General features: G+C 39.6%; 45 protein-coding genes, 5 tRNA genes, 1 other RNA gene and 5 pseudogenes. 29 read left to right on the top strand and 27 right to left on the bottom strand.

The features are described 5' to 3' along the window. The 5 genes and pseudogenes from QT74_RS08195 to QT74_RS04915 all read right to left on the bottom strand — a co-directional run. Positions 1 to 123 (bottom strand): DUF3944 domain-containing protein (locus QT74_RS08195; RefSeq protein WP_324286932.1); only part of this gene is annotated, 123 nt, incomplete at its 3' end. Positions 124 to 276: 153 nt separating this feature from the next. Then, positions 277 to 693 (bottom strand): transcription antitermination factor NusB, encoded by a 417-nt coding sequence (gene nusB, locus QT74_RS04930; RefSeq protein ID WP_000235749.1) that lies wholly within the window; start codon positions 691 to 693, stop codon positions 277 to 279. 1 nt (position 694) lies between these two features. Beyond that, on the bottom strand, positions 695 to 1,165 hold the full coding sequence (ribH, locus tag QT74_RS04925) for a 6,7-dimethyl-8-ribityllumazine synthase (RefSeq protein ID WP_033765092.1): 471 nt from the start codon (positions 1,163 to 1,165) through the stop codon (positions 695 to 697). Between the two features lie 9 nt (positions 1,166 to 1,174). Beyond that, on the bottom strand, positions 1,175 to 2,005 hold the full coding sequence (gene kdsA, locus QT74_RS04920) for a 3-deoxy-8-phosphooctulonate synthase (protein ID WP_033765091.1): 831 nt from the start codon (positions 2,003 to 2,005) through the stop codon (positions 1,175 to 1,177). Continuing rightward, a pseudogene (locus QT74_RS04915) lies at positions 1,992 to 2,658 on the bottom strand (carbonic anhydrase). The gene kdsA and the pseudogene QT74_RS04915 overlap by 14 nt, the downstream one beginning before the upstream one ends. Positions 2,659 to 2,779: 121 nt before the next feature. Here QT74_RS04915 and pyrF point away from each other — a divergent pair. Continuing rightward, entirely contained in the window at positions 2,780 to 3,463 is a 684-nt protein-coding gene (gene pyrF, locus QT74_RS04910; protein ID WP_033765089.1) for an orotidine-5'-phosphate decarboxylase, read from the top strand. Further along, entirely contained in the window at positions 3,464 to 4,294 is an 831-nt protein-coding gene (gene panC / locus QT74_RS04905; RefSeq protein WP_033765088.1) for a pantoate--beta-alanine ligase, read from the top strand. Positions 4,295 to 4,307: 13 nt separating this feature from the next. Here panC and QT74_RS04900 read toward each other — a convergent pair. The 8 genes and pseudogenes from QT74_RS04900 to groES form a co-directional block, all read right to left on the bottom strand. Beyond that, positions 4,308 to 4,383: transfer RNA gene (locus tag QT74_RS04900), tRNA-Glu, on the bottom strand. Positions 4,384 to 4,445: 62 nt separating this feature from the next. Continuing rightward, positions 4,446 to 4,522, bottom strand: a tRNA-Asp gene (locus QT74_RS04895). A gap of 40 nt (positions 4,523 to 4,562) precedes the next feature. Then, a tRNA-Val gene (locus tag QT74_RS04890) sits at positions 4,563 to 4,638 on the bottom strand. 42 nt (positions 4,639 to 4,680) lie between these two features. Then, positions 4,681 to 4,755 (bottom strand) — tRNA-Glu (locus QT74_RS04885). Between the two features lie 12 nt (positions 4,756 to 4,767). Further along, positions 4,768 to 4,843 (bottom strand) — tRNA-Lys (locus tag QT74_RS04880). Positions 4,844 to 5,600: 757 nt separating this feature from the next. After that, a pseudogene (gene sabA, locus QT74_RS08525) lies at positions 5,601 to 7,701 on the bottom strand (Hop family adhesin SabA/HopD). A 436-nt stretch (positions 7,702 to 8,137) separates the two neighbouring features. Next, on the bottom strand, positions 8,138 to 9,769 hold the full coding sequence (gene groL / locus QT74_RS04870; protein ID WP_033765086.1) for a chaperonin GroEL: 1,632 nt from the start codon (positions 9,767 to 9,769) through the stop codon (positions 8,138 to 8,140). Positions 9,770 to 9,794: 25 nt separating this feature from the next. Then, a complete protein-coding gene (gene groES / locus QT74_RS04865; RefSeq protein WP_000671934.1) occupies positions 9,795 to 10,151 on the bottom strand; it encodes a co-chaperone GroES in 357 nt (118 codons plus the stop codon). Between the two features lie 282 nt (positions 10,152 to 10,433). On the opposite strand from groES, the gene dnaG reads away from it, so the two are divergent. The 6 genes from dnaG (at position 10,434) to QT74_RS04835 (ending at position 17,134) form a co-directional block, all read left to right on the top strand. Continuing rightward, a complete protein-coding gene (gene dnaG, locus QT74_RS04860; protein ID WP_033765084.1) occupies positions 10,434 to 12,113 on the top strand; it encodes a DNA primase in 1,680 nt (559 codons plus the stop codon). After that, positions 12,110 to 13,162, top strand: a complete 1,053-nt coding sequence (locus tag QT74_RS04855; protein ID WP_033765082.1) for an MnmA/TRMU family protein — start codon at positions 12,110 to 12,112, stop codon at positions 13,160 to 13,162. The genes dnaG and QT74_RS04855 overlap by 4 nt, the downstream gene beginning before the upstream one ends. Positions 13,163 to 13,250: 88 nt before the next feature. Further along, positions 13,251 to 14,078: a DUF5718 family protein gene (locus tag QT74_RS04850; RefSeq protein ID WP_033765080.1), complete on the top strand. Its 828-nt coding sequence runs from the start codon at positions 13,251 to 13,253 to the stop codon at positions 14,076 to 14,078. Positions 14,079 to 14,224: 146 nt separating this feature from the next. Then, positions 14,225 to 14,506, top strand: coding sequence for a TrbC/VirB2 family protein (locus QT74_RS04845; protein WP_020971705.1), 282 nt, complete (start codon positions 14,225 to 14,227; stop codon positions 14,504 to 14,506). After that, positions 14,506 to 14,769 (top strand): hypothetical protein, encoded by a 264-nt coding sequence (locus QT74_RS04840; RefSeq protein WP_020971706.1) that lies wholly within the window; start codon positions 14,506 to 14,508, stop codon positions 14,767 to 14,769. The genes QT74_RS04845 and QT74_RS04840 overlap by 1 nt, the downstream gene beginning before the upstream one ends. 1 nt (position 14,770) lies before the next feature. Further along, on the top strand, positions 14,771 to 17,134 hold the full coding sequence (locus QT74_RS04835) for a VirB4 family type IV secretion/conjugal transfer ATPase (RefSeq protein WP_033765078.1): 2,364 nt from the start codon (positions 14,771 to 14,773) through the stop codon (positions 17,132 to 17,134). Between the two features lie 30 nt (positions 17,135 to 17,164). Here QT74_RS04835 and ffs read toward each other — a convergent pair. Continuing rightward, an RNA gene (gene ffs, locus QT74_RS08180) (signal recognition particle sRNA small type) lies at positions 17,165 to 17,262 on the bottom strand. Positions 17,263 to 17,435: 173 nt separating this feature from the next. Between ffs and QT74_RS04830 the strand changes: the two genes are divergently transcribed. From QT74_RS04830 to nspC, 3 genes are all read left to right on the top strand, one after another. Further along, positions 17,436 to 18,776: a COG3014 family protein gene (locus QT74_RS04830; RefSeq protein WP_001914229.1), complete on the top strand. Its 1,341-nt coding sequence runs from the start codon at positions 17,436 to 17,438 to the stop codon at positions 18,774 to 18,776. A gap of 108 nt (positions 18,777 to 18,884) precedes the next feature. Then, positions 18,885 to 19,850: a chemotaxis protein CheV1 gene (gene cheV1 / locus QT74_RS04825; RefSeq protein WP_033765075.1), complete on the top strand. Its 966-nt coding sequence runs from the start codon at positions 18,885 to 18,887 to the stop codon at positions 19,848 to 19,850. Further along, entirely contained in the window at positions 19,847 to 21,064 is a 1,218-nt protein-coding gene (nspC, locus tag QT74_RS04820; RefSeq protein ID WP_033765072.1) for a carboxynorspermidine decarboxylase, read from the top strand. Before cheV1 ends, nspC begins: the two co-directional genes overlap by 4 nt. Before the next feature lie 32 nt (positions 21,065 to 21,096). Here nspC and lpxE read toward each other — a convergent pair whose 3' ends face one another. The 4 genes from lpxE to QT74_RS04795 form a co-directional block, all read right to left on the bottom strand. Further along, complete coding sequence (gene lpxE, locus QT74_RS04815; protein ID WP_229261590.1) at positions 21,097 to 21,633, bottom strand: lipid A 1-phosphatase LpxE; 537 nt, start codon at positions 21,631 to 21,633, stop codon at positions 21,097 to 21,099. 49 nt (positions 21,634 to 21,682) lie between these two features. Next, positions 21,683 to 23,248: a phosphoethanolamine--lipid A transferase EptA gene (gene eptA, locus QT74_RS04810; protein ID WP_033765067.1), complete on the bottom strand. Its 1,566-nt coding sequence runs from the start codon at positions 23,246 to 23,248 to the stop codon at positions 21,683 to 21,685. Between the two features lie 626 nt (positions 23,249 to 23,874). Beyond that, on the bottom strand, positions 23,875 to 25,986 hold the full coding sequence (locus QT74_RS04800; protein WP_033765065.1) for a SabA family sialic acid-binding adhesin: 2,112 nt from the start codon (positions 25,984 to 25,986) through the stop codon (positions 23,875 to 23,877). A 467-nt stretch (positions 25,987 to 26,453) separates the two neighbouring features. Then, entirely contained in the window at positions 26,454 to 27,734 is a 1,281-nt protein-coding gene (locus QT74_RS04795; protein ID WP_000117448.1) for a citrate synthase, read from the bottom strand. A gap of 199 nt (positions 27,735 to 27,933) precedes the next feature. Here QT74_RS04795 and icd point away from each other — a divergent pair, with 199 nt between their 5' ends. Continuing rightward, positions 27,934 to 29,211 (top strand): isocitrate dehydrogenase (NADP(+)), encoded by a 1,278-nt coding sequence (gene icd / locus QT74_RS04790; protein WP_033765063.1) that lies wholly within the window; start codon positions 27,934 to 27,936, stop codon positions 29,209 to 29,211. Positions 29,212 to 29,278: 67 nt separating this feature from the next. Beyond that, positions 29,279 to 29,806, top strand: coding sequence for a DUF1523 family protein (locus QT74_RS04785; protein WP_001873619.1), 528 nt, complete (start codon positions 29,279 to 29,281; stop codon positions 29,804 to 29,806). On the opposite strand, the gene bioD is transcribed toward QT74_RS04785, so the two are convergent. Together bioD and QT74_RS04775 are read right to left on the bottom strand one after the other, a co-directional pair. Continuing rightward, positions 29,783 to 30,439 (bottom strand): dethiobiotin synthase, encoded by a 657-nt coding sequence (gene bioD, locus QT74_RS04780; RefSeq protein WP_033765061.1) that lies wholly within the window; start codon positions 30,437 to 30,439, stop codon positions 29,783 to 29,785. The genes QT74_RS04785 and bioD overlap by 24 nt on opposite strands. A 3-nt stretch (positions 30,440 to 30,442) precedes the next feature. After that, positions 30,443 to 32,189: pseudogene (locus QT74_RS04775) on the bottom strand (hypothetical protein). A gap of 109 nt (positions 32,190 to 32,298) precedes the next feature. Here QT74_RS04775 and QT74_RS04770 point away from each other — a divergent pair. From QT74_RS04770 to QT74_RS04705, 14 genes are all read left to right on the top strand, one after another. After that, on the top strand, positions 32,299 to 32,712 hold the full coding sequence (locus QT74_RS04770) for a universal stress protein (RefSeq protein WP_001023005.1): 414 nt from the start codon (positions 32,299 to 32,301) through the stop codon (positions 32,710 to 32,712). 14 nt (positions 32,713 to 32,726) lie between these two features. After that, positions 32,727 to 33,002, top strand: coding sequence for an ATP-dependent Clp protease adaptor ClpS (locus QT74_RS04765; RefSeq protein ID WP_000784907.1), 276 nt, complete (start codon positions 32,727 to 32,729; stop codon positions 33,000 to 33,002). Next, the gene (locus tag QT74_RS04760; protein ID WP_033765059.1) at positions 33,002 to 35,227 is read left to right on the top strand and encodes an AAA family ATPase; all 2,226 of its coding nucleotides are present in this window, start codon (positions 33,002 to 33,004) and stop codon (positions 35,225 to 35,227) included. The genes QT74_RS04765 and QT74_RS04760 overlap by 1 nt, the downstream gene beginning before the upstream one ends. Further along, positions 35,217 to 35,570: an aspartate 1-decarboxylase gene (gene panD, locus QT74_RS04755; RefSeq protein ID WP_033765057.1), complete on the top strand. Its 354-nt coding sequence runs from the start codon at positions 35,217 to 35,219 to the stop codon at positions 35,568 to 35,570. Before QT74_RS04760 ends, panD begins: the two co-directional genes overlap by 11 nt. Before the next feature lie 2 nt (positions 35,571 to 35,572). Continuing rightward, a complete protein-coding gene (locus QT74_RS04750; RefSeq protein ID WP_000347926.1) occupies positions 35,573 to 35,875 on the top strand; it encodes a YbaB/EbfC family nucleoid-associated protein in 303 nt (100 codons plus the stop codon). Then, complete coding sequence (locus QT74_RS04745) at positions 35,875 to 36,870, top strand: PDZ domain-containing protein (RefSeq protein WP_033765055.1); 996 nt, start codon at positions 35,875 to 35,877, stop codon at positions 36,868 to 36,870. The genes QT74_RS04750 and QT74_RS04745 overlap by 1 nt, the downstream gene beginning before the upstream one ends. Before the next feature lie 7 nt (positions 36,871 to 36,877). Next, on the top strand, positions 36,878 to 37,933 hold the full coding sequence (locus QT74_RS04740) for a type IV secretion system protein (RefSeq protein WP_033765052.1): 1,056 nt from the start codon (positions 36,878 to 36,880) through the stop codon (positions 37,931 to 37,933). A 15-nt stretch (positions 37,934 to 37,948) separates the two neighbouring features. Continuing rightward, positions 37,949 to 38,062, top strand: coding sequence for a hypothetical protein (locus QT74_RS04735; RefSeq protein ID WP_001217873.1), 114 nt, complete (start codon positions 37,949 to 37,951; stop codon positions 38,060 to 38,062). Next, positions 38,059 to 38,802 carry a VirB8 family type IV secretion system protein gene (locus QT74_RS04730; RefSeq protein WP_033765051.1) on the top strand — a complete coding sequence of 248 codons (744 nt, stop codon included), beginning with the start codon at positions 38,059 to 38,061 and terminating at the stop codon, positions 38,800 to 38,802. Before QT74_RS04735 ends, QT74_RS04730 begins: the two co-directional genes overlap by 4 nt. Then, positions 38,802 to 39,779 (top strand): TrbG/VirB9 family P-type conjugative transfer protein, encoded by a 978-nt coding sequence (locus QT74_RS04725; protein WP_033765047.1) that lies wholly within the window; start codon positions 38,802 to 38,804, stop codon positions 39,777 to 39,779. Before QT74_RS04730 ends, QT74_RS04725 begins: the two co-directional genes overlap by 1 nt. Continuing rightward, positions 39,772 to 40,908 carry a DNA type IV secretion system protein ComB10 gene (locus QT74_RS04720; protein ID WP_033765041.1) on the top strand — a complete coding sequence of 379 codons (1,137 nt, stop codon included), beginning with the start codon at positions 39,772 to 39,774 and terminating at the stop codon, positions 40,906 to 40,908. The genes QT74_RS04725 and QT74_RS04720 overlap by 8 nt, the downstream gene beginning before the upstream one ends. A gap of 70 nt (positions 40,909 to 40,978) precedes the next feature. Continuing rightward, positions 40,979 to 42,391 carry a mannose-1-phosphate guanylyltransferase/mannose-6-phosphate isomerase gene (locus QT74_RS04715; protein WP_033765040.1) on the top strand — a complete coding sequence of 471 codons (1,413 nt, stop codon included), beginning with the start codon at positions 40,979 to 40,981 and terminating at the stop codon, positions 42,389 to 42,391. Positions 42,392 to 42,418: 27 nt separating this feature from the next. Next, a complete protein-coding gene (gmd, locus tag QT74_RS04710; RefSeq protein ID WP_033765038.1) occupies positions 42,419 to 43,564 on the top strand; it encodes a GDP-mannose 4,6-dehydratase in 1,146 nt (381 codons plus the stop codon). Continuing rightward, complete coding sequence (locus tag QT74_RS04705) at positions 43,557 to 44,489, top strand: GDP-L-fucose synthase family protein (RefSeq protein WP_033765035.1); 933 nt, start codon at positions 43,557 to 43,559, stop codon at positions 44,487 to 44,489. Before gmd ends, QT74_RS04705 begins: the two co-directional genes overlap by 8 nt. A 311-nt stretch (positions 44,490 to 44,800) precedes the next feature. On the opposite strand, the gene hypE is transcribed toward QT74_RS04705, so the two are convergent. The 4 genes and pseudogenes from hypE to QT74_RS04685 form a co-directional block, all read right to left on the bottom strand. After that, a complete protein-coding gene (gene hypE, locus QT74_RS04700; RefSeq protein ID WP_033765031.1) occupies positions 44,801 to 45,799 on the bottom strand; it encodes a hydrogenase expression/formation protein HypE in 999 nt (332 codons plus the stop codon). Positions 45,800 to 45,801: 2 nt separating this feature from the next. Then, positions 45,802 to 48,054, bottom strand: a complete 2,253-nt coding sequence (gene hypF / locus QT74_RS04695; protein WP_033765027.1) for a carbamoyltransferase HypF — start codon at positions 48,052 to 48,054, stop codon at positions 45,802 to 45,804. Further along, a complete protein-coding gene (locus QT74_RS04690) occupies positions 48,051 to 49,043 on the bottom strand; it encodes an agmatine deiminase family protein (RefSeq protein ID WP_033765025.1) in 993 nt (330 codons plus the stop codon). The genes hypF and QT74_RS04690 overlap by 4 nt, the downstream gene beginning before the upstream one ends. A 62-nt stretch (positions 49,044 to 49,105) precedes the next feature. Then, positions 49,106 to 49,378: pseudogene (locus QT74_RS04685) on the bottom strand (DNA-methyltransferase); the annotation flags it as partial. On the opposite strand from QT74_RS04685, the pseudogene QT74_RS04680 reads away from it, so the two are divergent. Next, positions 49,360 to 50,276, top strand: a pseudogene (locus QT74_RS04680) (adenine-specific methyltransferase EcoRI family protein). The pseudogenes QT74_RS04685 and QT74_RS04680 sit on opposite strands and share 19 nt — an antisense overlap. Before the next feature lie 10 nt (positions 50,277 to 50,286). On the opposite strand, the gene QT74_RS04675 reads toward QT74_RS04680, so the two are convergent. From QT74_RS04675 to rsfS, 3 genes are read right to left on the bottom strand one after another with little or no spacing between them, the layout of a single operon-like run. Beyond that, positions 50,287 to 51,393, bottom strand: coding sequence for a glycosyltransferase family 8 protein (locus tag QT74_RS04675; RefSeq protein WP_033765021.1), 1,107 nt, complete (start codon positions 51,391 to 51,393; stop codon positions 50,287 to 50,289). After that, positions 51,394 to 52,290, bottom strand: coding sequence for a tRNA (adenosine(37)-N6)-dimethylallyltransferase MiaA (miaA, locus tag QT74_RS04670; protein ID WP_080247181.1), 897 nt, complete (start codon positions 52,288 to 52,290; stop codon positions 51,394 to 51,396). 7 nt (positions 52,291 to 52,297) lie between these two features. Then, positions 52,298 to 52,639 (bottom strand): ribosome silencing factor, encoded by a 342-nt coding sequence (gene rsfS / locus QT74_RS04665; RefSeq protein ID WP_001076151.1) that lies wholly within the window; start codon positions 52,637 to 52,639, stop codon positions 52,298 to 52,300. A gap of 59 nt (positions 52,640 to 52,698) precedes the next feature. Here rsfS and queF point away from each other — a divergent pair, with 59 nt between their 5' ends. Then, positions 52,699 to 53,145, top strand: coding sequence for a preQ(1) synthase (queF, locus tag QT74_RS04660; protein WP_033765015.1), 447 nt, complete (start codon positions 52,699 to 52,701; stop codon positions 53,143 to 53,145). The last annotated feature ends 71 nt before the right edge of the window (positions 53,146 to 53,216 follow it).

Raw genomic sequence — 53,216 nt, 5'->3', positions numbered from 1 at the left:
TTTTTTGTATTCTTCCGAAAGCGTTAATCCTTCAGTAAATCTTTTTTCGCCATCTTTGTCATAGACAAGTGCATCAAACAAATCTTTCAAATCATTAGAGCTTAATCGCTTTAAAAATTCCAAGTCGCTATTTGTATGCCATATTCTTCCTTTAATTTTATTTCTACCGCTCGCTCAAATCCCACCAACCCCCTTTTTAGTGATTAGTGGTTAGTGGTTAGTGGTTATAGCATCATTTTTTAAAATCATTAAAAAATCATTAAATATAAAACGCCCTCAATTCAAGGGTTTTTGAGCGAGCTTTTTACTCAAAGAATCCAAGATAGCGTTTAAAAATTTAGGGGTGTTAGGCTCAGCGTAGAGTTTGCCAAGCTCTATGCATTCATTGATGATGATAGGGTTTTGTGTGGGCGTGAAGCCAATTTCATACGCTCCTAAGCGTAAAATCGCCTTTTCCATGCTCCCTAATCGCTTGAAATCCCAGTCTTTTAAATGCGGCTCGATGAGGGCGTCAATTTCATTGATTCTTTCTAACACGCCATTAAAAAGGCTTAAAGCGAAAGCGAGCTGGTTGTTTTTAATCTTTTTTTCTTCCAACATGCTGGAAGCGATTTTTTTAATTTCTTCATTACCGCTCTCAAACGCATACAACAATTCAACCACAGCCCCCCTGGCTTGAGTTCGTGTCGCCATTTTAGCCCTTGAGAGTTTGGCACAAGCTCAACAATTCAATGAGAGTGCTCATCGCTTCAAAACCCTTATTGCCGGCTTTACTGCCCGCTCTTTCAATCGCTTGTTCAATATTATCCGTGGTAAGCACGCCAAAGCTTACCGGCATGCTGTATTTTAGCATCGCGCTAGCAATGCCCTTAGTCGCTTCCGCGCTCACGTAGTCAAAATGCGGAGTCCCCCCTCTAATGATCGCTCCTAAAACGCACACGCCATCGTATTTTTCACTCCCTAACAACCTCTCTAAAATAAAAGGCAATTCATAAGCCCCAGGCACCAGCACGATGTCTAAAAGATCCTCATCGCCCCCATGCCTTTTAAAGCAATCCATCGCCCCTTCTTTTAATCTGTCTGTGATGATATGATTGAAGCGCGATGTTAAAATAGCGACTCTTTCATTCCCTTGTAATTGCAATTTCCCTTCTATGATTTGCATGAAATTCCTTTAAAATAAATTTTGAATTTTTAACATGTCGGTTACTAAAAATTCCAGTTCATCAGGTTTTAGCATGTTCGCTCCGTCGCTTAGGGCGTTTTTAGGATCAATGTGTGTTTCAGCGAACAACCCATCAATCCCCACCGCAGCCGCAGCTCTCGCTAAAATAGGGGCAAAAGAGCTGTCTCCTGAACTTTTTCCGTTCGCTCCCCCTGGCATTTGCACGCTATGGGTAGCGTCAAAAATCACAGGGGCAAACTCTCGCATGATTTTTAAAGAGCGCATATCCACCACTAAATTCCCATACCCAAAGCTACTCCCCCTTTCACACAGCCACACGCCATTTTTTAACGCTGTTTCATAAGTGGGGCTTTGAATGCTTTTATCCCTTGTTTTAAGGGCTTTTAAGACAGAATATTGCATGTCTTTTGGGTTCATGAATTGCCCTTTTTTGATATTGACAATAGCGTTAGTTTGGCTCACTTCTACAATCAGATCCGTTTGGCGGCACAAAAACGCCGGGATTTGTAAAATATCCGCTACTTTGGCTGCCACGCTTGCTTGATAGCTCTCATGCACATCGGTTAAAATTTTATAGCCAAATTCCTCTTTGATAGCTTGTAACATTTCTAAGCCTTTTTCTAAACCAGGCCCTCTGTAACTCTCTAAACTCGTGCGGTTAGCCTTATCAAAACTCGCTTTAAAATAAAAATCCAACCGCTCGTTGTTGGCTAGGGGTTGTAATTTAATAGCGATACTTCTTAAATTTTCTAAGCTCTCAATGACGCATGGCCCGGCAATTAAAACGGATTTGGGGGTTTTTGTTTCAGGGGTTTTCATGACTTTTCCTTTGTTTAATGGTTTCTTCAATCGGCTCAAAAAAATGGCTTTCAAAATTATAATTATAAATCCTGCCTGTTTCTATGATATAGTGCCAACCAAAAATTTTTAATTCGTTATCCATCACTCTTTCTTGAATGAAATCATAGCTTAAGAGGTTGTTGAGTTGCAAGTGCACATTCAAACGCTCTGTAAGCCATGAACGCTTGGCGGAATGGTTGCTGAATTGCGGGTGGTTTTTTTAATTCTTCTTTAACAGGCTCTAAGAATTGTATCCAGTCTGCAATGTAAGGGGTTTTAGCTTTGGTGGTTTCATCATGGATTAAATGAACGCTCCCGCAAGCCCCACAATCGCTATGCCCGCAAATGATTAAGTTTTGAATCCCTACATGTGCAATAGCGTATTCAATGCTCGCAATGGTAGAAAGGGATTCTTTATGGCTTGTTTTAGGGGGGATCACATTGCCCATGTTGCGGATCACATACAATTCGCCCGGTTTATTGCCAGTGATTAGATTAGGCACGACTCGTGAATCCACGCAAGAAATGAACAAAGTGTGGGGCTTTTGCTTAGTCTTTAAGCTCTCATAAAGCTCTTTAAGCTCTTCATACTCATTCTCTTGAAACTCTAACGCTCCTAAAAACGCTTTCACTCTTTAACCCTTAAATCTCATTTTCTTAAACTTGGTTTTCATTTTAAAACGCTTATCATAGCTAAAAATCTTGCATTTCTTTTTGTTATAATGGCGTTATTTTACACTTTAAAGGGCTTTCATGCAATTATGTGTCGCATTAGATTTAGAAAAAAAAGAGGACAACCTTTCTTTATTGCAAGAATTGAAGGGCTTAGATTTATGGGCTAAGGTGGGGCTTAGATCTTTTATAAGAGATGGGGCTACTTTTTTAGATGAAATCAGAAAGATTGATGAAAATTTTAAGATCTTTTTGGATTTGAAGCTCTATGATATTCCTTATACTATGGCAAATGCCGCACTAGAATGCGCGAAATTAGAAATTGACATGCTCACCGTGCATTTAAGCAGTGCCAAAAGCGCGCTAACAGCTTTAATGCAACGCTTAAACGCTCTTAAAAAACGCCCCTTAATCATGGGCGTGAGCGCTTTAACTAGCTTTAGCGAAGAGGAATTTTTGAGCGTGTATAACGCTCCTTTAAAAACTCAAGCGATAAAATTGAGCGCTATGGGCAAAGAGAGCGGGATTGATGGGGTGGTGTGTTCGGTGTTTGAAAGTTTAGCGATTAAAGAGAATTTGGGTAAGGACTTTTTGACTTTAACCCCTGGCATAAGGCTCAATAAAAGCGATAAAGAAGATCAAGAAAGGGTGGCGAACGCTAAAGAGGCTAAACAAAATTTAAGCGATTTTATCGTGGTGGGCCGCCCCATTTATCAGGCTAAAGAGCCTAGAGAAGTGGTTTTAGAGCTTTTAAAGGATTGTTGAATGCGGGTGTTAGAAACGGTTGCTGCTTTAAGAGAATATCGTAAAAGTTTGAAAGAAAGCGTGGGGTTTGTGCCGACTATGGGGGCTTTACACAAAGGGCATCAAAGCTTGATAGAAAGGAGTTTGAAAGAAAATTCCCACACGATTGTGAGCGTTTTTGTCAATCCCACGCAATTTGGGGCTAACGAGGATTTTAGTGCTTACCCGCGCCCTTTAGAAAAGGATTTGGCTTTGTGTGAAAAATTAGGCGTTAGTGTGGTGTTTGTGCCTAAAGTGAGCGAAATGTATCCCTATGAAATAGAGCAACGCCTGAAACTCTACGCCCCTAAATTTTTATCTAGCTCTTTAGAGGGAGCCATGCGTCATGGGCATTTTGATGGGGTGGTTCAGATTGTGTTAAAATTGTTCCATCTTATCAATCCCACTAGAGCGTATTTTGGCAAAAAGGACGCCCAACAGCTTTTAATCATCCAGCATTTAGTTAAAGATTTGCTTTTAGACATTGAAATAGCGCCATGCGAGATCGTGCGCGATAGCGATAATTTGGCTTTAAGCTCTAGGAATGTGTATTTGAATGCAAGAGAAAGAAAACAAGCCCTAGCCATTCCAAAAGCTTTAGAAAACATCAAGCAGGCCATAGATAAGGGCGAAAAAGCGTGCGAAAAACTGAAAAAACTAGGGCTTGAAATTTTAGAAACCTTGGAAGTGGATTATTTGGAATTTTGCAACCACAAGCTAGAGCCTTTAAAAACCATAGAGCCAACTAACACGCTCATTTTGGTGGCGGCTCGTGTGGGTAAAACCAGGCTTTTAGATAATTTATGGGTGTAGTTTGGAATTTTTGTGGCGACCCTTGAAAGATTTGAACTTCCGTTTCCACCGTGAAAGGGTGGTATCCTTGGCCACTAGATGAAAGGGTCATTTTTAACGATTGACTATTATTTGAAAATAAAGCGTAGAAAATGATTTAAAAAGTTCTTGGTGGCGGAGCGGACGGGACTCGAACCCGCGACCCCCTGCGTGACAGGCAGATATTCTAACCAGCTGAACTACCGCTCCCTATCCAAAATCCATAGCCTAAAAACGCATGCTTTAGTCATGGTGGTCGCTATAAGACTCGAACTTATGACATCTACCTTGTAAGGGTAGCGCTCTACCAACTGAGCTAAGCGACCACAACATTGAGATAAAATCCAACTAAATCTATATTAAAAGAGTGGTGACTCCTAGGGGATTTGAACCCCTGTAACCACCGTGAAAGGGTGGTATCCTAACCACTAGATGAAGGAGCCACTACGCTCAAATGGTGACCCGTGTTGGATTTGAACCAACGGCCCATTCCTTAAAAGGGAATTGCTCTACCAGCTGAGCTAACGGGTCTCACAAAAAGATAATGATACAATTTTTTTTAACGCTTGTCAAGAATAACTGAAAAATATTGCGGTTTTTATAGAAACGACACGCTCTCAAAACGGCATGGGTAACAACTATTACGCTTAAAACTTGGTTGCGTTTAATTCTGTAAGGATCACAACAGATTCCATGCGTTTTAATGTTGGTTAGCGTTAGTTTTGGGGTTTTAAAAAGGCTTTGTTTCTCCCAAGCGCTAATAAATCTTATTAGGATTCAATGCTTTTTTGTTTTATCGTTTTAGATCTCATTTTGTTGTAAAAATCATTTCATTGAGTTTGTTTAAAGTATTTAAAAACGCATTTCCTTAAGGAAGTAGGGGGTATTTTGAAATCACTCTCTCCCTTTTAACCCCATTAAACCCCCAAAAAAAGCGCTTTTTTTAAAAGCTATCGCTTGAATTAGTATCAAGTTTTCCACTAACTAAATCGTCAAAAATGCTAAAAAGAATTTTTAATCAAGCCCCCCTCCCAAAAAAAGAAAGAGTTTAAAAAAGAAAGAGTTTAAAAAAGAAAGAGTTTAAAAAAGAAAGAGTTTAAAAAAGAAAGAGTTTAAAAAAGAAAGAGTTTAAAAAAGAAAGAGTTTAAAAAAGAAAGAGTTTAAAAAAGAAACCCCCAAACAAAGGCTTCAAAACAAAAACCCCCCAAAAAAAAGAGTTCAAAAAATCAAAAAAAAGAAACCCCTTAAAAAGAGAGTTTCACAAAAAAAGAGAATTTAATGCGAGCTTTTAATACGCAAACACGTAATTCAAATACACGCTATAGAGTCTGCGGTATTGGAGTTGAGTGCCTAGCAAAGAATAGTAATTGGTGTTGATGGTGGGGATCTTCACGCCTAATTCCACGCCATGTTGGGCGGCATGATCGCTCGCTTTCTTTTTGTTTTTAGCCAGATTCATTCTCAAGCCCAAGTTGAATAAGAATTGGAAATTCGCCACATTCATTTTAGCGCTGTAAAAATTATTGAAGGTCGCTAAATTCACATACTGGGAATTAAGCCATGAAGTGCCGGCTAACGCGATACCCCCAAACACCCCAAAAGAAATCTTGCTGTTTTTGGTGGCTTTATCATTGATAAAGTTATAGAGGACATCTGTTCCTACCCCATAAGTGAACACATCAGAGGCGGAGTTGAAAAAGCTGGATTTGATATAAGCATGGTTGTAATCAAAAAAGCCGTAATACCTTAATCCCCACCTTCTCTTTTCGCCAAAAAATTGCTTGTAGCCCACTTGCACGCCGATCCCATTCATCGCGCCGTTGTTGGTTTGAGAGCCGATCAAGCCAACGCGTCTGAAAGGGTTATGCCCTAATTCTTGCGTGGCGCTTAATAATTGCGAATAAGCGCTTTGGTTGACTTGATAAACAGCCTGTAAGCCCCCGGGGTTATTAGGGTTAGTGGATTGGCTTATCAAATTTTTAAGGAATGGGGAATCAGGCGTGTTTGAAGCGGTCGTGGTGATGCTGTTATAAGTGTTGTTTAAAGTGCTAAGGCTGCCTCTAAAATCAAGTATGGTGCGTGCAAGCAACTCAGATTGCTTGATTTGCTCGGCTTGAGTGCCAAAATGCGCAAGGCTGTTGTTTAAAGCCGTTATCGTCTCTTCCACATACGCACAGCCCGCTCCCCAAGTGTTGTTAGTAACCCCTTGATTAGGTGTTGTGCCATCACTTCTGCAAGCTGCCAAGTAATTTGTGATAAATTGGCTTGGGATAGTGTTAAGATCTTTTTTCATTTGAGCGGCTAGTTCAAGCATCTTGGCTTGCGCTTGCGCGTGATTGAGCATGTTTTGAGCGAAAGCCCTATCAGCAGAGGTGTAAGGATTGAAATCTTGCGGCGCGTTTTGATTGCTTTGCTGGTTAGTATTAAGGCTTTGAGCTTGCGCAACGATTTGTTGGGCGTTTTTGATCATGCTAGTAACGGCGCTAAATTCAGCGCTAAAGATTTGGCACGCATTCCCATCTGTATTGATACCCCATGGGCTACCATTACCCGGAGCGTTTTCATCATGCGTGGATCGCACCAAGGGGCATTGAGTGTTAAGGACATTCATGATCGTGCTGGCTTGTTCCAAAAGGTTTTGAGCGGTATTGGTGAAGGTAAAGGTTTGCGTTTCTTTTTTGTTGTTGCTGCCACTGCTAGTTACACCATTATTGCTGCCATTTTTTTGACAGAATTGATTCACACCGCCATTAATATCGCTACTCTGTTTGCATTCGTAGGTGTAGGTTACGGTCACTTCTGTGCCTTTCCCGTCCAAAACAGGAAACCCATTGTCGTTTTTTAAGGCTTGTTGGATAGCCTGATAGGCTTTATTGAGTTTTTCAAATTCTTGGATAGACATGGATTTACCAGGACCAGTCGCTTCATACCGGTTGCAAGTGATGCTCGTTGAATAAGATCCTGGTTGGTTATTGAAAACAACGCTACCAGGCCCGCTCTCTGTGCCATTGCCATTCCCGCACATTATCGCATAGCCTATCACGTTCCACAACCCCACCGCCGCATTGAGCGCTAAAGAGACGGCTTGATAGGCCGGGGAATTGGTTTTTTCGCCAATTAGCCCTTGCGTGTTTGCTTTTAAATTATCGATCGCAGCATTGATTTCTGAAGGGCTGCTCGCGTTCGTTACCGCTTGATTGAGGTTGTTAAAATTGTTTAAAAGGTTGCTCAAATTCTCATAAGTGTCTGAAAGTTTTTTCAATTCGCCGGTGTTTTTCACCATTTGAGCGGCTTCACCGATTTGATAGCCCGCGCTGATAAAAAAGCCGTTGTCTTCAGCGTTTAAAAGCGATGAAGCGAGAGAGAGAGAGTAAAAGAGTTTTTTTCATAAATATTCTCCTTGAAATAAAATTGAATGGTTGAAGTTTTATGCATTTAGAATGCATTCACAGCATTATAGCATGAAAGTCGTTTTTTTTTTTTGTCATTTGGAGAAATTTTAGAATTTTTGCGTTTTTTGCGCTTTTGTTTGGGTGGTATTGAAAGGGTTTTTAGGTTTTATTTTAATGGAACGCTAATGATAAAATCTTGATTTTAATGGAGGTTTTTGTTTGCGCGTTTTTTAAGGCGAACGATCATTCTGTCATAGATTTTTAAAGGCGAGCGATCATTTTGTTTTTTTTAAGGCGAGTTGGTAATTCCGCTATGCATTTTTTAAAGCGTTTGAAACGAGCGGTTTTATCAAAGCACCCCCCCAAAAAAAGGGATTTTAGAAAGGGGGGTTTTAGAAGAGGGTTTTTAAAGGCGGGTTATTGGAAAGCGGGCTTACATCATGCCACCCATGCCGCCCATGCCACCCATATCAGGCATTGCTGGGGTCGCTTTTTCTTCTTTGATTTCATGCACGGTGGCTTCTGTGGTTAAAAGCAAGCTTGAAACCGAAACCGCATTTTGTAAGGCGATCCTTTCTACTTTTAAGGGGTCAATAATGCCCTCTTTAAACATGTCCACATATTCGCCATTGCTAGCGTTAAAGCCAAAATGCCCTTCGTGTTTTTCCACTTCATTCACGACCACACCGCCATCATAACCAGCGTTGATAGCGATTTGAGCTAATGGGGCTTTAATGGCGCGCATGATGATTTCATAGCCCACTTTTTCATCATCGTGCAAATTCAAACGCACTTTTTGAGCCGCGCGAATGAGAGCCGCACCGCCACCAATCACAATGCCTTCTTCAACCGCTGCTTTAGTCGCGCTTAAGGCATCATCCACCCGGTCTTTTTTCTCTTTCATTTCCACTTCACTCGCAGCGCCCACTTTAATCACAGCCACACCGCCAGAGAGTTTAGCCAATCTTTCTTGCAATTTTTCTTTGTCATAATCGCTTGTCGTGCTTGCAATTTGGGTTTTGATTTGCGCGACTCTGTCTTTGACATCATCGCTATGGCCTTTGCCATCTACGATCGTGGTGTTGTCTTTGTCAATCACAATCCTTCCGGCTTTGCCTAAAAACTCCACTTCAGCGTTTTCTAGACTCAAGCCTAATTCTTCGCTAATGACTTGACCGCCGGTTAAAATAGCGATGTCTTTGAGCATTTCTTTTCTTCTGTCTCCAAAGCCTGGAGCTTTAACCGCTGCGATATTCAACACGCCTCTTAGTTTATTCACCACTAGAGTCGTTAAAGCTTCGCCCTCAATGTCTTCAGCGATGATTAAAAGCGGTTTGCCCTCTTTCATGGTTTTTTCTAATAGGGGGAGAATGTCTTTCATGCTAGAGATTTTTTTATCCGTCAAAAGAATGTAAGCGTTATCCAATTGAGCGGTCATTTTCTCAGCGTTTGTTACAAAATAAGGGGAGAGGTAGCCTCTATCAAATTGCATGCCTTCTACGACATCTAATTCGTCTTCAATGCCCTTAGCCTCTTCAACGGTGATCACGCCGTCTTTGCCCACTTTTTCCATAGCGTCAGCGATGAGCTTCCCGATATTGTGATCGGAGTTTGCAGAAATGGTCGCTACTTGAGTGATTTCTTCTTTACCGCCCACTTTTTTGCTAGACTTTTTAAGCTCACCAATGATCGCTTCAGCGGCTTTATCCATGCCTCGTTTCACTTCAATGGGGTTAGCCCCAGCCGTGATATTTCTCAACCCTTCTTTAAAAATGCTATAAGCCAAAACGGTCGCTGTAGTCGTGCCATCGCCGGCAGCATCAGCGGTTTTGCTCGCTACTTCTTTAACAAGTTGAGCGCCCATGTTAGCCACCGGGCAACTTAATTCAATCTCTTTAGCCACGCTCACGCCGTCTTTGGTGATGCTTGGAGCGCCATAGCTTTTTTGGATCAACACATTCCTGCCTCTTGGCCCCATGGTTACTTTGACAGCATCATGGAGTTGTCTCACGCCTTCAAATAGAAGGTTTCTCGCGCTATCTGAAAATTTGATTTCTTTTGCCATTTTGTATCCTTAATAATAATGTTTTTTAGTGTTTTTTGTGATCATGACAGCAAGCTTCATGCTCTTTAGCATGTTTATGGTCATGATTACCTGTATGACAGCAAGAGCCTGAGCCCACAATGCCTAGAATGTCTTCTAGTTCTAGCACCATGTATTCAGTGCCGTCTAAAACGATTTCTGCGCCTTTGTATTTGCCAAAAGCGATCACATCGCCTTCTTTAACGCATTTGCAACCCTCACTGATTTTATGGCTAACCGCTTTGACTACGCCCATTAAAGGCTTTTCCTTAGCGTTATCAGGGATGATGATGCCTGAACTGGTTTTGTTCTCTTCTTCAAGTCTTTCTACTAAGACCCTTTCTCCTAATGGTTGAAACTTCATTTCAGTTCTCCTAAGTTTTGATAAATAAAATAGAAATTTAGCGCTTAGTATTCTTAAGCGACACAACTATAGCGCATTTTTAGGGATAAGTCAAGCCATAAAAACAAAGCTAATAATATAACTATAAGGATTATTAAGTCTATTTGTATAAAGTTTCATTAGTTTAAAAATATAAGGATTAGAAAAAAGGGGCGTTATCAACAAACCTTTTTTAAGATTTTATTTATTGAGTATAATCCCTTTTGAGAAAGTCAAACCAAAAAAACCCAGAAAGCATGAAAAATGATTCTTAAAAGTTCCATTGATCGCCTTTTGCAAACGATAGACATTGTAGAAGTCATTAGCTCTTATGTGGATTTGAGGAAATCAGGTTCGAATTACATGGCTTGTTGCCCTTTTCATGAAGAAAGGAGCGCGAGTTTTAGCGTCAATCAAATTAAAGGGTTTTACCATTGCTTTGGGTGTGGAGCGAGCGGGGATAGCATTAAATTTGTGATGGAGTTTGAAAAACTTTCGTTTGTGGAAGCGCTTGAGAAATTAGCCCACCGATTCAATATAGCTTTAGAGCATGACAAAGGCGCTTATTATGATCATAAAGAAGACTACCACCTTTTAGAAATGGTGAGCTCGTTGTATCAAGAAGAGCTTTTTAACGCCCCGTTTTTTTTGAATTATTTGCAAAAAAGAGGGCTTAGCCTAGAGAGTATCAAAGCGTTTAAATTAGGTTTATGCACGAATAGAATTGATTACGGCATTGAAAATAAAGGTCTGAATAAGGATAAACTGATTGAATTAGGCGTGTTAGGCAAGAGCGACAAAAAGGATAAAACCTATTTGCGCTTTTTGGATCGCATCATGTTCCCTATTTATAGCCCTAGTGCTCAAGTGGTGGGCTTTGGAGGGCGCACCTTAAAAGAAAAAGCGGCCAAATATATCAATTCGCCCCAAAGTAAGCTTTTTGATAAATCCAGTTTGCTCTATGGCTACCATTTGGCTAAAGAACACATCTATAAACAAAAGCAAGTCATTGTAACCGAGGGGTATTTGGATGTGATTTTATTGCATCAGGCGGGTTTTAAAAACGCCATAGCCACGCTTGGGACAGCTTTAACGCCATCGCATTTGCCCTTGCTTAAAAAAGGCGATCCAGAAATCCTCTTAAGCTATGATGGGGATAAGGCAGGGCGGAATGCGGCTTATAAAGCGAGCTTGATGTTGGCTAAAGAGCAAAGGAGGGGGGGGGTGATTTTATTTGAAAACAACCTAGACCCTGCGGAGATGATCGCTAATGGCCAGATTGAAACCTTAAAAGACTTGTTATTGCGCCCCATGGCTTTTATTGAGTTTGTTTTAAGGCATATGGCGGGTTTTTATCTTTTGGACGATCCTTTAGAAAAAGATAAGGCCCTTAAAGAAATGTTAGGGTTTTTGAAAAACTTTTCCCTGCTTTTGCAAAGCGAATACAAGCCCTTAATCGCTTCTCTTTTGCAAGCGCCTTTGCATGTTTTAGGGATTAGAGAGCGAGCCTCTTTTCAGCCTTTTTACCCCAAAACAGAAAAACCCAATCTTGCTCAAAAGTTCGCTCATGTTCCTAACACGATGAGTTTGGAATTTTTAGAAAAATTAGTGATCCGCTATCTTTTAGAAGACAGAAGCTTGTTGGATTTGGCGGTGGGTTATATCCATAGTGGGGTATTCTTGCATAAAAAACAAGAATTTGACGCTTTGTGTCAAGAAAAATTGGACGACCCTAAATTAGTTGCGTTATTATTAGATGCGAATTTACCCCTAAAAGAAGGGGGTTTTGAAAAGGAATTGCGTTTGTTGATCTTGCGCTATTTTGAGCGGCAACTCAAAGAAATCCCTAAAAGTTCGCTCCCTTTTAGCGAAAAAATGATCTTTTTAAAAAAGGCTCGCCAGGCCATTATGAAATTAAAACAAGGAGAATTAGTCGCCATATGAAAAAGATTAAAGCTTTAGCCCTATTTAGTGGGGGGTTGGATAGTTTGTTGTCCATGAAATTACTCATTGATCAAGGCATTGAAGTAACCGCTTTACACTTCAATATAGGGTTTGGGGGGAATAAAGATAAAAGAGAGTATTTTGAAAACGCCACCGCGCAAATTGGGGCTAAACTCTTGGTGTGCGATATTAGAGAGCAATTTTTTAACGATGTGTTATTCAAGCCCAAATACGGCTATGGGAAGTATTTCAACCCTTGCATTGATTGCCATGCCAACATGTTTAGGAACGCTTTTTATAAAATGCTTGAATTGAACGCGGATTTTGTTTTGAGCGGGGAAGTGCTAGGGCAACGCCCTAAATCCCAAAGGAAAGAAGCGCTCAATCAGGTGAGGAAATTAGTCAGAGAAGTGGGCGAAGAGGCGCGTTTTGATCCCATTTTAGACCGAACGCAAGCAGGCGGTGAAAAACCGCAATTTTTAGATGAATTGCTCTTAAGGCCCATGAGCGCTAAACTCTTAGAGCCTACTTTCATGGAAAAAAAGGGTTTTGTTGATAGAGAAAAGCTTTTAGATGTGAGTGGCAGGGGGCGCACTAGGCAATTGCAAATGATCAAAGATTACGGCTTGAAATATTATGAAAAGCCAGGTGGGGGGTGCTTGCTTACGGACATTCAAGTGAGTAATAAGATTAAGAATTTAAAAGAATACAGAGAAATGGTGTTTGAAGACAGCGTGATCGTTAAAATTGGGCGCTATTTTGTCTTACCCCATAACGCTCGCTTGGTGGTGGCAAGGAATGAAGAAGAAAACCATAAGCTAGACATTCAACACCCCTTAATGGATAAGATTGAATTATTAAGCTGTAAAGGCCCTTTGAGTTTAGTGGATAAAAACGCCAGCAAAGAAGATAAAGAATTGGCCGGTCGTATCGCTTTAGGCTATGCTAAGACTTTAAAAAATCAAGCTTACCTCATTCAAATAGGGGATGAAAAATGCGAGCTTTACCCATTGGATAAAGAGAACGCTAGAGAATATTTGTTCGCTTAAAAGGGAGTTTTTGAGAATTTTAGGGGTTTTCTTTTTATGCTATAATGGAAAAAGCTCTAATCATTAAGCTATTTGCTAGGAGGTTTGCATGCAAGAGTTTTTAGGTTTTGGTGTGGTGGGGAATTTTGCAGGGCATTTGGAGCAAGCAGGAGAGAGTCATAGTTTTATTAACATGAAAAGCGAAGAAAAGGACGCCCCCAAGGGGTTATTCCCTTTTTATATCCCGTATGAGAATTGCTATCTGGGGCGTTGTTGCATTAATAACCATAAGATTATTTTGCCTAGTGATTTGAATTTGAAAGTGCAAGCAGAGCCAGAAATCGCTTTAGAATGCGATGTTAAATACGATGAAAAACATTTGGTAACCAAGCTTGTGCCTAATTTTTTCATGGCGTTTAACGACGCTTCTGTGCGTAATTTAGAAGCCGCAAAGCTCTCCCAAAAAAAGAATTTTTCACCAGCTTCTAAAGGCATAGGGCAGAAATTGCCTATTGATAGGTTTGTTTATGGGGGGGTGTGCAACAATTTTTCTATCGCGTCTTTTTTGAAATATAATAACATTTGGCACATTTATGGGGAAAACAGCAAATTGCTCAAATACGAGTTTTTTTATCAAAAACTTTTAGACTGGATCAAAAACCAATTAAACCACCAACAAGACGGCGACTCTTTAGAAGCCTTAAGGCCTTTTTTAGAGCGCCACCATTTCCCCACTAAAATGATTTTTGCGATCGGAGCTACCCCTTATATGCCTTTTGCTCAAGAGCATTTTTTGCAAAAGGGCGATGAGGTGGTAATCATTGCTTACAACCATTTACAATACAGTTTTGAAAAGATTCAAAGCTTGTTAGAAGAAGACGCCCTACAAACCAAAGAACACGCTAATCTTTCTTATGTCTATCAAATCGTAGAATAGTAAGGCTTTTAACCTCTTTAGCTTTGCTTTTTTACCCTTTTAAAGATTAAATCCGCCCCTTTTAGCCCCCTTTTAAAGAGTTTTTATGGTTTTTTTGAGATAATTAAACCTTATAAAGTTAATTAAAATTAAACAAAGGGGTTGTGATGTCCGCTCATTTTTTAAAAATCATTTTTTTAGTAGGCTTGTGCGTTTCCAGCTTGTTCGCTGAAGGTTTAGAAGGGTTTTTTAACGCCCTAGAAGCCCAGCTCAAAAGCCCCATCGCTAAGGGGATTTTAATGGTGATTTTCATAGGGATCGCTATTTATGTGTGGAGGAATTTGGATCGGTGGAAAGAGATCTTATTCACGATCCTTGGCGTGGTGTTTGGAATCTTTTTATTCTTTAAAGCCCCGAGTTTAGCGAATTGGTTTATGGGAATTTTTTAATGATCATTTTATCAGCGAGCGTGAAGAATTTGCGTGAAATTTCGGTCAAAGAAAAATTTTTGTGGCTGAACGCTAAATCTTATTTGATTTCTGTTTTTGTGCCTTTTATCTTGCTCCCTTGGATTGATTTGTTGAGCGCTTTTTTATTGTATTTAGGGTTTTTAGCACTCTTTAGCGTGCTGGAATTTTTTGATGAAGATATTGCAGATATTATTATCGCCAAAAGCAAAATAAAGACTAAAACCAAAAGTTACAGAGCGTAGAATGCTAGAAAAGCTTGTAAGCGCTGTCAAACAAAAAATTTCAAACTATTTTTTAGGGGTTTTGCCTAAAAGCTATTCTATGAGCGAAGAAAATAATATTTTAGGCTTGTATGATGAGCATTTTTTACTCACTAAAAATGAAAATCTTGTTGGCGTCCTCCGGTTAGAAGGGGTGAGTTACACCCATTTAAGCACAGAGCAATTGCAAGATCTTTTCACCGAGCGCCAAATGGCGTTGGATTCTTTAGAAAAAGTCGTGGCGCGCATCGTGGTTAAAAGGCGTAAAATTGATTGCAAGCAAAACATTCAAACCAATTCCCAACACTTGCAAGCGATTTTAAACCAGTTTGAAAACAAAGAAGTGTATGAAAACCAGTATTTTTTAGTTTTAGAAAGCACGCATTCCTTGCAAGGCGTTTTAGAGCATAAGAAAAAATCCTTAATGCATGCTAATAGGGAAAATTTTAAGGATATTCTCTCTTATAAAGCGCATTTTTTACAAGAAACTTTAAGAAGTTTAGAAATCCAACTCAAAAATTATGCCCCCAAACTTTTAAACTCTAAAGAGGTGTTGAATTTTTACGCAGAATACATCAACGGGTTTGATCTGCCTTTAAAGCCTTTAGTGGGAGGGTATTTGAGCGATAGCTATATCGCTAGTTCTGTTACTTTTGAAAAAGATTATTTCATTCAAGAAAGCTTCAATCAAAAAATTTACAACCGCTTGATCGGTATTAAAGCTTATGAGAGCGAACGCATCACCTCCATAGCGATCGGAGCGCTTTTATACCAAGAGATGCCCTTAGATATTATCTTTTCTATAGAGCCAATGAGTGCAAATAAAACGCTGAGTTTTTTAAAAGAAAGGGCTAAGTTTAGCATGTCTAATCTCGTTAAAAACGAGCTGTTAGAATACCAAGAATTAGTCAAAACCAAACGCTTATCCATGCAAAAATTCGCCCTAAACATTCTTATTAAAGCCCCTAGTTTAGAAAATTTAGACACCCAAACGAGCTTGATTTTAGGGCTTTTGTTTAAAGAAAATTTAGTGGGCGTTATAGAAACTTTTGGCTTGAAAGGAGGGTATTTTTCCTTTTTCCCTGAACGCATCCATTTAAACCACCGCTTGCGGTTTTTAACCTCTAAAGCTTTAGCGTGTTTGATGGTCTTTGAAAGGCAAAATTTAGGTTTTAAGGCCAATTCATGGGGGGATAGCCCTTTGAGCGTGTTTAAAAATTTGGATTATTCCCCTTTTTTATTCAATTTCCACAACCAAGAAGTGAGCCACAAAAACGCTAAAGAAATCCCTAGAGTGAACGGGCATACCCTAATCATAGGAGCTACTGGGAGCGGTAAAAGCACGCTGATGAGCTTTTTAATGATGAGCGCTTTAAAATACCAAAACATGTGCCTTTTGGCCTTTGACAGGATGCAAGGGTTGTATTCTTTCACAGAGTTTTTTAAAGGGCATTACCATGACGGCAAATCTTTTAGCATCAACCCCTTTTGTTTAGAGCCTGATTTGCAGAATTTAGAGTTTTTGCAATCTTTCTTTTTGAGCATGTTTGATCTTACCCCTTCAAGGAATAAAGAAGCCTTAGAAGACATGAATGCGATTTCTAGCGCGATTAAAAGCCTTTATGAGACTTTATACCCAAAAGCCTTTAGTTTGCTAGATTTTAAAGAAACGCTTAAAAGAACCTCATCTAACCAATTGGGTTTAAGCTTAGAGCCGTATTTGCATAACCCCCTTTTTAACGCCCTAAATGACGCATTCAATTCCAACGCTTTTTTAAATGTAATCAACCTGGACACCATCACTCAAAACCCTAAAGATTTAGGGCTTTTAGCCTATTATTTGTTTTATAAAATCTTAGAAGAATCCAGAAAAAATGACAGCGGATTTTTGGTTTTTTTAGACGAGTTTAAATCCTATGTGGAAAACGATTTACTGAACACCAAAATCAACGCTTTAATCACGCAAGCCAGAAAAGCTAATGGCGTGGTGGTGTTGGCTTTGCAAGACATTTACCAATTAAGCGGGGTTAAAAACGCCCATAGTTTTTTAAGCAACATGGGGACTCTTATTTTGTATCCGCAAAAAAACGCTAGGGAGTTGAAACACCATTTCAATGTGCCTTTGAGCGAGACTGAAATTTCATTTTTAGAAAACACGCCTTTGTATGCCAGGCAGGTTTTAGTCAAAAATCTGGGTAACGGGAGTTCCAACATGATTGATGTAAATTTGGAAAGCTTGGGGCGTTATTTGAAAATCTTTAATTCGGATTCTAGTCATGTGAATAAAGTGAAAGCGTTACAAAAAGACTACCCTACAGAGTGGCGTGAGAAACTTTTGAAGAGTTAGTTTTAAAAAGCTAATATTATTTTGAAGCACTCCTATTCAGATGGCTAAGGCACACAAGAAATTAGGGGACTCTGCTGTATTCCTACCCTGAAGCGTTACCCTAAATTCCTATTGCATAGGTCTAAATAAGAGCTTAGGGATCATTTTAGCCATAAAAAGCTTATGTTTTCATTAAAAATGTTATGATACGCTCAAATAGTCAAGCAAAAAAATGTCAATTAAAAGGGTTAGATTGAAAATATTCGTTCTGTTGATGTCGGTAATTTTAGGAATATCATTAACAGGTTGCATAGGCTATCGTATGGACTTAGAACATTTTAACACGCTCTATTATGAAGAAAGCCCTAAACAAGCTTATGAATATTCCAAACAATTCACTAAGAAAAAAAAGAACGCTCTTTTATGGGACTTGCAAAACGGCTTGAGCGCTTTATACGCCAGAGATTACCAGACTTCTTTAGGGGTATTAGATCAAGCCGAGCAACGCTTTGATAAAACCCAAAGCGCTTTCACAAGAGGGGCTGGTTATGTGGGCGCTACCATGATTAATGATAACGTGCGTGCTTATGGGGGGAATATTTATGAGGGCGTTTTAATCAATTATTACAAAGCGATAGACTACATGCTTTTAAACGATAGCGCGAAAGCTAGGGTGCAATTCAACCGCGCGAACGAACGCCAGCGCAGGGCTAAAGAATTTTATTATGAGGAAGTTCAAAAAGCCATTAAAGAGATCGATTCTAGCAAAAAGCACAATATTAATATGGAACGCTCTAGGGTAGAAGTGAGCGAGATTTTAAACAACACTTATTCTAATTTAGACAAATACGAAGCTTATCAGGGCTTGCTTAACCCGGCGGTTTCGTATCTTTCAGGGTTGTTTTACGCTTTAAATGGGGATAAGAACAAGGGGCTAGGCTATCTTAATGAAGCCTATGGGATCAGTCAAAGCCCTTTTGTAGCCCAAGACTTGGTTTTTTTCAAAAACCCTAACAGGAGTCATTTCACTTGGATCATCATTGAAGATGGTAAAGAGCCGCAAAAAAGCGAATTTAAAATTGATGTGCCTATTTTTATGATCGATTCGGTTTATAACGTGAGTATAGCCTTGCCCAAGCTAGAAAAAGGGGAAGCGTTTTATCAAAATTTCACTCTTAAAGATGGAGAAAAAGTAACGCCCTTTGACACTTTAGCCTCAATAGATGCGGTGGTCGCTAGCGAATTTAGGAAGCAGTTGCCCTACATTATCACTAGAGCCATTTTATCGGCTACTTTTAAGGTGGGCATGCAAGCGGTAGCGAATTATTATTTGGGGTTTGTTGGAGGGCTAGTAACTTCATTGTATTCAGGTGTGAGTACCTTTGCAGACACCAGAAGCACGAGCATTTTTGCCCATAAAATCTATCTTATGCGTATCAAAAATAAAGCTTTTGAAAATTATGAAGTTCGAGCTGATTCTATTGACGCTTTTTCGTTTTCCTTAAAGCCTTGTAAAAGATCGCTTGAAAACCCTAAAGTCATTGACGCTAGGGAATTGCTTTCTGGGTTTGTAGCAGCCCCACAAATCTTTTGCTCTAACCGCCATAATATTTTATACATCCGCAGTTTTAAAAACGGGTTTGTTTTGAGTCATTTAAAATGATTTAAAAAACCCCCACCAAAGGAATTTTAGTTTTTAAGTGTCGTTGGCATTAAACACAAACACGATATAATTATAAAACGATACGAAAACCTAAATTAAGGGGAAGTCATGGCTGATAGTTTGGCGGGCATTGATCAAGTTACGAGTTTGCATAAAAATAACGAGTTGCAATTGTTGTGTTTCAGGCTGGGTAAAAACAAGGATTTGTATGCGGTCAATGTCTTTAAGATCCGTGAAGTGGTGAAATACCATGGCAACCTCACCATCATTAGCCACGAAAACAATTCGCTCGTTGAGGGGCTAATCATTATAAGAGAGCTCACCATTCCCTTGATTGATATGAAAAAATGGTTTTATTATGACAGCCAAAACAAAAACAAGGATTTACGCCCTTATAGGATAGAAAAAGACAAGGGCGAAGACGATATTGTTATGATTTGTGAGTTTTCTCGTTGGACCATAGGGGTTAGGATCTATGAAGCGGATAGGATTTTGAGCAAGAAATGGACTGAAATGGAGCAAAGCGCTGGGCTAGGGGGATCTGCAGGCAATAACAAGCTCGTGAGTCGCACGCGCTATTTTGATGGGCGCTTGGTGCAAGTGGTGGATATTGAAAAAATGCTTATAGATGTGTTCCCTTGGATTGAAGATGAAAAACACAACGATTTAGAAACGCTTTCTAAAATCCATTCTAACCAGTGCGTTTTGCTCGCTGATGACTCCCCAAGCGTTTTAAAAACCATGCAAATGATTTTAGACAAGCTGGGCGTCAAGCATATAGATTTTATCAATGGTAAAACCTTGCTAGAGCATTTATTCAGCCCAACAACCGATGTGAGTAATATTGGCCTGATCATTACCGATTTAGAAATGCCAGAAGCGAGCGGTTTTGAAGTGATCAAACAGGTTAAAAACAATCCTTTGACTTCAAAAATCCCTATCGTGGTCAATTCTTCTATGAGCGGCAGCTCTAATGAAGACATGGCCAGGAGTTTAAAAGCCGATGATTTCATCTCTAAGTCTAACCCTAAAGACATCCAACGGGTGGTTAAGCAATTTTTGGAATTAGCATGAAAAAATACGGCGCTATCCCCACCCCTTGCTATGTGCTAGAGAGCGAACGCTTAGAAAAAAACGCCAAGATTTTAGAAATCGTGCGCCAACAAAGCGGGGCAAAGGTTTTGCTCGCTTTAAAGGGGTATGCGTTCTGGCGTGAGTTTGGGATTTTGAGGCAAAGATTGAACGGGTGTTGCGCGAGCGGTCTTTATGAGGCTAAGCTCGCTTTTGAAGAATTTGGGGGGCGAGAGAGCCATAAGGAAGTTTGCGTTTATAGTCCGGCTTTTAAAGAGGCTGAAATGAGTGCGATTTTACCCCTAGCGACAAGCATCATTTTCAACTCTTTTTACCAATACGCTACCTATAAAGACAGGATTTTAGACAAAAACAAGCAATTAGAAAACTTGGGCTTAAGCCCCATTAAAATGGGTTTGAGGATCAACCCTCTTTATAGCGAAGTAACCCCAGCGATTTATAACCCATGCGCTAAAACAAGCCGGTTAGGGATTGCACCTAGCGAATTTGAAAAAGGGGTTAAAGAGCATGGGTTAGAGGGGGTGAACGGGTTGCATTTCCATACGCATTGCGAGCAAAACGCTGACGCTTTGTGCCGGACTTTAGAGCATGTAGAAAGGCATTTCAAGCCTTATTTAGAGGGCATGGAGTGGGTGAATTTTGGTGGAGGGCATCATATCACTAGGAGCGATTATGATGTGAATTTGCTCATTCAAACGATCAAAGATTTTAAAGAGCGCTACCACAATATAGAAGTGATTTTAGAGCCTGGGGAAGCCATAGGGTGGCAATGCGGGTTTTTAATTGCAAGCGTGATAGACATCGTTAAAAACAGCCAAGAAATTGCGATTTTAGACGCTTCTTTTAGCGCTCACATGCCGGATTGCTTAGAAATGCCCTATCGCCCTAGCATTCTTAAAATTTCCATAGAAAATGATGAAGAGCTTATTGAAGTTGAAAAGGGCGAAAACCAAGGGGCGTTTTCTTACTTTTTGGGCGGCCCTACTTGTTTGGCGGGGGATTTTATGGGGAGCTTTAGTTTTGATACGCCTTTAAAAAGGGGCGATAAAATCTTGTTTAAAGACATGCTCCATTATACGATCGTTAAAAACAACTCGTTTAATGGCGTCCCGCTCCCAAGCCTGGCTAAAATAGACGAGCAAGGTTTTAAAATCCTTAAAAACTTTTCTTATGAAGATTATAAAAACAGGAATTAAAGCTTTAATTAAGTTTTTTTAATTAAGTTTTTTTAATTAAGTTTTTTGGGGCTTGTAAAAAGAGCCACGCACAACATTCCAACGCCAAGCCCGGCCAACACCGCGCCAATGGTGTGCATGTCTAAATAAATGCGAGCGAGCATGGTTAAAGGGACTAGGGGTAAGAGCCAAAAGTATTTTTTAAAAGAATAGCGGCGCATTAAAAACGCCACCGCCAAACCCACCATAGACGAATGCCCGCTTGGCATGTTGAAATTACCCCCATAAGGGCGCTCGCCCAAACGCTGATCGTTGATTGTTATATGGTTTAAGGCTCTTTTGGTGGTGTGCGTGAGAATAGTTGTAGCGATAGAGGCGTTAGCGACTTGAAAAAGCCCTATCGCATCTCTTTGGATTAAAGGAATCGCCACAGATAAAATCGTAGGGATAAAGCGCGCGTAATGCTCGGTGAAATGAAACACCAAAGGCACGCTAGGCTGTTTAGGGATTTTAGGGAAAGGTGCAAAAACACCTAGTAAAATCAAGCCCAAACTGAGTGCTAACAAAGTTTTAGAAAAACTTTTAGGCAGGCTTTCACAAAATTTTTGTTTAAATAAGAATTTTTTCATGCGTGTTATTTTACTCTTTTTTGTGTTTAAGCAGGTCTAAAGAAGGGCGATAAACAACGCTTGGGTTTTTAAAATCCAAAAACACCCCTAAAACGCTATGGAAAATCACATTTTGATTAATGGGGGTTTGGGTTTGGATAATGGAATGCTCCTTTTTAAAAAGATCATTGGCATAAACGATAAAGGGGATCTCGTATTGCTCTTTAGGGGCGATGCTTTTAGGAATGCCATGCAAATAGAACGCTTCTTCGCCCAAGCTTTCGCCATGATCGCTTAAATAAATCATTAAAGCGGGCTGTTTGGCTTTTTTGAGCATGCTAATGATTTTGTCTAGCAGATAGTCGTTGTAAAAAATGGTGTTGTCATAGGCGTTAATCAAGCTTTCTTTGGAGCAAGAAGACAGATCGGCGCTTGAGCAATAGGGCTTAAACACCCTAAAATTTAAAGGCACTTTGTTGTCGTAGTTTGGGCCATGCGAGCCGGCAAGGTGTAAGATGAGCAAGACATTTTCATTAGAGTGTTCTTTTAAAAGGTCAGGCAAATTATAGAGTAAGGATTCATCATAAGGAGCGATCGCTTCACAATTGGGGCATTTTTGAATCAATTCATAGTTTTTACGATAGCTTGTAACCTTAACATTCTTTTCGCCGTCATTCGCGCTATACCAAAAGACTTTGATACCGGCTTTAGTCAAGTAAGTGGGCAAATTTTCATAGGCGTTGTTTTTAAAAGAAGAATCTAAAATGCATTCCAAACTCGCTGTCGTGTAAGTGGCGCAAGAAGTGGCGTTGAAAAGAGTGAGTTCATGATTTTCTAAGCGTTTGCTTAATCTTGGGGTGGTGGGTTTTTGATAGCCATAAAGGGCGTAATTATGTTTCCTAGCGCTTTCGCCAATGACTAGCACCACAAACGAATGAGAATGGTTGGGCGAAAAGAGAGGGAGCGGCTTGATAGTGGGGGCGAAAAATTTGAGAGCGCTCACTCTAAAAGCGTTCACACTATAAGCGAAGGGCAAAATTAAGCCCCCTATGAATTTCGCATGCTTATCAAACCACAGCCAATTTTTAGCGTTAGCTAAAGCGCTAGCGATAAAAATAAACACTAACGCCAAGATCGCTAAAAAGGGCGCTTTTTTAGAAGAATTTTTGATGGGGATTTTATAAATGATATAGCCAGGTAACACCCCAAAAACAACGATAAAAACAAATAATTTAACGCTCAAAAAGCCTAAAACTTCATGCGTGTTGGTGTTTAAGACATTACCCATCATGCTCTTATTTAAAAACACCTTATAAGCGCTAATGAAATAGAAAGCGATGGAATTGAGCCAACTAAAAACAACCGCGCTTAGGCGCATCAAATGAATAGAGATCAAACCTAATCCCAAAAAAAGAGCGCCATTCACGCAAAAAAGCACCACAACCATCATGGCGATAAAACTAACCTGGTTGCTTTCTTTATAAACATAAGCGAACAAAGGGAAATGGTATAAAACGCCAAAAATAAGGCTATAAAGCAAACCGGCTTGCAGACAACTCAGGGGTTTTAAAAACTTCAGATGGAATAATGATGCCAAACACGCCCCTTAAAATCAATCAGTCTTAGGATTATATCGTAGGTATGGGGATTTTATGGTTTATTTTAAAGTGGAAAGTGCGTTTTTTAGGGTGGTTGCATTTAAGAGCTTTAAAGCGCGTTTGTTGCAGGATTTCATCACGCCCCATAGTTAGGATATGGGGCAAATCCAAATAAGGAGCATGCCATAAAGCTAAAAGTGGGAAGCGTAAAAGTGGCAAACGCTCTTGGAAACTATTATACCTTGAAATTTCTTTTTCTTGGTTTAAGGTAGTGTTTTTGATGAAACGCTAATTTCTAAGAGCGTTCCCTAAGCCTAAAAAGCTTAGGGGTTTCCTTTAAAAAGCGGGTTTGTCCTTGACTTTGGGGCGTTTTTTGGTTAGTGGAGCGCGCGAACGCTAAAGATGTTTGAGGTTTCTGCTTTGGGTGGTTTTAAAAGGATCGCTTGAATAACGCTAATTTTTATTTAGATTGTAAAAAACGTCTTTGAGTATTTTTTGTGATTAACGCTTGAAGTCAAAAAACTTTGTTTGGTGGAAAAAATTAAAAAAAGCTAAAAGAAAAGTCAGTTAAAAGAAGTGGATTAAACCCCCTAAAAAGAGGGTTTAAAAAGGGGGTTTTAAGCTTTTAGTAAGCAAACACATAGTTGAGATACACGCTATAAAGCCTGCGGTATTGCAAGGTAGTGCCTAGCAAAGAATAGTAATTCGTGTTGATCGTGGGGATCTTCACGCCTAATTCCATGCCATGTTGCGCGCTATGATCAGCGCCTCTCCTCTTATTCCTAGCGAGATTGGTTCTTAAGCCCAAATTGAATAAGAATTGGAAATTCGCCGTGTTGATTTTAGCTTTATAGTAATTGTTCACGTTCGCTAAATTCACATACTGGGAATTAAGCCATGAAGTCCCGGCTAACGCAATACCGCCAAACGCGCCAAAAGAAATTTTGTTGTTTTTGGTGGCTTTATCGTTGATGAAATTCACTAACAAATCGCTCCCCACGCCATAGGTCCAAACATCAGAAGAGGCGTTGAAAAATTGGGATTTATTATAGGTGTGGTTGTAATCCACAAAGCCATAATATCTGGCGCCCCATCGTTTATTTTCTCCAAAAAATTGCTTGTAGCCCACTTGAAAGCCGATCCCGTTCATCGCGCCGTTGTTGGTGGTTGAAGCGGCGATTAAGCCAGCGCGTCTGAAAGGGTTATTGCCTAATTCTTGACTTCTAGATTGCACTTGAGAATGGATGTTGGAGTCAATATAGTAATTATCCTGTATGCCTTGCGGGCTATAAGGGTTGTTCTTTTTACTCACCACATTTTGCAAAGATTGAGCGTCAGGCAAGCTTGAGACAGCGGCTGTGATGCTGTCATAGTGTTCGCCTAGCTTTTGGTATTGGCTGCTGAAATTCGCTAAAGTGTAGGCGAGATCTCGTGCATGGTTGATTTGATCAGCTTGGTTGCCAAAATGAGCGAGGCTGTCTTTTAAGGCCGTTACGCTTTGTTCCACATACGCGCAACCGGCTCCCCAAGTGTTAGAAGTAACCGTGCCGGATGGCGTGCCACGGAGATTGCCATCGCTACCCTTTTCATGGCATACCCCTAAAGAGTCTTTCACAAAGGCTGCAGGGATTCTTTCAAAGTCTTTCACCACTTGTTGGGCGCGGTTTAAAATTTCCGCTTGCGCTTTGGCGTTAGCGAACATGCTTTGAGCGAAGTCAGCGTCCTTGTAGGGGTTGAATGTTTTTCCGGCGTCCAGGTTGCTTTGGTTTTGCGCGTTTGCGGTAACGATTTTGGATTGCTCTACGGCTATTGCAGCGTTTTTGATCATGTCTTGAATCGCGCTGATTTCGTTTTTAAAAGATCCGCACGCTGTCCCATCGCCGCCTATATCTTTCCAATAATTTTTACCGCCATTGCTCAACCATGGGCATGCTTCATTAAGGGTGGTTAAAATAATGCTCGCTTGTTGTAAAAGCTCTTGAGCGTTGTTGGAGACTTTGATGTCCTCTTTAGTTTCTTTATATTCCCCATTGACCCACTTGATTGAAACAAATTGCCCGTTAGTCCATGGGAATTTCCATCTTTCTCCTGGTTCGACAGTATTGTTTTTCTTCCCTTTAATTTCAAAATTAAGTTCTTTGGTGTCGCTTAAAGCGGGAATATCTTTCCCACTGCTCCCGAAAGCCTTTTGGATGATTTGATAAGCTCTATTGATTTTCGCGTAATTTTCAGTGGATATACCGCTCCACTTTCCTGGTTCATAAAACGAATCGCAAGTAATGGTAGTCCCCCCATTTGATGGCACATTTTCAAAGGTTTGAACGCCTCCATTTTTGTCTTTGTTACTACCAGGACCACAAACGCTGATCGCATAGCTCATCACTTGCCACAAACCCGCTGCTGCATTCAAACTCAAAAGCACGGCTTGATACGCCGGGGAATTGGTTTTATCATTGATTAAATTCTTCGCGCTCGCATTCAAATTAGTCCTTGTGTTATTGATAGCGATTGGGTCGGCAGATTGCTTGATGAGAGTGTTTAGGACGCTATAGCTCGTTAAAAGATTGTTCAATCTTTCATAGCTGTCTGAAAGATCTTGAATGCCTTTGGTGTTTTTCACCATTTGGGTGGATTCACCGATTTGATAGCCCACACTGACAAAAAAGCCGTTGTCTTCAGCGCTTAAAGCGGAAACTAAAAGCGAACCTAAGGTTAATGACAGAAATTTTTTCTTCATGTTTTCTCCTTTTTCCTTTTAAAATAAGATTGAAATCGTTGGTGAGCCTTGCAGAAATGTGTCTTTAAGTAAAGCCATACTGCAAGCTTTCGTTAATATAGTATAAATTGATGGGATTTTGACATTAATGAGGCGTTTTTGCTCTTTCAAAAAAAAAAAAAGGTTTTTGTGTTGTTTCTAAACAAATATTAAACCAATGAAAATGATTTTTAAAGAAATGAGGTTGTTTGAAGAGAAGTAACCATAAAAAAAGGGGGGTTAATTTTATTTTAAAAGCTTATTTTTTAAGTGAAACTCATTTTCTTAAGAATATAGGTGGTATTTGAAATAGCTCTCCCTACAACCCCCTTAAATATCCCCCTAAGAAGAGCGCTTTTTAATCAAGTTATCGCTTGACTAGCGTCAAGCTTTTCTTATTAGCGCTTTACGCAAGCTTTTTACTAAAAACGCTAAAACATTTTGAGATTTTATTTCCCTACATAGACTTGTCTTGGGCGTGTGATCCTGGCTTGCGGGCTTTTGATATGCTCTAAAAGTTGCGCGCACCAACCCACGGTCCTACCAATGACAAAAACCGGCGTGAAAAAACGCACCGGGATTTTTAAAGCCCTTAAAATGGTGCCGGAGTAAAAATCCACATTGGGGTAGAGATTCCTTTCAATGAAATACTCGTCTTTTAGGGCGATTTCTTCCACTTTTGCAGCGATTTCGCTCAAGCGTTCGTCCATTTTAACGCCCTTTTTATGCAATTCGTCTTTCAAGCCTTTGAGGATTTTAGCGCGCGGATCGTAACTCTTATACACCCTATGCCCAAAGCCCATAAGCTTGAAGCTGTCGTTTTTGTCTTTCACTCTTGCGATGTATTTATCCACATTTTTCACATCACCAATCTCTTCTAATTGGATAAGCACTTTTTCATTCGCTCCGCCATGCAAATGCCCCCATAAAGCGCTAATACCCGCGCTAATGGCTGCATAAGGATGCACGCCGGTGCTAGCGACATTCCTTACCGTGGTAGAAGAAGCGTTTTGCCCATGATCGGCGTGTAGGGTTAAGATTTTATCAAAGGCTTCCACTTCTAGGGGCGTGATTTCTACTTCGCCTTGAGTGGTGTGTTTCAAGCGGCTATAAGGATAACCTCTCAGCATAAAAAGGATATTTTCCACATAAGAACGCGCAATATCCGGATAAATGATAGGTGCTCCCACTTCATTACGATAGCAAATAGCCGCAAGCGTGGGGATTTTAGCGACAATTCTTCTAGCCATGGTTTGGTAATCTTCTTCAGTGTGCATGTTTTGGTGCGTGGAATAAAGGGTGGATAAAATAGACACACCGCTAGAGAGTTTCGCCATAGGGTGGGCGTTGCTAGGGAAGGCTGAAAACATGTTTAATAGGCTTTCATGCACAAAACTTCTGTGGCGTAATTCCAGTTCAAATTCTAAGCTTTCATCTTTATTTTTGGGTAGTTCTCCTGTGAGTAAGAGTCTGCACACATCTACATATTCGTAGTTAGCGACAAGATCTTCTATTTTATGCCCTCTATAATACAATTCGCCTTGTTTGCCATTAATGTAGCTAATGGTGGATTGGCAACCGGCAGTGGAAGAATACCCTGGGTCGTAAGAAAAAAGCCCAGTCGTTTCAAAAAGTTTGGAAAAATCCACCGCTTTAGGCCCACGAGTGCATTTAATGGTTTCAAATTCATAGCGTTCATTGTTTTCATTGTTGATTAAAGTAACAGACATTGTGATTTCCTTAAGTATTTGATAGCGTTCAGCTCCTTATTATAAGCCAAAAAATTAAATGATTTCTTTTTAAAAACATTTCGTTTTTTCAAGTTATTTTCAATCGCTACTTTTAAACACGCATTCAAAAAAGATTTTTAGGGGTTATAAGTATTTTTGCGCTAGTATAATCATTCAAACTTTAGAAAAAGGATAGACAATGGCTTACAACCCTAAAATTTTACAAAAGCCTAAAGAGGGCGAAGAAATTACGATTAAGGGGGGGAAATTGCATGTGCCAAACCACCCTATTATCCCTTTTATTGAAGGCGATGGCATTGGATCAGATATTACCCCAGCGATGATTAAAGTGGTGGATAGCGCGGTTCAAAAAGCTTACAAAGGCGAGAAAAAAATCGCATGGTATGAAGTGTTTGTGGGTGAAAAATGCTATCAAAAATTTAAAGATCACAAGGAATTAAGCCCAGAAGAGCAATGGCTCTTACCGGACACTATTGAAGCGATCAACCATTACAAAGTCTCTATTAAAGGGCCTTTGACCACGCCTATTGGTGAGGGGTTTAGATCGTTAAATGTAGCGTTACGCCAAAAAATGGATTTGTATGTGTGCTTGAGACCGGTAAGGTGGTATGGAAGCCCAAGCCCGGTTAAAGAGCCAGAAAAAGTGGATATGGTGATCTTTAGAGAAAATTCTGAAGACATTTATGCGGGCATTGAATGGCAAGAAGGCAGCGCGGAAGCGAAAAAACTCATCCATTTTTTACAAAACGAACTAAAGGTTAAAAAAATCCGTTTCCCTGAAAGCAGTGGCATAGGGGTAAAACCCATCAGCAAAGAAGGCACAGAAAGGTTGGTGAGGAAAGCGATTGAATACGCCATTGATAACGACAAGCCAAGCGTAACTTTTGTGCATAAAGGTAACATCATGAAATACACCGAAGGGGCGTTCATGAAATGGGGCTATGCGCTCGCTCAAGAAGAATTTAACGCTCAAGTCATTGACAAAGGCCCATGGTGTTCTTTGAAAAACCCTAAAACCGGTAAAGAAATCATCATTAAAGACATGATCGCTGATGCGTTCTTGCAACAAATCCTTTTGCGCCCTAGCGAATACAGCGTCATTGCGACCATGAATTTGAACGGGGATTATATCTCTGATGCGTTAGCGGCGATGGTGGGGGGCATTGGTATCGCTCCTGGGGCTAATCTCAATGACACGGTGGGCATGTTTGAAGCCACCCATGGCACCGCTCCTAAATACGCTGGGCTGGATAAAGTCAATCCGGGTTCTATTATTTTGAGCGCGGAAATGATGTTAAGGCATATGGGCTGGGTGGAAGCGGCTGATTTGATCGTCTCTGCGATGGAAAAAGCGATTAAAAGCAAGAAAGTAACTTACGATTTCGCTCGTTTAATGGATGGGGCTAAAGAAGTGAAATGCTCTGAATTTGCTAGCGTGATGATTGAAAACATGTGAAAGAGCGTTTTTTAAGCTCTGGTGTTTGAATGCGAAAAAAAGGCTAATACTATCATAAGGAATGAAGTTGATAAAATTTGTGCGTAATGTGGTTTTATTCATTTTAACGGCGATCTTTTTAGCACTCATGCTTTTAGTGAGCTATTGCATGCCCCATTATAGCGCGGCTGTCATTAGCGGGGTGGAAGTCAAAAGAATGAATGAAAATGAAAACACGCCCAATAATAAGGAAGTAAAAACCCTTGCTAGAGATGTCTATTTTGTGCAAACTTACGACCCTAAGGATCAAAAAAGCGTAACCGTTTATCGTAACGAAGACACGCGTTTTGGCTTCCCTTTTTATTTTAAGTTTAATTCGGCTGATATTTCAGCTCTCGCTCAAAGTTTAGTCAACCAGCAAGTGGAAGTGCAATACTATGGCTGGCGGATCAATTTGTTTAACATGTTCCCTAATGTGATTTTTTTAAAGCCCTTAAAAGAGAGCGCTGACATTTCAAAACCCATTTTTAGCTGGATTTTATACGCCTTGCTGTTAGGGGGCTTTTTTATCAGCGTGCGTTCTGTTTGCACTTTATTTAAGAGCAAAGCTCATTAATTCTTTTAGGCTTTGTTGGAAAATCACCATGGGGTTATTGGAGCGTGTATTAAAAAGCTCAATATAGGGCAAACTGATGCTGTGAAAAGCGGTGTTGTTTTCTCTTAAATTGATAGCGATTTTATAGTCTAGTTGGTGGGATTTCAATAAAAAATCATTCAGCAAACAATCATTAATCAAGCCCAAATTATCATGGCTAATCAAAAGCATTTTGGCTTTTAATTTTAGGGCCAAATCCAGCATGTTTTCTTCTAAAGTGATAGGCACGCATAACCCCCCAGCCCCTTCAACGATGACTAAATCGTAAGTTTTGGTGAAATTTTGGAGGCGTTGGATTAAATGATCTATATCAATGGAGGCGTTTGGATCTTCTTCTTGTTGGGCGATGAGAGGAGCTGAAGCTTTATGATAACGATAGAATGAAATGTCTTTTAAGGTTAAAGAGCGATCCAAAAGGCGGTTATCTTGCAAGAATAGATGCGCGTCGCTAGAGTGGTTGGTTGCATCATTGACGCCGGTTTCAATGGGCTTTAATAGAATCGTTCTAACGCCACAAGCGTTGCAATATTGGGCTAATAGCCTAGCGCATGTGGTTTTTCCGGCATTCGTGTTAGTCGCGCTGATAAAGAGCATGGTTTAATTTCTAAATTGGTAAGCGCCATCAAAGATTTGAGAAGTCAATACATTTTTGATTTGTGGTAACTTCACATTCTTTAGCGCTTCTCGTGGGACTTCAACGACTAATTGGTTTAACGCTTGGTCGCTTAAAGGGTTATCAATATCAAAAATGAAACTCAATGTGTTGTGGAGTGAATTGTAGGTGATTTTGTCAATCAACGCATAATTAAGTCTAACGCCCTCTGCTTGCTCTATGGCTGTTACGATGCTTTTAGATAGTCTAGGGCTGATGCTATCAAGTTGTGTCGCTAAATCTGTCGGCGAGATAAAGCAATAACCCGCATCGGTGTCTATGGTGTTAGCAAGCACTTTAGCTAATAATGTCCTACTCACTTTTTTGCCTTGTCGCATAGCTTTGGCAACCTTGCGGATTTTAATATTGTGGTTATAGCTCTGCCTAAAGCTTTTGCTTGTGATACATTTTAGTTTTTCTCTGTCAAAAATACCTTTTCGTTCCCAATCCTCTATCTCATCAATAGAGAATGATTGTTGATACCCATTAGTCCTAGAACTATTCTGTCTTGCTATAATGCTAGATTTAACAAAGTCCATAACTCCTAACCCCTCTGTATCTCTAGGTAGTCTTATCGCTTTTATTTGTGTCTTAACGATGTCTTTAAAATACACACCATAATTGTCTTTGTCCTCTTTTTTAAAGAAAGTATAGACTTTGTCTTGTAATCTTGTGAGAGATTGTGGCAACTCATTAGGAGCAGAGAATGTGATGCCTGTAAAAGTCCAATCCACTTTACCAAAATCCTTTTCTGTCGCTAATACTAAATCTACTTTTCCAGTCTCGGCGTTGTCGCAATAACAAATCGCCACTTGATTGAAATAATTTGCCAAATCTAATAATTGGTCTTTCAAGTTAAATGAGTTACTAGGTTCGTTTTGAAACACAAAGAAACTAACTTCTTTGCTTGGTAATAATGGGTCATCTAACCTATCTTTCCAATAACCTGTTACTTGTAGATAACCTAAAAAGTGTCTCTTTTGGTCTAATAGAGATTTTAGCTCTTGTGTCCTTTTAATATTGTCTTTTTGAGTATAGCGGTATTTTTTGACAAATTTATCGCTAGACATAAAGTCTCTCATTGTCGCATTGCTGTTTATGAAATTATCAACATAATTTTTACCTAACTTCCTACTCAATGTCTCATAAATTCCTTTAACTAAAATCTTATATTGTGGGATAACTTTACCTTGTGGCATAAAGAAGTCTTTAACTTTAATAGATTTTGTGGGGTCAATGTCATCAGTTGCCTCTCTAAATTTAGTCTTATTCTCTTTCATTTGAGCTAAATAAAGCTTTGATATTTTGTCTTTTTCATTAGGTTTTAATCCACTATTATAAGCTTTTTTTTAACAAGGATTGTTGGTCATTAGTGAATGTAGCTTCAAAATAAGGTTTAAAAACTCTAAACGCCGAGATAGTCCCAAAAGGTAGTCCGCTTTTGATTTTATTGACAATGCTGTTAAGACTAGTAGCTTTAATAGTAGTCTCTTGTTCTCTTTTAAGTCGTGAGAGTTCCTCACCAAACGCATCTAGCGTGGCTCTTAAAGACAATCCACCTTTTATCTTTACTCTAGGTTTATTTTGTCTAGCTAATTTCCTGTCCGCTAACGCCTTATCAATAGATGCTGTCAAAGAATTGTTTCTTTGTGGCTCATCAACAAATTCTAAAAAGTCGTAATTCAATATCATTTTGTGTCCTTTTCTTTAAGCGAGATTGTAGCGCTTTATCTTTGAGCTTTCAGCGGGTCATTAGGGTTTATTTGGTATAATACCAAAACTTCATTTAAGGTTGGTTCTTATGAATATTTTATTTGGGATTAGCGACACGCAAGAATGTTATAACGCTATTAAATTCGCTGTCAAATTAGCCCATTCGCTTAAAGAGGTCCGTTTCACTCTATTGCATGTGAGCATGGAAGTGTTTATTTATAGCGAAAGCGGGATGATGGATTATGGCCAGACAGAAGCCTTAGAAGAAGAAAAAGCTAAGGCTTTGTTAAAGCAATTTGAAGACGCTTTCAAAAAAGAAAATATAGAGTGCGAGAGCGTTTTAAAAAGTGGTGATTTGATTGATGTGGTCTTGGATATGGCTAAGGATTATGATTTGTTATTGATCGGGGCGAGCGAATCTAATTTGTTGTATCGTTTGTTCATTTCGCACCAAAATAGCTTGGTTGAACAATCCAGTATCCCTGTTGTGATCGCCAAGTAGCATGGATAAGCGGCATGAAAATGTATAACATACCCACCCCCACCATGGCGCAAGTGATCATGGTTGATGACCCCATTACGACAGCGGAATTTGTGATCTCTGCTTTGAGGGATTTTTTTGACAAGTCTTTAGAAGAGGCCAAAGCCCTCACATCAAGCATCCATCGTGATGGCGAGGGGGTTTGTGGCGTCTATCCTTATGATATTGCCAGGCATAGGGCAGCATGGGTCAGGGACAAAGCTAGAGAGCTAGATCTCCCCTTAAAATTATTGGTAGAAGAGATAAAATAATGGCTAAATTCAATCAAGATCTCAATGAAGTTCTAAACCAAGCTTTAAATTTAGCCCTAGATCTTAACCACGCCCTTTGCACCACAGAGCATGTGCTATTAGTCATTTTAGAGCATGAGAGCGGGGCAAAGATTATTGGTGCTTTAGAAAGAGATGACTATGATAAATTAAAACAAATCCTTAAAGACTATTTGTTGCAATATGTGCCTTTAAAGAGTGATCCAGCCAAAATGCCTGCTAGGAGTTTTGTGCTATTAAGAATGCTTAAAAGAATGTATGCGAGTTGTTTTGAGAGCGTGGGCGTGGAGGAATTGCTTATTTTAATGCTGGATCACCCCGATTGTTACGCTTCAAAACTCATGGATAGTTTTGGCATCGCTCGTTTGTATTCTAATCCTGCTTTATTGGATTTGGATAACCATGGTATTCCTAATGACATTAATGATAATGAAGAAGCGCCCAAAAACACTCCCCTAAAAAAATACGCTAAAAACTTGAGCGCTTTAGCCCAAGATAACGCTTTAGATCCAGTCATTGGCAGAGAAGAAGAGATTTTAAGAGTGATAGAAATTTTAGGGCGCAGGAAAAAGAATAACCCGCTTTTAATTGGCGAAGCGGGCGTAGGGAAAACCTCCATCGCTGAAGCTTTGGCTTTAAAAATCGCTCAAAAAGAAGTGCCGGAGTTTTTGCAAGAATATGAAGTCTATTCTTTGGATTTAGCTTTAATGGTGGCTGGAGCGAAATACAGAGGGGATTTTGAAAAACGCTTGAAAAAAACGCTCAAAGAAATCCAACAAAACGGCCGCATCATTTTATTCATTGATGAAATCCACACCCTTTTAGGCGCAGGGAGCAGTAACGCTGGGAGCTTGGATGCGGCGAACATATTAAAACCGGTTTTAACGGATGGGGGCTTGAAATGTTTAGGAGCGACCACTTTTGAAGAATACCGCAGCGTGTTTGAAAAAGACAAGGCTTTTAATAGGCGCTTTTCAGTCATAAAAGTTGAAGAGCCTTCTAAAGAAGCGTGTTACTTGATTTTGAAAAAGATCGCTCCCCTTTATGAAGAACACCACCAGGTGCGTTATGATGAGAGCGTGTTTAAGGCATGCGTGGATTTAACGAGTGATTACATGCATGATAAATTCTTGCCGGATAAAGCGATTGAATTATTAGATGAGGTGGGATCGAGGAAAAAAATCAGCCCTAAAAAGGGCAAAAAAATCGGCGTTGATGATGTGAAAGAAACGCTCGCTCTCAAGCTTAAAATCCCTAAAATGCGTTTGAGCAGCGATAAAAAAGCCCTTTTAAGGAACTTGGAAAAATCGCTTAAAAATAAGATTTTTGCCCAAACCGAAGCGATCAGTCTCGTCAGCAATGCGATTAAAATCCAGTATTGCGGGCTTTCTGCAAAAAATAAGCCTGTGGGGAGCTTTTTATTCGTGGGGCCTAGTGGGGTGGGGAAAACAGAATTGGCTAAAGAATTGGCCTTGAATTTGAATTTGCATTTTGAACGCTTTGACATGAGCGAATACAAAGAAGCCCATAGCGTGGCAAAGCTCATCGGGAGTCCTAGCGGTTATGTGGGGTTTGAGCAAGGGGGGTTACTAGTGAATGCGATTAAAAAGCACCCGCATTGTTTGTTGCTTTTAGATGAGATAGAAAAGGCTCATTCTAATGTGTATGATTTGTTGTTGCAAGTGATGGATAACGCCACTTTGAGCGATAATTTAGGCAATCAGGCGAGTTTTAAGCATGTGATACTGATTATGACTTCAAATGTGGGGAGTAAGGATAAGGACACGCTAGGGTTTTTTAGCGCTAAAAACACCAAGTATGATAAAGCCGTTAAAGAGCTTTTGACCCCTGAATTACGCTCCAGGATTGATGCGATCGTGCCGTTTAACGCGCTCAGTTTGGAGGATTTTGAACGCATTGTCTCTGTGGAATTAGACAAATTAAAAACCCTAGCGCTAGAGCAAGACATAACCTTAAAATTCCATAAAGAAGTTGTGAAATTCATCGCACAAAAAAGCTACCAAACGACTTTAGGAGCGAGAGAAATTAAAAAAATCATTCATAATGAAATCAAAACTAAATTAAGCGATATACTGCTCTTGCAATCGCTTAAAAAACCTTGTAAGATCGCTTGCTTGCTAGAAAAAAACCAATTGGTTCTAAAAGAAATCAAGCGCGTGCAAAAGGTGAAAGAAAATGACTTTTGAAATGCTTTATAGTAAAATCCATAGGGCTACTATCACAGACGCTAACCTCAATTACATAGGCTCGATCACCATAGATGAGGATTTGGCCAAGTTTGCTAAGCTTAGAGAGGGCATGAAAGTGGAAATCGTGGATGTCAATAACGGCGAACGCTTCAGCACCTATGTGATCTTAGGGAAAAAAAGGGGCGAAATTTGCGTCAATGGCGCAGCAGCCAGAAAGGTGGCCATAGGCGATGTGGTGATCATTTTAGCTTATGCGAGCATGAATGAAGATGAAATCAACGCACACAAGCCGAGCATCGTGCTAGTGGATGAAAAAAACGAAATTTTAGAAAAGGGTTAGAGATGGATTTTAGTCAATTGGGCGGGTTAAGCGGGTTATTAGACGGCATGAAAAAAGAGTTTTCCCAACTAGAAGAAAAGAATAAAGACACGATCCACACTTCCAAAAGCGGTGGGGGAATGGTGAGCGTGAGTTTTAATGGGTTGGGGGAATTAGTGGATTTGCAAATTGATGACAGCCTATTAGAAGATAAAGAAGCGATGCAAATCTATTTGATGAGCGCTTTGAATGACGGGTATAAAGCCGTAGAAGAAAACCGAAAGAATTTAGCCTTTAACATGCTGGGGAATTTCGCTAAATTGTGATGTTTCACAAAGCCTTTATTGTTCTATGGTTTTTTTTGAATGGCTTAGGGGCTTATGATTTCAAGCATTGTCAGGCGTTTTTTAAAAAAGCGAGCCTTCAAAAAGGAGGCGTGGCTTTAAAAGAATTGCCTAAAGGCGTGTATTTATATTATTCCAAAACCTACCCTAAACACGCCAGAGTCATCAAATCCGATCCTTTTGTAGGGTTGTATTTGTTACAAAGTGCGCCAAGCGAGTATGTTTATACATTAAGGGAATTAGACAAAGACGCCCTTATAAGGCCTATGGCTAGCATAGGGGATAAAGAAGCCCTAGAAGCGCGATTATTGGCGGGGCAAAAAGGTTATGAGCGCTACGCTCAAATTTCACAAAAGACTCAAAAAAATGGCGTTATCAGCAATATTTGCTATCAAATGTTAGGGCTAGGGGTAGGGGGGAATGGCTTTATAGAAACGAAATTTATCAAGCGCTTTTTAAACCAAAAAGAGCCTTATTATGGGGATATTGGGGTGCGTTTAAAAGAACATCATAAGCGTTTAGTAATAGCGCAATTCGATCCCTTTTTCCCTAAAAACCCTTTTTTAAAAAACGATGAAATCCTAGCGATCAATAATCAAAAGGTCCACTCGTTAGCGGAGTTTGAATGGGTGGTGAGCAATCTTAAATACCAAAGCCTTGTAAAAGTGGAAATCAAACGAAACCATAAAATCAAAGAAGTAACGCTCAAAGTCAATAAGCGTTATGGAGGGTTTTTGCTCAAAGACACTTTTTTAGAGCGCTATGGCATCGCTTTAGATGAGCGTTTTATGATCACTAAAATAGGCAGTCATTTGCCCAAAGGCTTGGATTTTTTAAAGCTTGGGGATAGGATTTTATGGGTGAATTATAAAAGCGTGGCGTCCAACCCGAAGGCTTTAAGAGAAGCGTTAAGCGCGCCTAAAATTGAATTATTAGTCTTGCGTAAAGGCTTTGAATTTTACATTAAAGTCCGTTGAAGTATTGATGAAAAATGACGCCTATGAGATTATCCTTTCTTGGTTTATCACGCCTCTCACGGCGATTTTAGGGCGTTTCGCTGAATTTTTTCTCTACACTTTGCATGCACAATTGGTGTTTAATAGCGTGGTCGCTTTGGCGTTCATGCTCTTTGCTTACAGGAGCTTGAAAGAACAGAATTTCTTCAGCGTTAGCGCGCTAACAGAAGCGTTATTATTTGTGGGGTTTTTTGCGCTGTTTAACTACGCTTTAAAAAATCCTTTGCATTTTTATGAATTTTTCCAAAACGCTATTTTTATTGCGCCTAACATGATCACTCAAAGCCTCTCTCAAAGCTTGAGTAGCTTTTCTAACCACGCGCTTTCTTTAGATTTTATCTTTAATCATGGTTTCTATGCCCTTAGTTTTATCAGCGATTTGAGCCATAATGAAATGTCTGTGTGGCTTTTTTTAAGCATTTTGCAAGCGCTTTTTTTGAGCGTTTTGTTTGCAATTATCATTTTAGTGTATTTAGAAGTGCATGTGTGGTGCTCTTTAGGGGTGCTGTTTTTAGCGTTTGGGTTTTTTAAAGCCTGGAGGAGCGTTGTGGTTATATGCCTAAAAAAATGCTTCGCTCTTGGGTTTTACAAGCCTTTTTTGTTGTTGGTGGGGTTTTTGAACGTGTCGGTTACTAAGGCTTTAATCAACGCTCATATGCAAGAAAAACAAGACTTAAGCCTTTTGTTGGTGGTAGCGTTATTTTTGTGTTGCGTTTTTATCATAGGCGTGCCTTTTTTCATCAACACTTTGTTTAGGGTGCAAAACAGCCTTAAAGAAACTTACAAACTCGCTACCAATTTGAGCGCTAACCTCAGCCAAAACGCCCTTAATTCCTTACAATACATCACGACCCCGCCCGCTCCCTCTAGCGTTTCTACTTCTACAAGCGGTAGCGTTTCTAAAGAAAAAGAAACGCATTCCCCCACATTTAAGGTAGAAACCACTCAATTAGATGTAAAAATCCCAAATTTCAAGCAAAAAAAGGTTAAAAAGGATACAATAAATACAAAAAATGAAATTTAAATAAATAGGAATTTAATGAGAATTTTTTTTGTTATCATGGGACTTGTGTTTTTTGGTTGCACCAGTAAGGTGCATGAGATGAAAAAAAGCCCTTGCACCTTGTATGAAAACAGGTTAAATCTCGCATGAGAGAAAAGCCTTTCAACAGCGAGCAATTAGTCTTTTTAGAAGAGCTTTTAAGCCACCAAGAAAAGCATTTAGAAAACAAGCTTTCTGGTTTTTCGGTGAACGATTTGGACATGCAAAGCGTGTTCAGACTGGAGAGAAACCGCTTGAAAATCGCTTACAAGCTCTTAGGCTTGATGAGTTTTATCGCTCTTGTTTTAGCGATCGTGTTAATCAGTGTTCTACCCTTACAAAAAACCGAACACCATTTCGTGGATTTTTTAAATCAGGACAAGCATTACGCCATTATCCAAAGAGCGGATAAAAGCATTTCCAGTAATGAAGCGTTGGCTCGTTCGCTCATTGGGGCGTATGTGTTAAACCGAGAGAGCATTAACCGCATTGACGATAAATCGCGCTATGAACTGGTGCGCTTGCAAAGCAGTTCTAAAGTGTGGCAACGCTTTGAAGATTTGATTAAAGCCCAAAACAGCATCTATGCGCAAAGCCATTTGGAAAGAGAAGTCCATATTGTCAATATTGCGATCTATCAGCAAGACAATAACCCCATTGCGAGCGTCTCTATTGCGGCTAAACTTTTGAATGAAAACAAGCTCGTGTATGAAAAGCGTTATAAAATCGTATTGAGCTATTTGTTTGACACCCCGGATTTTGATTACGCTTCCATGCCTAAAAACCCTACCGGCTTTAAAATCACCCGCTACAGCATCACTGAAATCGCGCCGACTAATAGGAATGATTGATGCGTAAGGTTTTATACGCTCTTGTGGGCTTTTTGTTGGCTTTTAGCGCTTTAAGAGCCGATGATTTTTTAGAAGAAGCGAACGAAACGGCCCCGGCGCATTTAAACCACCCCATGCAGGATTTAAACGCCATTCAAGGGAGTTTTTTCAATAAAAACCGCTCAACAATGTCCAACACTTTGAACATTGATTACTTTCAAGGGCAAACCTATAAAATCCGCTTGCGTTATGCGATGGCGACCTTATTGTTTTTTTCAAAACCCATTAGCGATTTTGTTTTAGGGGATAAGGTGGGATTTGATGCGAAAATCTTAGAAAGTAACGATCGTATTTTGCTTATCAAGCCTTTACAAATCGGCGTGGATTCTAATATCAGCGTGATAGATAGTGAGGGTAAGATTTTTTCTTTCTATGTGTTTTCTACCACTTTTACTAGCTCCAAACACCCTAATTTACAGGTTTTCATAGAAGATAAAAATTATTATTCTAACGCTTTTTTGAAGCCCCAAAAAGAAAATAAAGAAAATACCCTTGAAAACGCTCCCACAAACAACAAACCCTTAAAAGAAGAAAAAGAAGAAACCAAAGAAAAAGAAGAAGAAGAGACTATAATTATTGGCGATAACACCAACGCAATGAAAATCGTTAAAAAAGACATTCAAAAAGGCTATAAGGCTTTAAAAAGCTCTCAAAGGAAATGGTATTGTTTAGGGATTTGTTCTAAAAAATCCAAGCTCTCTTTGATGCCTAAAGAAATCTTTAACGACAAGCAATTCACTTATTTCAAATTTGACAAAAGATTAGCGCTCTCTAAATTCCCGGTGATTTATAAGGTCGTTGATGGCTATGATAACCCGGTGAATACTAGGATTGTGGGCGATTACATTATCGCTGAAGACGTTTCGGCTAAATGGACTTTAAGGCTTGGCAAGGACTATTTGTGTATCCGTTTTGTCAAAAAGGCTAAAGATGAATAAGTGGCTTAAGGGGGCGATTGTTTTTGTAGGGGGTTTTGCAACGATTATAACCATTTCTTTAATCTATCATCAAAAGCCAAAAGCCCCCCTAAATAACCAACCTAACCTTTTGAATGACGATGAGGTGAAATACCCCTTACAAGACTACACCTTCACTCAAAACCCACAGCCAACTAACACAGAAAGCTCCAAAGACGCTACCATCAAAGCCTTACAAGAACAGCTCAAAGCCGCTTTAAAAGCCCTAAACTCCAAAGAAATGAATTATTCTAAAGAAGAGACTTTTACTAGCCCTCCCATGGATTTAAAAGCAAACACAACCCCCCCTAAAAAAGACTTTTCTCTAAAGCAATTAGATTTACTAGCCGCTCGCATCACCCCTTTCAAACAAAGCCCTAAAAATTACGAAGAAAACCTAATTTTCCCTGTGGATAACCCTAAGGGCATTGATGGTTTTACTAACCTTAAAGAAAAAGACATCGCTACCAATGAAAACAAACTTTTACGCACCATTACAGCGGATAAAATGATACCCGCTTTTTTGATCACGCCCATTTCTAGCCAGATCGCTGGTAAAGTGATTGCGCAAGTGGAGAGCGATATTTTCGCTCACATGGGCAAAGCTGTTTTAATCCCCAAAGGCTCTAAAGTCATAGGCTATTACAGCAACAACAACAAAATGGGCGAATACCGCCTGGATATTGTATGGAGCCGCATCATCACTCCCCATGGGATTAATATCATGCTCACTAACGCTAAAGGGGCGGACATTAAAGGCTATAACGGCTTGGTGGGGGAATTGATTGAAAGGAATTTCCAGCGCTATGGCGTGCCGTTACTGCTTTCTACGCTCACTAACGGCTTGTTGATTGGAATCACTTCGGCTTTAAACAACAGAGGCAATAAAGAAGGAGTCACCAATTTCTTTGGGGATTATCTTTTATTGCAATTGATGAGGCAAAGCGGCATGGGGATCAATCAAGTGGTCAATCAAATTTTAAGAGACAAGAGCAAGATCGCTCCTATTGTGGTGATTAGAGAAGGGAGTAGGGTCTTCATTTCGCCCAATACTGACATCTTTTTCCCTATACCCAGAGAGAATGAAGTCATCGCTGAGTTTTTGAAGTGACTTAAAAAATGCCCAATTAAAAACGCTATAATAACCCTAAAAAACAAAAGAGAGCCTGACAAGAAAACTTATGAAAATTAAAAATATCTTACTGAGTGGGGGGAGCGGGAAACGCCTATGGCCTTTAAGCCGTAGCCTATACCCTAAGCAATTTTTAAAGCTTTTTGACCATAAAAGCTTGTTTGAATTGAGTTTTAAAAGAAACGCTTCCCTAGTAGATGAAACGCTCATTGTGTGCAATGAAAAGCATTATTTTTTAGCCCTAGAAGAAATAGAGAATGAAATCAAAAACAAAAGCGTGGGTTTTTTATTAGAGAGCTTGAGTAAAAACACCGCTAACGCCATTGCTTTGAGCGCTTTAATGAGCGAGAGGGAAGATTTACTCATCGTTACGCCAAGCGATCACTTGATTAAAGACCTTCAAGCGTATGAAAATGCAATCAAAAAAGCGATTAATTTAGCCCAAAAAGGCTTTTTAATCACTTTTGGGGTGAGTATTGACAAGCCCAATACGGAGTTTGGGTATATTGAAAGCCCTAATGGTTTAGATGTGAAGCGCTTCATTGAAAAGCCAAGCCTAGAAAAAGCGATAGAGTTTCAAAAAAGCGGGGGTTTTTATTTCAATAGCGGCATGTTTGTTTTCCAGGCGGGCGTTTTTTTAGACGAACTAAAAAAGCATGCCCCTACTATTTTAAAGGGGTGTGAAAGAGCGTTTGAATCGTTAGAAAACACGCATTTTTTTGAACAAAAGATCGCTCGTTTGAGCGAAAAGAGCATGCAAGATTTAGAAGATGTGAGCGTGGATATAGCTTTAATGCAACAAAGCCACAAAATCAAAATGGTAGGATTAAACGCCAAGTGGAGCGATTTAGGGAATTTTAACGCTCTTTTTGAAGAAGCGGCTAACGATCCTAAAGAAAATGTCAGCCTGAATCAAACGCCCATTTTTGCCAAAGAGAGCCAGAATAATTTAGTGTTTTCTCATAAAGTGAGCGCTCTTTTAGGCGTTGAGAATTTAGCCATCATTGACACTAAAGACGCTCTTTTAATCGCTCATAAAGACAAGGCTAACGATTTAAAAGCTTTAGTGAGCGAGATAGAAATAAATAACCAGGAATTGCTGCAAACGCACACTAAAGTGTATCGCCCTTGGGGGAGTTATGAAGTCTTGCATGAGAGCGGGTGTTACAAGGTTAAGATTTTGGAAGTCAAACCAAACGCTAGGCTTTCTTTACAAAAGCATTTCCACAGGAGCGAGCACTGGGTGGTGATTAGCGGGATGGCGAGCGTGGAGTTGGATCACCAATCGTTTGAATTGCAAGCTAATGAGTCCACTTATATCCCTAAAAACACCCTACACCGCCTGGCTAATTACGGCAAAATCCCTTTAATTATCATAGAAGTTCAAGTGGGCGAGTATGTCGGTGAAGACGATATTGTGCGCATTGATGATGATTTCAACAGACAAAATCAAAACGCCTAATAAAGAAAATTCAATAAAGGAACAATAATGAAAGAAAAAATCGCTTTAATCACCGGGGTTACTGGGCAAGACGGGAGCTATCTGGCTGAATACTTGCTGAATTTGGGTTATGAAGTGCATGGGTTAAAAAGGCGTTCTTCTAGCATCAACACTTCTAGGATCGATCATCTGTATGAAGATTTGCACAGCGATCATAAAAGGCGTTTTTTCTTACACTATGGGGATATGACCGATAGCTCTAATCTTATCCATTTAATCGCTACCACTAAGCCTACAGAGATTTATAATTTAGCCGCTCAAAGCCATGTAAAAGTCTCTTTTGAAACCCCAGAATACACCGCTAACGCTGATGGTATTGGCACGCTAAGGATTTTAGAAGCCATGCGGATTTTAGGCTTAGAAAATAAAACACGATTCTATCAAGCCAGCACGAGCGAATTGTATGGCGAAGTCTTAGAAACCCCGCAAAATGAAAACACCCCCTTTAACCCACGAAGCCCCTATGCGGTCGCTAAAATGTATGCCTTTTACATCACCAAAAATTACAGAGAGGCTTATAATTTGTTTGCGGTTAATGGCATTCTTTTTAACCATGAGAGTAGGGTAAGGGGCGAAACTTTTGTAACCCGTAAAATCACACGAGCCGCTAGTGCGATAGCGTATAACTTAACGGATTGCTTGTATTTAGGGAATTTAGACGCTAAAAGAGACTGGGGGCATGCCAAAGATTACGTGAAAATGATGCATTTAATGCTCCAAGCGCCCATCCCACAAGATTATGTGATCGCGACAGGGAAGACCACAAGCGTGCGCGATTTTGTGAAAATGAGCTTTGAATTTATCGGTATCAATTTAGAATTTCAAAATACAGGGATTAAAGAAATCGGTTTGATTAAAAGCGTTGATGAAAAAAGAGCGAACGCTTTACAATTAAACTTAAGCCATTTAAAAACGGGCAAAATCGTGGTGCGTATAGATGAGCGTTATTTCAGGCCTACTGAAGTGGATTTGCTCTTAGGCGATCCCACTAAGGCTGAAAAAGAGCTGGGCTGGGTTAGGGAATACGATTTAAAAGAGTTGGTTAAGGACATGTTAGAATACGATTTAAAAGAATGCCAGAAAAACCTTTACTTGCAAGATGGGGGTTATATTTTAAGGAATTTTTATGAATGAGGTTATTTTAATCACCGGCGCTTATGGCATGGTGGGGCAGAACACGGCGTTGTATTTTAAAAAAAATAAGCCTGATGTTACTCTACTCACCCCTAAAAAGAGCGAATTGTATTTATTGGACAAAGACAACGTTCAAGCTTATTTGAAAGAATACAAGCCTACAGGCATTATCCATTGCGCCGGGAGAGTGGGGGGCATTGTGGCGAACATGAACGATCTTTCAACTTACATGGTTGAGAATTTACTCATGGGCTTGTATCTTTTTTCTAGTGCTTTAGATTCGGGTGTGAAAAAAGCCATTAATCTAGCGAGCTCTTGCGCTTATCCTAAATACGCCCCTAACCCTTTAAAAGAGAGCGATTTATTGAACGGCTCTTTAGAGCCAACGAATGAAGGCTACGCTTTAGCCAAACTTTCTGTGATGAAGTATTGCGAATACGTGAGTGCTGAAAAGGGCGTTTTTTATAAAACTTTAGTGCCTTGCAACCTTTATGGCGAGTTTGACAAGTTTGAAGAAAAAATAGCGCACATGATACCAGGGCTTATTGCTAGGATGCACACCGCTAAATTAAAAAATGAAAAAAATTTTGCGATGTGGGGCGATGGCACGGCCAGAAGAGAGTATCTAAACGCTAAAGATTTAGCCAGATTCATCGCTCTCGCTTATGAGAATATCGCTTCAATCCCTAGCGTGATGAATGTCGGCTCTGGCGTGGATTACAGCATTGAAGAGTATTATGAAAAAGTCGCTCAGGTTTTAGACTATAAGGGCGTGTTTGTTAAGGATTTATCCAAACCAGTGGGCATGCAGCAAAAGCTTATGGATATTTCCAAACAAAAGGCTTTAAAATGGGAATTAGAAATCCCTTTAGAGCAGGGCATCAAAGAAGCTTATGAGTATTATTTGAAGCTTTTAGAGGTTTGAAATAAAATCAAGGCTCTTATGGGGTTATAAAAACGCTCCGCCATTAAGCGTCAGGCTAGCGGTAGTTACGATATTGTGATTATCAATTTGCTTCAAAAAGCTTGAGCCATTAAAAGGGTTTGGTCGCTTTACTCTCAATTTCAAGCACTTTTTTATCATCAATATCAAGCCCGCTTTTTTATAACCCGCCACTAACACCCTCTTATTGCAAGTTTTCTTTCAAATAGCTTGAGTATAGTAGGCTTAGACTTAGCTTAGGTGATCTCTAAAAAATTTTTAGAGGGCAAAGGCGTAGGGTTTTAAAAATCGCCTTAGCAAATCCTAGGCAACAATTCGCCTTCTGGCACCTCTAAAATCCTTTCAAAACCCCATGCGTTCTTTAAAACCACGCTAGGATAAGGGTTTTCAAGCACTTTGCCAATCACGCAAGCGTTTTTAGCTTTTTCGTTACTTTTTAAAATTTCTAAGGCTTTAGGGGCGTCTTTTTGATTGAGCGCTAAAACAAACACCCCCTCATTGGCTAGCGCGTAGGGTTCTAGCCCTAAAATCTCACAAATCCCTTTCGTTTCTTCTTTTAAGGGGATTTTTTCTTCTTCTATAACGATTTTCACTCTAGAGCTGTTCGCCCATTCATTCAGCACGCTCGCTAACCCGCCCCTAGTCGCATCTCTTAAAGCATCAATTTTGAGATCGCTTAAAAATAGGGGTTTTAATAAGGGATAGAGCAGTTGGCAATCGCTTTCTAGATTGGTTTTGAGCTTGATTTCATGACGCATCGCAAACAAGCTTGCCCCATGATTGGCGATAGTGTCGCTTAGGATAATGGCTTGTCCTTGTCTTAAATGGCGCGAAGAAATCCCTGGCTTGATGATTTTACCGATACATGTTGTGTTGATAAAAAGCTTATCCACGCTCCCCTTTGGCACGACTTTAGTGTCTAGGGAGAGGAGTTTTAAGTTGGCTTTAAACAATTCTTTTTGTATGGATTGTAAAATTTGTTTTAAAAGAGGGATTTCTAAGCCTTCTTCTAAAATAAAACCCATATTCAAATACAAAGGTTCGCCCCCTTGCACGCTCACATCATTCGCGCTCCCGCAAATGCAAAGCTTGCCTATATCGCCTCCATTAAAAATTAAGGGCGTGATGACAAAACTATCCGTGCTCACGCAATATTCCCCACTAGCCTTAAATTTAGGGGCGTCTTCATCAAACGCAACGATAAATTCTTTTAAATAGGGCATAAAGACCCGCTCAATTAAAGCGTTTGTTTCTTTCCCTCCGTTCCCGCATGCTAGAGTTACGCTATCCATTTTTATCCTTTTTTGATGATTGTAGGGTTGAAATACGCCATTAAGGCTTGACCGACAGGGATACTGCTATCGTTAGGGGGGAAATGCTTGTGGAAAAAATACTCCCTTTGAAGGTTTTTCAATCGTTGGGCCAATTGTTCGCACAACAATTGGTTGCAAAACACGCCCCCACTGCACACCACCACATGCTCTTTAAAAGGCGCGATTAAAGCGGTAATGATTTCTACTAAGCTGTTAAAAAATTTCTTAGCGATGCGTTCAGGATCTAAAACGCCCAAATCCTTTTCAAACGCTTGATAAAAATCTTTTAAACACACCACGCTGTTTTTGATTTCAAAAGGGTAAAAGGCGATCTCATCGCTTTGTAAGGCTAGATTTTCTAAAACCTGCCCGCTCTCTGCTTCAAAGCTAATCGTTCCTGTTAAATCCAAACTAAACGCTACTATATCAAACAAACGCCCTATAGAATTGGTAGCTATGCTTTGAATTTTTTTGTCATGCATTTGTTGGAAAATTTCTAATTCGTCTTCTTTAAAATGTTTTTGAACGCGCTCTAAAAGCTTGTTGAGTTGGTGTTTTAAAGCGATTTCTAAAACCAGGCGTTTAGGCTCTTTGATCGCTTTTTGCCCCCCTAAAAGCAGAAATTCTTCAAACCTGGCCATCTCTTCAATGCGTTCCAAATCCCCCACAAAACACTCCGCCCCATAAATCTTATTGTCATAAGCCCCACTCCCATCCCAGACAATACCTATAAAAGGGTGATTTAAATGCGGGTCTTGCAATAATGCGTCTAATACGCTCGCTAAAAAGTGGGCATGGTGGTGCTGGACTTGCAACAAGGGCGTATTAAAATCAAAAGCCATTTGAGTGGTGGTGTAATTTTTATGCTTATCGCAAGCTAAGAGCGTGGGCTTGAAATCATAGGTTTTTAAGAAAAAATTCAGGGTTTCTTTAAAGTGTTTTTCATTTTCTAAAACGCTCAAATCCCCACAAAAAGGCGAGAGTAAAAGAACGGAAGTTTCGCTATCCAACAAACTAAAATGCCCTTTTTGTTGTGCTCCAAGCGCTAAAATCTTTTTTGGCGAATCATTAGAGCGTTTGGGCAAAGCAAGGTAAAGGGGGGCAAACCCTCTAGCCAAACGCATGGGGCGAATCATATTGTCCACGCATTGCGCGATACTATCATCAATCCTGTGGATGATGGCGCGGTTGTGCGTGAGCTTAAAATCAAAAATAAAATGAAAACGATCCAACTCTTTTTCATCGCTCGCTAAAGGGAGGGAGTTGAAATTCGCGCTCGTGAATACAATAGGGAAATTTAATAAATCCAACAACAAAGCATGCAAAGGGGTATAGGGTAAGATGACGCCATAAAAGGGGGAGTTTTTAGCGATATTAGGGGCTAATTGCGCATTAGGTTTTTTGTGTACTAAAAGGATGGGGGCGTTAGCGGATCTTAAGCTCTCGCATTCTAATGCATTCAAAAATGCATGTTGCTTGGCTGTGTTTAAATCTTTAAACATGAGCGCAAAAGGCTTTAGGGGGCGGTTTTTTAAAAGCCGTAATCTTTCTATGGTTTGAAAGTTCCTTGCATCGCACACCAAAGCAAAGCCCCCCAAACCTTTAAGAGCGATGATTTTACCCTTTTGAATGTCTTTAGCGCACTCTAAAAGCGCACCATCATCGTTTAATTGCTTGTAGTTAATCGTAATACCGCACTTTTTGCAGCTTATGCCTTGGATATGGAATCGTTTGTTAGTAGTGTCTTTATAGACAAATGCACAAAATTCACAGAGCTTGAAAGGTTTTAAGGCAGAGTTTTCTCTGTCATAGGGTAAGGCGTTTAAAAGGCTGTATCTTGCCCCGCATTTCGCGCAAGAATTAAAAGCGTAATGAAAATAGGGGGAATTTTCATCTCTAATCTCACGCAAGCAATCATCGCACACGCCTAAATCTTTAGGGATTTGACTGAGCAAATTTAAGGGGTGGTTCTTGCTTTCTAAAATCCTAAAATCATTAAAATGCAACGCTTTATTATAGGGGCTAATAATGATTTTTTCAACCAACGCTAAAGGGGGTAATCCTTTTTTGAGAGCGTTTAAAAAAGATTCTGTTTTTTGAATGGGCAAGACGATTTCTAAAGCCGCTTGAGTGTTACGCGCAAAGCCTACAAGCTCTAATTTTTGAGCCAGGGTATAGATAAAAGGGCGCATGCCCACGCCTTGAACCACGCCAAAAAGCGTGATTTTATTCAATAAAGTTGCATCGTTACACAATGCAAGCTCCCATGCTGTTTGATTAGGGTGCTACAATCAATCCCTACCACTTCTAGGGGCGTGTGCTGTTTTAAGGTTTCTAAAATGAGCGCGTCATTAGGGTCGTTGTAAGTAGGCACAATAAGAGCGTTATTGCACAATAAAAAATTCACATAAGTTGCTGGCAGGCGTTGTTGGTTTTCATCAAAAATGGCTTTGGGGATTTCTAGGGGGATGAGTTTATAAGGCGTGCCATCAAGTTTTTTAAAGGTTTTTAATTCTTCTTGCATTTTTTTTAGGGCTTCGTAATGTTCGTCATTTTTATCCTCGCATGCGCTATAAACAATGGTGTCTTTATCCAAAAAGCGAGCGAGCGTGTCGGTGTGGCTATCGGTATCATCGCCTTTTAAATAGCCATAAGAATACCATAACACTTGTTTAGCCCCTAATTCCTTTTTAAGCATTTCTTCTATTGCATATTGATTCAAATGGGGGTTACGATTTTTTTCTAACAGGCATTGGGTGTTGGTTAAAATACTCCCAGCCCCATCGCTCTCTATGCTCCCGCCCTCTAAAACATAGGGAATCGTTTTTAAAGGGTGTTTTAAAAGCCCTAAACTTTTGAGTTTGAAATTCACTTGATTGTCTAAATTGGATGGGTATTTTAGCCCCCAGCCGTTAAAACCAAAATTCAAGCATTCTAAAACGCCATGATTTTCAATGCTGATCGCTCCAAAATCCCTAGCCCATGTGTCGTTAGTGTCAATTCTTGCGATTTCCACGCCGGGCAAGTTTTTAAGCGTCTCATAACCGATAGTATCGCTCGTATGGACGCACACTAACACTTTAGCGTGTTTGGCTATGGTTTGAACGATGTTTAAAAAGCTCTCTCTGGCTTCTTTAATGCAATACGCCCAATCGCCAAACTCATGGGGAAACGCCATGAGAACCGCTTGGATTTTTTCAAACTCCGCTAACATTCTTTTCATTAAAAATCCTAATAAGGTATCATTGCAAGCAACTATAACACAATCTCATTCAAATAGCGTTTTTAAACCGAGCCTAAACGCTTTTTAGCGGTTTGAAAATATTCTTTTTCTAATTCTATACCGATAAAATTTCGCTTTAAATTCTTGCATGCCAAACCGGTGGTGCCGCTCCCCATGAAAGGATCTAGCACGAGATGATTAGGGTTTGTGTGGATAGAAATGATTTTTTCCATTAAGGCTAGGCTTTTTTGCGTGGGGTGTTTGGTCTTTTCAAGCCCGCTCACCACAGGGCTTTTTAAAATCAAGGGCCGTAAATATTTTTCATTTTTGGGTTTATACGCAATTGGCAGACATAGAAAATGAGTTGCAATACTATAAACAACATTTTAAGAATAAAGTTGTTTTTTGCAATTGTGATGACGCAAGGGTAAGTAATTTTTTTAAATACTTCTTTGTTCATTTTCAAGAACTAGGGCTTAAAAAATTAATTTCTGCTTGTTGTATGGAACCAGAAATATCTAGTAATAGCAATAAAATCTCAAAGGGATTTTATTGCGAGTATGAAGGGAAAAAGGATTGGCAAACAACCATTGATGGATTGAAATTTTTTAAAGGAGATGGCGATTTTCGTAGTGAGGAGAGCATTCAATTGCTAAAAGAGGCAGATATTGTAGCAACTAATCCACCTTTTTCACTTTTTAGAGAGTTTGTAGTGCAATTGATCGAACACAACAAGAAATTTTTGATTATTGGAAATATCAATGCAATTACATACAAAAACATTTTTACTCTAATTAAAAATAATAAAGTATGGTTAGGCATGCATCTTGGTCGAGGGATTTCAAGTTTTATTGTTCCACGACATTATGAACTTTATGGCACAGAAACTAAAATTGATAGCTTAGGTAATCGCTTAATCTCTCCTAATAATTGTTTATGGCTTACAAATTTGGATTATAAAAAAAGGCATGAGATATTACCACTCACAAAGAAATACGATAAAAATAAGTATGAGTTATGTGATAATTTTGATGGAATTAATGTGAATAGAACCATAGATATACCTTTGGACTATAGGGGTTCTATGGGAGTCCCTATAACTTTTTTACACAAATTTAATCCTAAGCAGTTTGAGATTATTGGTTTTAGGAAGGGAAATGATGGTAAGGATTTGTCCGTGAATGGTAAATGCCCCTTTTTAGAGTTTTAATTAGACATAAAAAAGATTACTAAAGGTGTATTCTTAATGTTTAGTCTTACAAAAGGACTTCAAAATATTTTTTATCCTAAAACAAAAATAATCCCTAATCGTTTTTGATCTTATGTGGGTTTTAAAAGATTGCATTTGTTGGTCTTTAGCCATTTCAAGGCGTTCTTTAAAAAAATCGTTTTTAAAAGGGGTGCAAAAAAGGTTTGCAAGCCAAAAACTCGCTTCGGCTTCATAGCAAATCAAACGCCCGTTTAAAGAACTGACAGAACGCCACGGCTTGTGTTTGATAAAATGGAGCATGATGATATTTTTAGGGTAGTGCTCTTTGAAAGAATCAGAATAGCAATTATAATAAATAGGCAATTCTAAAATACGCTCTAAAAACACCATATTGATTAAACACTGCTCAGGGTAGAAAAGGTCTTTCCCCCTAGTTTTCAAAAACTCTAAAGCGGTTTTTTCAAACCCATTTTCGCGCCATAAATCTAAATTCGCCACCAAAAAGCCCATGTTAAAGCCTTGATGGATGCGTTTTAATTCGTTTTGGCTAAAGCGTGAAAAATCCATTTTAAAATTCTTGCAAGTGCGCTCAATAAAATCACAAAAGGCTTCAAAAGGAAGGTGAGAAAATGTGTCTCTCACCATGCCAAGCAATTTAGTGGGGTCGTTATCTAGCGCAAAATAAGCGCTTGCAACATCGCCTAAAAACACCGTATCCACATCTATGGAAATGATTTTAGAATAATTAGGGAAGAGCGAAGCGAGCAAAAGCCGGCACAAAACAAGAAGCCCGCCATAACGCTTGGAGCAAGACTCATTGAGATAGCTTTCTATGGAATGATCCAGCGAATTGATATTGATAAACTCTAATGAAGCGAATCTTTTAAAAGGCTCAATGGTTTTTAAAAGCTTGTTTTGCTGCTCTAAAGTTACCCCTTTAACCAAACAATGGATTTTATACACGATGTTAGCGCCTAAAAGTTGGTTGCTTTGATTTAAGGGGCTAAAGTCTATCGCGCTCGTGTGTCTGCTCGCATGGGAGAGTAAAGAATAAAGGCTCACGCTAGCTCCTAGTGCGTAATTCTTATCAAAACTCATAAAAATAGGGATAACTTGATCGGGTAAATTTTGCGTATCCATTTACCGCTCTCTTATACCGCTTTTTGAGCGCTTTAAAATCGCATGCCTAACTTCTTCAACACTCCCCGCATAAAGGTTATTGAATTGGGTTTTATTGAAAGTGTTTTGGCGCTTGGCTAATTTGATGGTGTTAGAGGTAATCGCTTCTTCTAGCTCCTTTAAAGTGAGTTGTTTTTCTAAATAAAGAACGCTCTCTTTAACGCCTATGGCTTTAAAGGGCTGCGAATCTTTAGGGTATTGAGTATAGAGAGCTTTGATTTCTTCAACAAGCCCTGAATGGAGCATGTTTTTGGTGCGCTGTTTGATGTTGTTATGAAGCGCGTTTTTTTCAATAGACAGAGCGAATAAGGAGATAGCATGCTCAAAGGGTTTTTTAGGGTTAGCCTTAAAATATTCGCTTGGGGGCGTGTGGGTGGCATAAAAGATTTCTAAAGCCTTATGGATGCGGTAAGTGTCGTTTGGATGGATTTTAAAAGCCATGTTAGGGTCAATGGATTTTAAAAATATATAAGGATTAGCGAGGGCGGCAATTTCTCGCTCTATTTTTACAACCTCTTCATTGCTCAGTTTTGGCATGCTACTCAAACCTTCTAAAATGGATTTTAAGTAAAAACTGCTCCCTCCTACAATGAGTAAAATTTTTTTTTGGGATACTCTCATGGCGTCCTCTAAAAGGGTTTTAAAAAGAGGAGCGTTATTTTTTTCATCAATGTTAAGGCAGTCTAGGGCGTAATGTTTGATATTTTTTCGCTCTTTCAGGCTCGGTTTAGCCGAAGCGATATTAATGTCTTTATAAATACTCAAAGAATCCAAAGAAAAGATTTCAGCGTCCAATTCTTGGGCTAATTCAATGGAAAGAGCGCTTTTCCCGCTCCCGCTAGGCCCTAAAAGCGCGATGAGTTTTTTAGGCGTTTTGATAAGGAAGCCCTCTTTTATAAGCGTTCAAAAACCCTTCCAAATCAAATTTTTTACGGCATTCTTCGGTGAAAAGATGGATCATCAAATCCCCCAAATCCAAAATGATCCACTCTTCATTAGACTCATCTATCTGGTAAAAGACTTCGCCTAAAGGCTTAAGGGTGTTTTTAAGTGCGTCTAATAAAGAAAGGGCATGCTTATTCGCTAGCGTGGTGGCGATAATGACATCTTCTACCAAATAGGGGGTTTTAGACAAATCAATATGCGTAATATCAAAAGCCTTTTTTTCATCTAATAAAGCCGTAATCGTTTCTATGCGTTGGTTCATGAGTTTCCTAAAAAATGGGTTAAAATAGCCTTATTATAACTTAAATCAAGGAAGGATTAATGACCCCTGAACTAAACCTCAGATCCTTAGGCACTAAAACGCCCTATATTTTTGAATACAGTAGCGATTTACTAGAAGCTTTCCCTAACCCAAACCCCAATTTAGACCCCCTAATCACTCTAGAATGCAAGGAATTTACAAGCCTTTGCCCAATCACCTCCCAGCCGGATTTTGGCGTGATTTTTATCCGCTATATCCCTAAAGATAAAATGGTAGAAAGCAAGTCTTTAAAACTCTATTTATTCAGTTACAGAAACCATGGGAGTTTCCATGAGAGCTGCATCAACACGATTTTACTAGATTTAGCCCGATTGCTAGAGCCAAAGTATTTGGAAGTGTATGGAGATTTTGCCTCTAGGGGTGGGATTGCGATCAAGCCCTTTGTGAATTACGCGATCAAAGAATACCAGGAATTTAAAGAAAAACGCCTTTTGAATGCGAAATAACACGCAAGAGAGGTGTTAAGATTGAAGCCATTCCAATTAAATGGACAAATTAGAGAGCAAGAAAAAAGATT

Origin of the sequence: Helicobacter pylori SA213A (assembly GCF_000476275.1) — a bacterium.
GTDB lineage: Bacteria > Campylobacterota > Campylobacteria > Campylobacterales > Helicobacteraceae > Helicobacter > Helicobacter pylori_CL.
Note: the sequence above shows the minus strand (reverse complement) of the source record. Positions and strands in the feature narration are given on the sequence as shown.

Excerpts from the sequence above, each read along its gene's own strand:
- QT74_RS04835 (WP_033765078.1), top strand. The coding sequence starts at position 14,771 with ATGCTAGAAAAGCTTGTAAGCGCTGTCAAACAAAAAATTTCAAACTAT.
- panC (WP_033765088.1), top strand. The coding sequence starts at position 3,464 with ATGCGGGTGTTAGAAACGGTTGCTGCTTTAAGAGAATATCGTAAAAGT.
- QT74_RS04690 (WP_033765025.1), bottom strand. The coding sequence starts at position 49,043 with ATGAAAAGAATGTTAGCGGAGTTTGAAAAAATCCAAGCGGTTCTCATG.
- queF (WP_033765015.1), top strand. The coding sequence starts at position 52,699 with ATGACCCCTGAACTAAACCTCAGATCCTTAGGCACTAAAACGCCCTAT.
- QT74_RS04760 (WP_033765059.1), top strand. The coding sequence starts at position 33,002 with ATGGCTAAATTCAATCAAGATCTCAATGAAGTTCTAAACCAAGCTTTA.
- QT74_RS04800 (WP_033765065.1), bottom strand. The coding sequence starts at position 25,986 with ATGAAGAAAAAATTTCTGTCATTAACCTTAGGTTCGCTTTTAGTTTCC.
- icd (WP_033765063.1), top strand. The coding sequence starts at position 27,934 with ATGGCTTACAACCCTAAAATTTTACAAAAGCCTAAAGAGGGCGAAGAA.
- hypE (WP_033765031.1), bottom strand. The coding sequence starts at position 45,799 with ATGGATAGCGTAACTCTAGCATGCGGGAACGGAGGGAAAGAAACAAAC.
- cheV1 (WP_033765075.1), top strand. The coding sequence starts at position 18,885 with ATGGCTGATAGTTTGGCGGGCATTGATCAAGTTACGAGTTTGCATAAA.
- QT74_RS04795 (WP_000117448.1), bottom strand. The coding sequence starts at position 27,734 with ATGTCTGTTACTTTAATCAACAATGAAAACAATGAACGCTATGAATTT.
- bioD (WP_033765061.1), bottom strand. The coding sequence starts at position 30,439 with ATGCTCTTTATCAGCGCGACTAACACGAATGCCGGAAAAACCACATGC.
- groES (WP_000671934.1), bottom strand. The coding sequence starts at position 10,151 with ATGAAGTTTCAACCATTAGGAGAAAGGGTCTTAGTAGAAAGACTTGAA.
- QT74_RS04840 (WP_020971706.1), top strand. The coding sequence starts at position 14,506 with ATGATCATTTTATCAGCGAGCGTGAAGAATTTGCGTGAAATTTCGGTC.
- ribH (WP_033765092.1), bottom strand. The coding sequence starts at position 1,165 with ATGCAAATCATAGAAGGGAAATTGCAATTACAAGGGAATGAAAGAGTC.
- QT74_RS04675 (WP_033765021.1), bottom strand. The coding sequence starts at position 51,393 with ATGGATACGCAAAATTTACCCGATCAAGTTATCCCTATTTTTATGAGT.
- QT74_RS04750 (WP_000347926.1), top strand. The coding sequence starts at position 35,573 with ATGGATTTTAGTCAATTGGGCGGGTTAAGCGGGTTATTAGACGGCATG.
- nusB (WP_000235749.1), bottom strand. The coding sequence starts at position 693 with ATGGCGACACGAACTCAAGCCAGGGGGGCTGTGGTTGAATTGTTGTAT.
- QT74_RS04770 (WP_001023005.1), top strand. The coding sequence starts at position 32,299 with ATGAATATTTTATTTGGGATTAGCGACACGCAAGAATGTTATAACGCT.
- rsfS (WP_001076151.1), bottom strand. The coding sequence starts at position 52,639 with ATGAACCAACGCATAGAAACGATTACGGCTTTATTAGATGAAAAAAAG.
- QT74_RS04725 (WP_033765047.1), top strand. The coding sequence starts at position 38,802 with ATGCGTAAGGTTTTATACGCTCTTGTGGGCTTTTTGTTGGCTTTTAGC.
- QT74_RS04830 (WP_001914229.1), top strand. The coding sequence starts at position 17,436 with ATGGACTTAGAACATTTTAACACGCTCTATTATGAAGAAAGCCCTAAA.
- QT74_RS04855 (WP_033765082.1), top strand. The coding sequence starts at position 12,110 with ATGAAAAAGATTAAAGCTTTAGCCCTATTTAGTGGGGGGTTGGATAGT.
- QT74_RS04720 (WP_033765041.1), top strand. The coding sequence starts at position 39,772 with ATGAATAAGTGGCTTAAGGGGGCGATTGTTTTTGTAGGGGGTTTTGCA.
- QT74_RS04845 (WP_020971705.1), top strand. The coding sequence starts at position 14,225 with ATGTCCGCTCATTTTTTAAAAATCATTTTTTTAGTAGGCTTGTGCGTT.
- QT74_RS04745 (WP_033765055.1), top strand. The coding sequence starts at position 35,875 with ATGTTTCACAAAGCCTTTATTGTTCTATGGTTTTTTTTGAATGGCTTA.
- dnaG (WP_033765084.1), top strand. The coding sequence starts at position 10,434 with ATGATTCTTAAAAGTTCCATTGATCGCCTTTTGCAAACGATAGACATT.
- QT74_RS04715 (WP_033765040.1), top strand. The coding sequence starts at position 40,979 with ATGAAAATTAAAAATATCTTACTGAGTGGGGGGAGCGGGAAACGCCTA.
- kdsA (WP_033765091.1), bottom strand. The coding sequence starts at position 2,005 with ATGAAAACCCCTGAAACAAAAACCCCCAAATCCGTTTTAATTGCCGGG.
- gmd (WP_033765038.1), top strand. The coding sequence starts at position 42,419 with ATGAAAGAAAAAATCGCTTTAATCACCGGGGTTACTGGGCAAGACGGG.
- groL (WP_033765086.1), bottom strand. The coding sequence starts at position 9,769 with ATGGCAAAAGAAATCAAATTTTCAGATAGCGCGAGAAACCTTCTATTT.
- QT74_RS04765 (WP_000784907.1), top strand. The coding sequence starts at position 32,727 with ATGAAAATGTATAACATACCCACCCCCACCATGGCGCAAGTGATCATG.
- QT74_RS04730 (WP_033765051.1), top strand. The coding sequence starts at position 38,059 with ATGAGAGAAAAGCCTTTCAACAGCGAGCAATTAGTCTTTTTAGAAGAG.
- pyrF (WP_033765089.1), top strand. The coding sequence starts at position 2,780 with ATGCAATTATGTGTCGCATTAGATTTAGAAAAAAAAGAGGACAACCTT.
- nspC (WP_033765072.1), top strand. The coding sequence starts at position 19,847 with ATGAAAAAATACGGCGCTATCCCCACCCCTTGCTATGTGCTAGAGAGC.
- QT74_RS04735 (WP_001217873.1), top strand. The coding sequence starts at position 37,949 with ATGAGAATTTTTTTTGTTATCATGGGACTTGTGTTTTTTGGTTGCACC.
- QT74_RS04850 (WP_033765080.1), top strand. The coding sequence starts at position 13,251 with ATGCAAGAGTTTTTAGGTTTTGGTGTGGTGGGGAATTTTGCAGGGCAT.
- QT74_RS04705 (WP_033765035.1), top strand. The coding sequence starts at position 43,557 with ATGAATGAGGTTATTTTAATCACCGGCGCTTATGGCATGGTGGGGCAG.
- panD (WP_033765057.1), top strand. The coding sequence starts at position 35,217 with ATGACTTTTGAAATGCTTTATAGTAAAATCCATAGGGCTACTATCACA.
- QT74_RS04740 (WP_033765052.1), top strand. The coding sequence starts at position 36,878 with ATGAAAAATGACGCCTATGAGATTATCCTTTCTTGGTTTATCACGCCT.